Annotated in this window: 47 protein-coding genes and 1 pseudogene; 18 read left to right on the top strand and 30 right to left on the bottom strand. The window is 72.1% G+C overall.

The annotated features are described in order from the left end of the window. Positions 1-126: pseudogene (locus D0D15_RS19555) on the top strand (IS481 family transposase); the annotation flags it as partial. Here the strand turns inward: D0D15_RS19555 and D0D15_RS19550 are convergent. From D0D15_RS19550 to D0D15_RS19515, 8 genes are all read right to left on the bottom strand, one after another. Beyond that, entirely contained in the window at positions 123-1,907 is a 1,785-nt protein-coding gene (locus D0D15_RS19550; protein WP_115944638.1) for a glycosyl transferase, read from the bottom strand. The pseudogene D0D15_RS19555 and the gene D0D15_RS19550 sit on opposite strands and share 4 nt — an antisense overlap. A gap of 10 nt (positions 1,908-1,917) precedes the next feature. Then, positions 1,918-3,030: a serpin family protein gene (locus tag D0D15_RS19545; protein WP_094008887.1), complete on the bottom strand. Its 1,113-nt coding sequence runs from the start codon at positions 3,028-3,030 to the stop codon at positions 1,918-1,920. Between the two features lie 465 nt (positions 3,031-3,495). Continuing rightward, positions 3,496-4,746 carry a deoxyguanosinetriphosphate triphosphohydrolase gene (locus D0D15_RS19540; RefSeq protein ID WP_115944637.1) on the bottom strand — a complete coding sequence of 417 codons (1,251 nt, stop codon included), beginning with the start codon at positions 4,744-4,746 and terminating at the stop codon, positions 3,496-3,498. Between the two features lie 725 nt (positions 4,747-5,471). Then, positions 5,472-6,104, bottom strand: a complete 633-nt coding sequence (locus D0D15_RS19535) for a YdcF family protein (RefSeq protein WP_115944636.1) — start codon at positions 6,102-6,104, stop codon at positions 5,472-5,474. 25 nt (positions 6,105-6,129) lie between these two features. Then, positions 6,130-6,735 carry a response regulator transcription factor gene (locus D0D15_RS19530; RefSeq protein WP_094008884.1) on the bottom strand — a complete coding sequence of 202 codons (606 nt, stop codon included), beginning with the start codon at positions 6,733-6,735 and terminating at the stop codon, positions 6,130-6,132. Continuing rightward, a complete protein-coding gene (locus D0D15_RS19525) occupies positions 6,732-7,847 on the bottom strand; it encodes a sensor histidine kinase (RefSeq protein ID WP_094008883.1) in 1,116 nt (371 codons plus the stop codon). Before D0D15_RS19525 ends, D0D15_RS19530 begins: the two co-directional genes overlap by 4 nt. 14 nt (positions 7,848-7,861) lie before the next feature. Continuing rightward, on the bottom strand, positions 7,862-8,590 hold the full coding sequence (locus D0D15_RS19520; protein ID WP_094008882.1) for an ABC transporter permease: 729 nt from the start codon (positions 8,588-8,590) through the stop codon (positions 7,862-7,864). Continuing rightward, entirely contained in the window at positions 8,587-9,507 is a 921-nt protein-coding gene (locus tag D0D15_RS19515) for an ABC transporter ATP-binding protein (protein ID WP_115944635.1), read from the bottom strand. Before D0D15_RS19515 ends, D0D15_RS19520 begins: the two co-directional genes overlap by 4 nt. 116 nt (positions 9,508-9,623) lie before the next feature. On the opposite strand from D0D15_RS19515, the gene D0D15_RS19510 reads away from it, so the two are divergent. Both D0D15_RS19510 and D0D15_RS19505 read left to right on the top strand, forming a co-directional pair. Continuing rightward, positions 9,624-10,172 (top strand): helix-turn-helix domain-containing protein, encoded by a 549-nt coding sequence (locus D0D15_RS19510; protein WP_094008880.1) that lies wholly within the window; start codon positions 9,624-9,626, stop codon positions 10,170-10,172. Next, positions 10,169-10,678, top strand: coding sequence for a GNAT family N-acetyltransferase (locus D0D15_RS19505; protein WP_094008879.1), 510 nt, complete (start codon positions 10,169-10,171; stop codon positions 10,676-10,678). The genes D0D15_RS19510 and D0D15_RS19505 overlap by 4 nt, the downstream gene beginning before the upstream one ends. 569 nt (positions 10,679-11,247) lie before the next feature. Here the strand turns inward: D0D15_RS19505 and D0D15_RS19500 are convergent. Then, a complete protein-coding gene (locus D0D15_RS19500; protein WP_094008878.1) occupies positions 11,248-12,633 on the bottom strand; it encodes a glycine--tRNA ligase in 1,386 nt (461 codons plus the stop codon). A 172-nt stretch (positions 12,634-12,805) separates the two neighbouring features. Here D0D15_RS19500 and D0D15_RS19495 point away from each other — a divergent pair, with 172 nt between their 5' ends. Beyond that, complete coding sequence (locus tag D0D15_RS19495) at positions 12,806-13,189, top strand: ArsR/SmtB family transcription factor (RefSeq protein WP_094008877.1); 384 nt, start codon at positions 12,806-12,808, stop codon at positions 13,187-13,189. Further along, on the top strand, positions 13,186-13,614 hold the full coding sequence (locus D0D15_RS19490) for a Fur family transcriptional regulator (protein ID WP_094008876.1): 429 nt from the start codon (positions 13,186-13,188) through the stop codon (positions 13,612-13,614). The genes D0D15_RS19495 and D0D15_RS19490 overlap by 4 nt, the downstream gene beginning before the upstream one ends. 181 nt (positions 13,615-13,795) lie before the next feature. On the opposite strand, the gene D0D15_RS19485 is transcribed toward D0D15_RS19490, so the two are convergent. The 19 genes from D0D15_RS19485 to D0D15_RS19395 form a co-directional block, all read right to left on the bottom strand. Beyond that, positions 13,796-14,578, bottom strand: a complete 783-nt coding sequence (locus tag D0D15_RS19485) for a TIGR03943 family putative permease subunit (protein WP_094008875.1) — start codon at positions 14,576-14,578, stop codon at positions 13,796-13,798. A gap of 12 nt (positions 14,579-14,590) precedes the next feature. Next, a complete protein-coding gene (locus tag D0D15_RS19480; RefSeq protein ID WP_094008874.1) occupies positions 14,591-14,950 on the bottom strand; it encodes a hypothetical protein in 360 nt (119 codons plus the stop codon). After that, positions 14,947-15,957, bottom strand: a complete 1,011-nt coding sequence (locus tag D0D15_RS19475; RefSeq protein ID WP_115944634.1) for a permease — start codon at positions 15,955-15,957, stop codon at positions 14,947-14,949. The genes D0D15_RS19480 and D0D15_RS19475 overlap by 4 nt, the downstream gene beginning before the upstream one ends. Before the next feature lie 655 nt (positions 15,958-16,612). Next, a complete protein-coding gene (locus tag D0D15_RS19470; RefSeq protein WP_094008872.1) occupies positions 16,613-17,017 on the bottom strand; it encodes a hypothetical protein in 405 nt (134 codons plus the stop codon). Further along, on the bottom strand, positions 17,014-17,832 hold the full coding sequence (locus D0D15_RS19465) for an isoprenyl transferase (RefSeq protein ID WP_094008871.1): 819 nt from the start codon (positions 17,830-17,832) through the stop codon (positions 17,014-17,016). Before D0D15_RS19465 ends, D0D15_RS19470 begins: the two co-directional genes overlap by 4 nt. Before the next feature lie 37 nt (positions 17,833-17,869). After that, positions 17,870-18,625 carry a DNA repair protein RecO gene (recO, locus tag D0D15_RS19460; RefSeq protein WP_094008870.1) on the bottom strand — a complete coding sequence of 252 codons (756 nt, stop codon included), beginning with the start codon at positions 18,623-18,625 and terminating at the stop codon, positions 17,870-17,872. Between the two features lie 12 nt (positions 18,626-18,637). After that, positions 18,638-19,312, bottom strand: coding sequence for an RDD family protein (locus D0D15_RS19455; protein ID WP_198958396.1), 675 nt, complete (start codon positions 19,310-19,312; stop codon positions 18,638-18,640). A gap of 91 nt (positions 19,313-19,403) precedes the next feature. After that, positions 19,404-19,814 carry a DUF2752 domain-containing protein gene (locus tag D0D15_RS19450; protein WP_094008868.1) on the bottom strand — a complete coding sequence of 137 codons (411 nt, stop codon included), beginning with the start codon at positions 19,812-19,814 and terminating at the stop codon, positions 19,404-19,406. 6 nt (positions 19,815-19,820) lie between these two features. Beyond that, positions 19,821-20,714 carry a GTPase Era gene (gene era, locus D0D15_RS19445; protein ID WP_094008867.1) on the bottom strand — a complete coding sequence of 298 codons (894 nt, stop codon included), beginning with the start codon at positions 20,712-20,714 and terminating at the stop codon, positions 19,821-19,823. Further along, the gene (locus tag D0D15_RS19440; RefSeq protein ID WP_094008866.1) at positions 20,711-21,043 is read right to left on the bottom strand and encodes a cytidine deaminase; all 333 of its coding nucleotides are present in this window, start codon (positions 21,041-21,043) and stop codon (positions 20,711-20,713) included. Before D0D15_RS19440 ends, era begins: the two co-directional genes overlap by 4 nt. Beyond that, positions 21,036-22,373: a hemolysin family protein gene (locus tag D0D15_RS19435; protein WP_115944633.1), complete on the bottom strand. Its 1,338-nt coding sequence runs from the start codon at positions 22,371-22,373 to the stop codon at positions 21,036-21,038. The genes D0D15_RS19440 and D0D15_RS19435 overlap by 8 nt, the downstream gene beginning before the upstream one ends. Before the next feature lie 11 nt (positions 22,374-22,384). After that, complete coding sequence (ybeY, locus tag D0D15_RS19430) at positions 22,385-22,933, bottom strand: rRNA maturation RNase YbeY (protein ID WP_115944632.1); 549 nt, start codon at positions 22,931-22,933, stop codon at positions 22,385-22,387. A 2-nt stretch (positions 22,934-22,935) separates the two neighbouring features. Further along, a complete protein-coding gene (locus D0D15_RS19425; RefSeq protein ID WP_094008863.1) occupies positions 22,936-24,030 on the bottom strand; it encodes a PhoH family protein in 1,095 nt (364 codons plus the stop codon). Between the two features lie 90 nt (positions 24,031-24,120). Further along, a complete protein-coding gene (locus D0D15_RS19420; protein WP_094008862.1) occupies positions 24,121-24,480 on the bottom strand; it encodes a histidine triad nucleotide-binding protein in 360 nt (119 codons plus the stop codon). 504 nt (positions 24,481-24,984) lie between these two features. Continuing rightward, positions 24,985-25,737, bottom strand: coding sequence for a 16S rRNA (uracil(1498)-N(3))-methyltransferase (locus D0D15_RS19415; protein WP_115944631.1), 753 nt, complete (start codon positions 25,735-25,737; stop codon positions 24,985-24,987). Then, positions 25,737-26,897, bottom strand: a complete 1,161-nt coding sequence (gene dnaJ, locus D0D15_RS19410) for a molecular chaperone DnaJ (RefSeq protein ID WP_094008860.1) — start codon at positions 26,895-26,897, stop codon at positions 25,737-25,739. The genes D0D15_RS19415 and dnaJ overlap by 1 nt, the downstream gene beginning before the upstream one ends. Positions 26,898-26,933: 36 nt before the next feature. Next, positions 26,934-27,959, bottom strand: a complete 1,026-nt coding sequence (gene hrcA, locus D0D15_RS19405; protein WP_094008859.1) for a heat-inducible transcriptional repressor HrcA — start codon at positions 27,957-27,959, stop codon at positions 26,934-26,936. Positions 27,960-28,045: 86 nt separating this feature from the next. Next, positions 28,046-29,536: a CoA-acylating methylmalonate-semialdehyde dehydrogenase gene (locus tag D0D15_RS19400; protein WP_094008858.1), complete on the bottom strand. Its 1,491-nt coding sequence runs from the start codon at positions 29,534-29,536 to the stop codon at positions 28,046-28,048. Then, positions 29,533-30,831 carry an aspartate aminotransferase family protein gene (locus D0D15_RS19395; RefSeq protein WP_094008857.1) on the bottom strand — a complete coding sequence of 433 codons (1,299 nt, stop codon included), beginning with the start codon at positions 30,829-30,831 and terminating at the stop codon, positions 29,533-29,535. Before D0D15_RS19395 ends, D0D15_RS19400 begins: the two co-directional genes overlap by 4 nt. A gap of 101 nt (positions 30,832-30,932) precedes the next feature. Here D0D15_RS19395 and D0D15_RS19390 point away from each other — a divergent pair, with 101 nt between their 5' ends. The 8 genes from D0D15_RS19390 (at position 30,933) to D0D15_RS19355 (ending at position 39,880) form a co-directional block, all read left to right on the top strand. Further along, entirely contained in the window at positions 30,933-32,549 is a 1,617-nt protein-coding gene (locus D0D15_RS19390) for a PucR family transcriptional regulator (RefSeq protein ID WP_115944630.1), read from the top strand. Positions 32,550-32,584: 35 nt separating this feature from the next. Next, entirely contained in the window at positions 32,585-32,953 is a 369-nt protein-coding gene (locus tag D0D15_RS19385; RefSeq protein WP_094008855.1) for an SSI family serine proteinase inhibitor, read from the top strand. A 162-nt stretch (positions 32,954-33,115) separates the two neighbouring features. After that, the gene (locus D0D15_RS19380) at positions 33,116-34,681 is read left to right on the top strand and encodes an NCS1 family nucleobase:cation symporter-1 (protein WP_094008854.1); all 1,566 of its coding nucleotides are present in this window, start codon (positions 33,116-33,118) and stop codon (positions 34,679-34,681) included. Continuing rightward, the gene (locus D0D15_RS19375; protein WP_094008853.1) at positions 34,632-35,474 is read left to right on the top strand and encodes a nitrilase-related carbon-nitrogen hydrolase; all 843 of its coding nucleotides are present in this window, start codon (positions 34,632-34,634) and stop codon (positions 35,472-35,474) included. Before D0D15_RS19380 ends, D0D15_RS19375 begins: the two co-directional genes overlap by 50 nt. A gap of 10 nt (positions 35,475-35,484) precedes the next feature. Continuing rightward, positions 35,485-36,870 (top strand): dihydropyrimidinase, encoded by a 1,386-nt coding sequence (gene hydA / locus D0D15_RS19370; RefSeq protein ID WP_094008852.1) that lies wholly within the window; start codon positions 35,485-35,487, stop codon positions 36,868-36,870. A 9-nt stretch (positions 36,871-36,879) separates the two neighbouring features. Next, positions 36,880-37,875: a TIGR03842 family LLM class F420-dependent oxidoreductase gene (locus D0D15_RS19365; RefSeq protein ID WP_094008851.1), complete on the top strand. Its 996-nt coding sequence runs from the start codon at positions 36,880-36,882 to the stop codon at positions 37,873-37,875. 91 nt (positions 37,876-37,966) lie between these two features. After that, positions 37,967-38,935: an alpha/beta hydrolase gene (locus D0D15_RS19360; protein ID WP_094008850.1), complete on the top strand. Its 969-nt coding sequence runs from the start codon at positions 37,967-37,969 to the stop codon at positions 38,933-38,935. 12 nt (positions 38,936-38,947) lie between these two features. Next, positions 38,948-39,880 (top strand): helix-turn-helix domain-containing protein, encoded by a 933-nt coding sequence (locus D0D15_RS19355; protein ID WP_094008849.1) that lies wholly within the window; start codon positions 38,948-38,950, stop codon positions 39,878-39,880. Here D0D15_RS19355 and D0D15_RS19350 read toward each other — a convergent pair. Beyond that, positions 39,865-41,094 (bottom strand): serine hydrolase domain-containing protein, encoded by a 1,230-nt coding sequence (locus D0D15_RS19350; RefSeq protein ID WP_094008848.1) that lies wholly within the window; start codon positions 41,092-41,094, stop codon positions 39,865-39,867. The genes D0D15_RS19355 and D0D15_RS19350 overlap by 16 nt on opposite strands. 60 nt (positions 41,095-41,154) lie before the next feature. Between D0D15_RS19350 and D0D15_RS19345 the strand changes: the two genes are divergently transcribed. The 5 genes from D0D15_RS19345 to D0D15_RS19325 are packed head-to-tail and all read left to right on the top strand — an operon-like array spanning position 41,155 to position 46,731. Then, positions 41,155-42,147, top strand: coding sequence for a LacI family DNA-binding transcriptional regulator (locus D0D15_RS19345; protein ID WP_115944629.1), 993 nt, complete (start codon positions 41,155-41,157; stop codon positions 42,145-42,147). 27 nt (positions 42,148-42,174) lie between these two features. Beyond that, positions 42,175-43,458 carry an ABC transporter substrate-binding protein gene (locus D0D15_RS19340; RefSeq protein ID WP_094008846.1) on the top strand — a complete coding sequence of 428 codons (1,284 nt, stop codon included), beginning with the start codon at positions 42,175-42,177 and terminating at the stop codon, positions 43,456-43,458. A 9-nt stretch (positions 43,459-43,467) separates the two neighbouring features. After that, positions 43,468-44,355, top strand: a complete 888-nt coding sequence (locus D0D15_RS19335) for a carbohydrate ABC transporter permease (protein WP_094008845.1) — start codon at positions 43,468-43,470, stop codon at positions 44,353-44,355. Beyond that, positions 44,348-45,178: a carbohydrate ABC transporter permease gene (locus D0D15_RS19330; RefSeq protein ID WP_094008844.1), complete on the top strand. Its 831-nt coding sequence runs from the start codon at positions 44,348-44,350 to the stop codon at positions 45,176-45,178. The genes D0D15_RS19335 and D0D15_RS19330 overlap by 8 nt, the downstream gene beginning before the upstream one ends. An 11-nt stretch (positions 45,179-45,189) precedes the next feature. Next, the gene (locus D0D15_RS19325; RefSeq protein WP_094008843.1) at positions 45,190-46,731 is read left to right on the top strand and encodes an FAD-dependent oxidoreductase; all 1,542 of its coding nucleotides are present in this window, start codon (positions 45,190-45,192) and stop codon (positions 46,729-46,731) included. Positions 46,732-47,131: 400 nt separating this feature from the next. On the opposite strand, the gene D0D15_RS19320 is transcribed toward D0D15_RS19325, so the two are convergent. Beyond that, on the bottom strand, positions 47,132-48,322 hold the full coding sequence (locus D0D15_RS19320; RefSeq protein ID WP_094008842.1) for a cytochrome P450: 1,191 nt from the start codon (positions 48,320-48,322) through the stop codon (positions 47,132-47,134). Between the last annotated feature and the right edge of the window lie 830 nt (positions 48,323-49,152).

The following is a 49,152-nucleotide window of genomic DNA, read 5'->3' as shown; positions in this document are numbered from 1 at the left end:
ACCGAGGCGTTAGCGATCTGGAACATCCACTACAACTACCATCGACCACACACTGCTGCCGGAGATCAGCCACCCGCGACCCGGCTCCACACCGGCGTCACCAATGTCACGGCCTCATACAGCTAGCCGCGCAGGGCGCGGACGTCCCAGACCCACACGCCGTCCACGTAGACGGCCTGCCCGCCGAGCAGCTGGTCCACCGTCTCGTGCAGGGCGTTGCCGTTGGTCACCGGGGCGAGCACGACGGCGTCGGCCTTCCAGTACTTCAGGTCCTCGACCGCCTGGGCGCGCTGCGCTGGCGTCACGGTCGGCACCTCGCCGCTGTCGCGCACGTCGGCCAGCAGGTCGGCCGTCGGGCGGTTCACCGCGCCGTAGCGGCCGCGCTTGTCGTCCGGGCCGCTCGGCCCGACGAAGTACCCGTCGGCGAGCGGGAAGCCCAGATCGGCCTCCACCTGCCAGTGCAGGGCTCGCGCGTCGCCGCCGTTGGGCAGCGGCACGACGACCACCGAACCGGACCCGACGTACTGCCGCCACGCGCCGTCGGCGAAGAAGGCCGGCGCCTCGGGGCGGACGTAGGTCTTGTAGGGCGTCGGCGCGATCGGCAGCAGCACCCAGGCCAGCGCCCCCAGCCACAGGAACCGGACGGGCAGGTTCCGGTCCCGGAAGCCCGGCGCGGCCTCGAAGACCCGGTCGGTGGCGATCGCGAGCAGTGCCGCGACCGCCGGGATGCACCCGATCGCCAGCCGCGACTCCAGCAGCGAGTCGAACAGCGGCAGCTCGTACAGCAGCTTCCACGGGCCGGGGATCCCGGTTTCCTCGTGGTTCACGACCATCTCGACGCCCAGCGACAGCCACGCCATCAGGAACATCGAGATCGCGATGGCGCGGGCCACGACGTTGCGCCACAGCCAGACGGTCAGCACCACCACCAGGATGATGAGCGGCCAGCCGAAGAACGCGTTCTCCTCGGTGCGGTTCATCGACACGTCCGCGGCCGCCTCGGGCTGGCCGGCGATCGACTCGGTCGCGAACCGGGTGAACGCCGCGGTGTCGTTGCCGACCGGGCCGTGCTCCAGGGTGAGGTAGCTCTGCGGGCCGAAGAACTGCCACCACAGCGGGTAGATCGCGATGGCGATGGCGACGACCGCCGCTACCGTCAGGCCACCGGCCATCGGTTTGACCATCCGCAGCGCCTCGCGCGGCCGCGACACCGCGTAGCCGGCGGCGAACAGCACGAACGCCATCATCATGATCAGCAGTGGTTCCTCGCCCAGGAACACCTGGTAGGCGAGCATCAGGCCGAGGATGATGCCGTCGCGCACCGGGCGATACCCCTGCGCGAGCCGGATCAGCCGCATCACGATGAACGGGATCAGGAACAACACCACGAAGTTGGGGTGCGCGTTGCCGTGCGAGATCATCGCCGGCGCGAAGCCGCAGAACGCGCCGCCGATCGCCGCGGCCGTGCGTGAGGTGACCAGGTGGCGGGAGAACACCCAGTACCAGGCGATCGACGTGCCGGCCAGACCGCCGGTGAGCGCGATCGCCCAGGTCACGGTGGGGCCGAACAGCTCGGTGATCGGCGACAGCGGGATGCTCAGGCCGAACATGGCCGTGTTGGCCATCAGGTTCACACCGACCGGGTAGTTCTGCAGGGTGGTGCCGAGCGGGTTCTCCCAGTGGAAGACCGAGTGGGCGGCGACGGCGAAGAACCACTCCCACATGTTCTGGTCCTGGCCGCTGTTGTACATGTAGCCGCCGCTGCCCAGGTTCACCCACAGCCCGGCGTAGAGGATGAACGCGGCCACGATGTAGATGGCGATGACCAGTGCGTCGGCGCGGCCGAACCGGCGCCGTTCCTCTCCGACCTCGGGCACGGTCTCGGGCGCCTGCAGCAAAGCGGTCACTCTTTCACCCTCAGGGCTCGACTACGCGGGCGAAAAAGTAGACCACACCGGTCCGGGCGTGCCGCACGAGGAGCAGGAAAGGCCGGTCGACGCGCACCTCGACCGGGTCGGCCGGGGTGACCATCGACAGGGTGCGGATCATGACCGCGGTGGCGGCGGCGCCCTCCAGGCCCTGCTCGTCGAGCTCGAGGACGGACTGGTGCTGGACGGCCGAGACGAACGCGCGCGGGTCCGGGGTGAGGCGGCCGAGCGGGGACGCGCCGGGCTCGAACAGGGTGCGCACGCCCAGCTGTTTGAGGGCGCCGGTCAGGTCGGCGGGGCGGTCGAGGTCGATCTTCGGCAGGCGCAGGTCGAGCTGGACGCGCCGGGGCGCGGCGAGCAGGGTGGCCAGTTTCGCGTCGTCGAGGTGCGGTTCCTGGTCGGCGAGGTCGCCGTCGGGCAGCAGGACCGTGGCGGTGACGCCGGCGGCGGGCAGCTCGACGACCTGCCAGCCGTCCTGGTGCGCGTAGCCGAGGTGTTCGGACTGGCGCATCATCTTGACGCGGCGCGGGCCGGCCGGGCTGTGGAACTGCTCGTCGCGGGTGTTGGCGTCGCGGAACGGGTGCTGCCAGGCGGCCTTGAGGTAGAGGGCGTTGACCAGGCTGGCGACGGTGTCCGGGCCGACCGAGTCCGGGGGCAGCAGTTCCGGGATGAGGTCGCGGGTGGTTTCGGCGACGTCGGCGTTGATGGCGCGGCGGGCGCGGTCCGGGTCGGCGACGAACGGGGCGGTCTTGGTGCTCGCGCCCGGCCAGCCCGCGAGGTCGGCGAGGAAGGTGTCGTGGACGGGCAGCTGGTCCCAGGCCCAGAGCGTGTTGGCGACGGCGAGGACCGGGTCCTCCTGCCGGGTGGTGTTGTCGAGCGTCGCGGCGGCGCGGAGGAGGTCGGCCTGCTTGGCGATGTCCGGGTCGCCGCCGGTGAGGAGCCGGAGCAGCTCCTCGGCGGCCGGGCCGTCCGCGGCCTGGCTCGCGAGGCCCAGTGCGCTGGCGATCGAGTACGGCGAGACCACCGAGTCGCCCCCGTCGCCGCCGACGACCCGGTGCACCGCGAGGCTGAAGCGCAGATGCTCACGTTCCGGCGTGGTCACGCCCCCGACGCTACCGGACGGGAGGCCGACGTTCGGTGGGGCGCGGGCATGGGGCGCACGTGGGTGACACCGCTTCGCTTCCGGCGGGAGGCCGGGACCGGGCGAGCCGGCGCGGCGTCGGCCACGGCCAGTGGCGATGAGCGGAGCTGGGTATCGCCAGCGCACGACGGCGACCGGCGACCGCCGGTGGCGGGCAATCCCACCGGCGCCCGGCCAGCCACCGGGAATCGGTCGACGCGCCTTCTCGCCGCAAGCATTCCATGCGGAGAACCCAACCGCCGCCAGCAGCGTCTCACGCCCGGCTGGGAGCAGCCGGCACGTCACGGCCGGGGCCTCAGTGGCGCCCGGTGTGCCAGCGGTGCCAGGCGGGCGCCTGGCCGTCGCAGCGTTCCGTGCGGACAACCCAACGGCCGCCGACAGCGTCTCACGCCCGGCCGGGAACGGCCGGCACGTCACGGCTGGGCCTCAGTGGCGCCCGGTGTGCCAGCGGTGCCAGGCGTGCGCCTGGGCGTCCGTCAGGGAGGCGACCTGGTCGATCACCACGCGGAGCCGCGCGGGGTCGTCCGGGGCGGCGTGCCAGGCGGGGTGGAACGCGCCTTCCAGCGGGTCCGGCGCGCGCTCGGCCAGGATCGTCACCAGTTCGGCCAGCATTTCGCGCTGGCCGGCCTGCATGGCGAGCCTGCGCGGGTCGCTCATGACGTACCGCAGCGCCAGCGCCTTCAACAGCGCGACCTCCGCCGCCACGCGTTCGGGCATCACCAGGCACGCGTCGTAGCGGGTGAGGGGGCCGTCGCCGTACTCCGCGCGCGTTCCGGTGACCGCGGCGGACGCGAACCGGCCGACCAGCTCGCTCGTCATCCGCTTCAGCGCGATCTGCCCCTGCGGCGTCGAGTCGAAACCGGGCCGCGCCAGCTCGGCCACGACGGGCAGGTCGAGCAGGTCACGCGCGGCACCCTCCAGTGCCGACACCGACAGCCGCGAGAAGTGCTTGGCCGCCAGCTCGGCCACCGCCGCCCGCTCCCCCGGGTCGGCCAGCACCGACAACGACAACCGGCCCGCCAGCACGCCGTCCTCGACGTCGTGCACCGAGTACGCCACGTCGTCGGCCCAGTCCATGATCTGCGCCTCCAGGCAGGTGCGGCCCTCCGGCGCACCCTCCCGCATCCAGTCGAACACCTCCCGGTCGTCGTCGTACACCCCGAACTTCGCCGTGCCCGGCCGCCGCGGCCACGGGTACTTCGTCGCCGCGTCGAGGCACGCGCGCGTCAGGTTCAGCCCGGCCGAGCCGACCTTCGGCTCCAGCCGGGTGAGGATGCGCAGCGTCTGCGCGTTCGCCTCGAACCCGCCGCACACCTGCGCCACCTCGTCGAGCGCCCGCTCGCCGTTGTGCCCGAACGGCGGGTGCCCGATGTCGTGCGCCAGCCCCGCCGTGTCCACCAGGTCCGGATCGGCCCCCAGCTCCTCGGCGATGCCGCGCCCGATCTGCGCGACCTCCAGCGAGTGCGTCAACCGCGTGCGCGGCACCCCGCTGACCTCGGCGCCCTCCCCAGGCCCCACCACCTGGGTCTTGCCCGCCAGCCGGCGCAGCGCCGCGGAGTGCAGGACGCGCGCCCGGTCCCGCGCGAACGCACTCCGGCCGTCCGGCCGCGACCCGGTGAGCGCCGCCCGCTTCGGCGCTTCGCCGAGCCACCGCTGTCGATCGTGCTCGCTGTACACCCCGCAACTCTACGGGCACCCACCGACAATTCCGGGGCTCGCGGGCAGGGTTCTGACCAGGACACACGAGATGCCCACTCGTGCGGGCGCGACTGGAAGCCGGGGACGGTGGGTCCGGCGGGCGCGCCGCACCCACGCGCGGCGGGGGGTAGAGGGTGACCGGCCTCGCGGCCCGGACCGGCGCCGAAGACACAGCCGGTGAGGGCGGGCTGCGGCGCGGTGAACCGGGGACGGCCTTTCAACCGCCGCACCGCACCCACGAGCACAGCCGGGGGTAAAGGGGACCCGCCTCGCGGCCCCGAAGACACAGCCAGCGAGGGCAGCCTGCGGCCGGGTGAACCGGGGGACGGCCCTTCCAGCCGCCGCGCCGCACGCACGAGCGCAACCCTGGGTAGAGGGTGACCGGCCTCGCGGCCGGACCAGCGCCGAAGACACAGCCCGTGAGGGCAGGCTGCGGCGGTGAACCGGGGACGGCCGTTCCAGCCGCCGCACCCCACCCACGAGCGCAGCCGAGGTCGAAAGAACAGGGCGACCAGTCCCGCGGCCCCGACCGGCGCCGAAACCGCAGCCAGTGAGGGCTGGGTGCGGTGGGACGAACCGGGGGCGGCCAGTCCCGCGGACCAGCACCGAACAGTCCCGCGGACCGGCGCCGAAGACACAGCCGGTGCCGGCGGAGTCCAGCGGGAGCCGTCCCCGAAGACCGACCCCCGGGGGCTCCCCGGACCTCAGCCCAGCCCGGTGCCGCCGATGTTGTCCGCCGGGGTCTTGGTCAGCCGGTAGAACAGCAGCGCCCCGGTCTCGCGGTAGATGTAGGCGAACTGCGTCTCCCGGGTCTGCACGATGGGCCCGCTGTGCGTCGGCGAGGTCCACGTCTGCAGGCCCGCGTCGTTGGCCATCGTGCGGGCCCGCAGGGAGTGCCACGGGTCGCTGACGAGCACCGCGGTCCGCCAGCCCCGCTCGCCGAACACGCCGGCCACCGCGCGCAGGCTGCCGAGCGTGTCGCTGCCCTCGCCGACCGCCAGCGTCGCCGAGCGTGGCACGCCCTGCTCGATCAGCCAGTTCGCCCCGGCCGTCGCCTCGGTGTAGGCGTCGCCGGCCTTGTTGCCGCCCGCAGTGACGATCTTCTCGGCCACCCCGTCCTCGTACAGCTGCATCGCGTGCTTCAGCCGCGCCTGGAAGATCGGCGACGGCTTCCCGTTGTACTGCGCCGCGCCGAGCACCACGATCGCGTCGGCGTGCGTGCGGTCGTCCTCGCGCGCGCCCTGCCACACCCGGAACGCCGTCCCGCCGACCACCATCACCAGCACCAGCACCGTGCCCAGCACGGCCCGGCGCACCCAGCTCACCCGATCACCCATCCCGGCCATCCTCCCAGACGGGCCCTCACAGCCAGCCGCGCTCCTCCGCCAACCGGACCGCCTCGGCCCGCGTGCGGGCGCCGGTCTTGCCGATCGCGGCGGACAGGTGGTTGCGCACGGTCCCCTCGGACAGGTGCAGGCGCCGGGCCACATCGGACACCGTGCCGCCGTCGCCGGCCGCCCGCAGCACCTCGTGCTCCCGCGGCGTCAGCGGGCTCGCCCCGGTCGCCAGCGACTCGGCGGCCAGCGCCGGGTCGACCACGCGCAGTCCGGTGTGGACCCGGCGGACCGCGTCGACGAGCTGTTCCGGCGGCGAGTCCTTCACCACGAACCCGGCCGCCCCCGCGGCCATCGCCCGCGCGAGGTACCCGGGCCTGCCGAACGTCGTGCACACGATGATCCGGCACGACGGCAGCGCCGCGTGCAGCTCGGCAGCCGCGGTCAGGCCGTCCTTGCCCGGCATCTGAACGTCGAGCAGCGCCACGTCCGGCGCGGTCTCCGTCGCCGCGGCCAGCACCTCGTCGCCCGACCCGACCTGGCCGACCACCTCGATGTCCGGCTCCAGGCCGAGCACGGTCGCCAGCGCGCCCCGCACCATCGCCTGGTCGTCGGCCAGCAGCACCCGGATCACGCAACCTCCACCGGCGTCGCCACGGGCACCTCGGCCCGCAACTGGAACCCCTCCCCGGGCCGCGCCCGGACCTGCAGCGTGCCACCCAGCTCGGCCAGCCGCTCCGCCAGCCCGCGCAACCCGTTGCCCGCCCTGTCCGGCTCGCCGCCGCGGCCGTTGTCGGAGATCTCCATCCAGTTCCGCCCCAGCCGTACCTTGACCCGGGTCGCGGCGGAATGCCGCAGCACGTTGGTCACCGCCTCCCGCAGCACGTACCCGAAGACGCTCTGCAGCTCCGGCCGCACGTTGTCCACCGCGCTCGGCAGCTCCGCCTCGATCTCCGCGGCCCGCAGCGCCGCGCGCGCCCCCACCAGCTCGGCCGACAGCGACACCTCGCGGTACTCCGACACCGTCGCGCGGACGTCCGACAACGCGCTGCGCGCCAGCCCCTCGACCTCGCGGATCTCGCTGACCGCCCGGCCCGGGTCGGCCGCGGTCTCGATCAGCCGCCGCGCCAGGCCGGCCTTGACCGCGATGGTGGTGAGGCTGTGGCCGAGGATGTCGTGCAGGTCCCGCGCCAGCCGTTCCCGTTCCGCGCTCACCGCGAGCACGGCGATCTCCTCGTTGGCCCGCCGGAGCCGCCGCACGGTCTGGGACAGCCGGCCCATGAAGAACGCCGTCGTGGTGAGGCCCACGACGGCGCCGATGTCCGACGGCGTGCCCGGCACGTTGTCGTGGACGAGCAGCAGCACCCCGCACCCGGCGAGCGCGGCGCCGTCGAACACCAGCACCCATCCGGGCGGCATGCTCATCGCGATCGCGAGCGTGGCGTAGAGGAGCATGTAGATGCTGGTGCCCTGGAGCAGCACCGCCCACCCGAGCGCGAGCATCAGCACCGCGAACGGCAACCGGACCCGCAACCGGCGGTTCGACAGCAGGAAGTACGGGAAGCTCACGTAGGTGGCGCCGTAGGCCACCAGCAGCACGATGAGCAGCGGCTCCAGGCGCTGGCCGACCGGCACGGCGCTGGCCAGGTAGAAGATCGTCCCGGCCAGCGGCCAGCGGCGCACGAACTTCGGGCTGGGCCGTCCGGCGGCGTGCTCGTTCCACCACTGCGTCCTGTCGTCGGCCACCGTGCTTCTCCCCATCACACCCGCGCGGAGTCCTTACGGTAGCGCCGGACCACGGCGATCCCGACGGCCACGGTCCACGCCGCCAGCCACAGCACGTCCTGGCCGAGGCTGGTGGTCAGGTCGGTGGTCACCGCGCCGCGGCCGACCTGCGCCATCCAGTAGCTGGGCAGCGCGTGCGAGATCTGCAGCAGCCAGTGCGGCATCGCCTCGATCGGGATGAAGATGCCGCCCAGCAGGGCCATCGGCAGCATGACCAGCTGCGTGATCGGCTGGACCGAGTCGGCCGTGCCGACCTGCCCGATGAGCAGCCCGATCAACGCGAACGGGATCGCGGCGAGCCACACCCCCAGGGTGACCCGCAGCCAGCTGCCCGCGTCCAGGGACACGCCCTGCGTGAGCGCCCCGACCAGCGGCACGAGGACCACCGGCGCGAGCGCGAGCGTCAGGCCCGTCGCGGCCTTCGCGGTGGGGTAGCCGGCGCCGGTGAGCGGGGTCAGCCGCAGCTGCCGCTGCCAGCCGGCCTTGCGCTCGACGGCCACCCGGGTGCCGATGAACAGCGCCGCCGACATGGCGCCGAACGATGTCATGCCGACCATCAGCGGCGCGACGGCGTCCTGGTCGCCGTGGGCGAAGATGCCGACGTAGAGCAGGAACATCAGCACCGGGAACGCCACCGTGAAGACCAGGAACCGCGTCGAGCGCAGCACGCGGCGGATCTCCAGGGTCAGGAACTTCAGGCTCATCGCTGGTCCTCCTCGTCGTCGGCGGTCAGGGTGAGGAAGGCGCCTTCCAGCCCGATCGCGGTGATCTCGATGTCGCGCGCGTCCGGGAAGCGAGCCAGCAGGGCCCGCAGGGTGGCATCGGAGTCCGATGTGGACACCGCGATCCGGCCGCCGCGCACCTCGTGCTCGGTGACGCCGGGCAGGTCCGCGACCGCCGCCGCGGTGCCGCCCGGTACGGCGGCGCGCAGGGTGCGGCCGCTGGCCAGGGCGCGGACCTCCGCGACGGAGCCGTCCGCGACGATCCGCCCGGCGCGCATCAGCACCACGCGGTCGGCGTACTCCTCGGCCTCCTCCAGGTAGTGCGTCGCGAACAGCACGGTGCGGCCGGTGTTGGTGTAGGCGTGCATGGACTTCCAGAACTCGCGCCGGCTCGGGACGTCCATCGCGGCGGTCGGCTCGTCGAGGACGAGCAGGTCCGGGTCGCTGACGAGGGCCACGGCGAACCGCACGCGCTGCTTCTGGCCGCCGGAGAGCTTGGTGCCGCGCCGGTTCGCCAGGTCCTCGATGCCCGCACGGCGCAGGGCCTCGGCAACGGGCATCGGCTTGCGGTGCAGCGACGCGATCATGCCGACCATTTCGCCGACGGTCGCGTCGTCCAGCAGCGCGGCGCCCTGGAGCATGGCGCCGATCGCGCCGCGGGACACGGCCTCGGCCGGGGTCGCGCCGAAGATCGACACCTCACCGGAATCGGGGGCGGTCAGGCCGAGCAGCATGTCGACGGTCGTCGACTTCCCGGCGCCGTTCGGGCCGAGCAGCGCGACCACCTCGCCCGGTGCGATGGTGAGGTCGACACCGTCCACGGCACGCACCTCGCCGTAGTGTTTGCGCAGGCCCGACAGCCGCACCGCGGCCCGGGTCAGGGTCTGTGTTCCGTCCATGTGCTCAGCGTGCCGCCGCGACGGCCGCGGTTCGCAGGCCGAGCGTCACGACCTGACCGTGACAAGTGTCAGGGCTCGTTTCCCAGATATGAGATATTCTCCCTGATGTGAGAACGATGGAGGATCGTCTGGCCGCGCGCCTGGCGGAGCTGCGGGCGCAACGGGGCTGGTCGCTCGACGACCTCGCGGACCACTCGGGGATCAGCCGGTCGACGCTGTCGCGGGTGGAACGCGGCGAGATCAGCCCGACCGCGTCCCTGCTGGGCAAGCTGTGCACCGTGTACGAGCGGCCGATGTCACGCCTGCTGACCGAGGTGGAGGCCGAGGGCGCGCAGGTCGTGCGGGCTTCGGCGCAGAGCGTGTGGACCGACGAGGACAGCGGGTTCGTGCGCCGTTCGGTGTCGCCGCCGCACCCGGCGCTGCGGGCCGAGGTCGTCGAGGGCACGCTGCGACCGGGGGCGGACATCCGGTACGACGCGCCGTCCGTGCCCGGGCTGGAGCAGCACGTGTGGGTGCTCGAGGGGACCCTGGAGCTGACCGTCGAGGGCGAGACGCACGCGCTGGGCCCCGGCGACTGCCTGCGGTTCCGGCTGTGGGGGCCGACGCGGTTCCGGTGTTCGGGTCCCGAGGCGGCCCGTTACCTGCTGGTCCTGGTGATGCCGTGATCACGCGACTGTCCGCGGCGGAGTTCGCCGGCGCCGTGCCCGCGCTGGCGGAGGTGCTCGCCGACTGCACCAACGGCGGCGCGTCCGTCGGGTTCCTGGCACCGCTCGAGGCGGCGGCGGCCGAGGCGTGGTGGAAGGAGCTGGCCGGTGAGGTGGCCGAGGGGCGCGTCCTGGTCTGGGCGGCGTGGGACGGCTCCCGCCTGGTGGGCACGGTGCAGGTCCGGCCGGCCCGGTTGCCGAACGCGCCGCACCGCGCGGAGCTGGCGAAACTGCTGGTCCACCGCGACGCACGGGGCCGCGGGCTGGGCCGGGCACTGCTGACGGAGGCCGAACGCGGCGCTCGTGGGGCCGGGATCACGCTGCTGGTGCTGGACACGGAGACCGGCAGCCCCGCGTCGCGGCTGTATGAGTCGGCGGGCTGGACGGAGGCCGGCACGGTGCCGGACTACGCCGCCGACCCGGCAGGGACGCTGAAGCCGACGACGTTCTACTTCAGGAGGCTCTGAGCCCAGCGACCGCACCTGGGGAGCCCTCGGGTGGCGGCCGGCGACGCCGCCGGGTGGGCACGGTGGCGGGCCGGGCGGTGTGGTGACCGGCCGCAGTGGCGGCTGACGGGCCCTGGCCGCGGTAGCGGCTCGCGCGTCGCGGCCGCGGTAGCGGCTCGCGCGTCGCGGCCGCGGTAGCGGCCTCGCCCGCCCGGCCACGGTGGGCGACTCGCGCACCCCGCGCCGCAGTGGGCGGCTCGCGCACCCCGGCCGCGGTAGCGGCTCGCGCACCCCGGCCGCGTCGCGGCCTCGCCCGCCCGGCCACGGTGGGCGGCTCGCGCACCCCGCGCCGCTGTGGACCAGCTCGCCCGGCGCGGCCCGCGCGCATCGCGGCCACGGGTGGTGGCTCGCCCGGCCCGCCGCGGTAGCGGCTCGCGCACTCCCGGGGCGGTCGCGGCTCGCGCGGCCCGGGTGCGGTCGTGACCAGGGCGCCGGCGGATTCGCGCGACGGCGCGCCGGCGCCGATTCCACCCGCATACCGAAAAGCCCTGGTCACACAGTGCGTGACCAGGGCTTTCGAACGGTCTTCGTCAGCAGCCGGGGAGCCGGGCGGCGAGGTAGGCCTCCACCTTGTCGATCGCCACGCGCTCCTGCTGCATGCTGTCGCGCTCCCGCACCGTCACGGCCTGGTCCTCGAGCGTGTCGAAGTCCACGGTGACGCAGAACGGGGTGCCGACCTCCTCCTGGCGGCGGTAGCGCTTGCCGATCGAGCCGGCGTCGTCGAAGTCGACGTTCCAGTTGCGGCGCAGCTGGGCGGCCAGGTCCTTCGCCTTCGGCGTCAGGTCGGCGTTGCGGGACAGCGGCAGCACCGCGACCTTGAACGGCGCCAGGCGCGGGTCGAGCTTGAGCACGACGCGCTTGTCGACGCCGCCCTTGGCGTTGGGCACCTCGTCCTCGTGGTAGGCGTCCAGCAGGAACGCCATCATCGGGCGGCCCACACCGGCGGCCGGCTCGATGACGAACGGCCGGTAGCGCTCCTTGGTGGCCTGGTCGAAGTAGGCCAGGTCGACGCCGGAGTGGTTGGAGTGCGTGGTGAGGTCGAAGTCGGTGCGGTTCGCGATGCCCTCGAGCTCACCCCACTCCTGGCCGGCGGAGAAACCGAAGCGGTACTCGATGTCGACGGTGCGCTTCGAGTAGTGCGACAGCTTCTCCTTCGGGTGCTCGTAGTGCCGCAGGTTGTCGCGGTTGATGCCGAGGTCGGTGTACCACTCGGTGCGCAGGTCGATCCAGTACTGGTGCCAGCGCTCGTCCTCGCCCGGCTCGACGAAGAACTCCATCTCCATCTGCTCGAACTCGCGGGTGCGGAAGATGAAGTTGCCGGGCGTGATCTCGTTGCGGAACGACTTGCCGATCTGGCCGATGCCGAACGGCGGCTTCTTCCGCGACGTGGTCAGCACGTTGAGGAAGTTCACGAAGATGCCCTGCGCGGTCTCCGGGCGGAGGTAGTGCAGGCCCTCCTCGGACTCGACCGGGCCCAGGTGCGTCTTGAGCATCATGTTGAACTCGCGCGGCGGCGTGTACTGGCCGCGGGTGCCGCAGTTCGGGCAGGGGACGTCGGACAGGTCGTCCTCGGAGGTCTCCTTGCCGGTGCGGGCGCTGTAGTCCTCGGCCAGCTGGTCGGAGCGGAAGCGGCGGTGGCACGCGGTGCACTCGACGAGCGGGTCGTGGAAGGCGTTGACGTGACCGGAGGCCACCCACACCTGGCGGGGCAGGATCACGGAGGAGTCGAGGCCGACGACGTCGTCGCGGCTCTGGACCATCGTGCGCCACCACTGGCGCTTGATGTTCTCCTTGAGCTCGACGCCGAGCGGTCCGTAGTCCCACGCCGACCGGGTTCCGCCGTAGATCTCCCCGCTCGGGAAGACGAAGCCACGACGCTTGCACAGGCTGACGACGGTCTCAATGTTGGCGGGCACTCCACGCTCTCCATCAGATGCGGGGACGGTTATCGGTTCCGTTCAGCGTATCCGGCCCTCGTCGCGGCCCGGCGCGGGGCTTGACATGGCGAGGGGGAGGCGATAACGGCAACCACTACCGGGAGAACACTAGGATGGGGTGATACCGACCGACACGAGGCTGGAGATGGCTATGCCGATGGCTCGTCCGGACGCCGCGTTGCCCGGATTGCCCGACGACGCCGACCAGGTCCACGCCGCCGACGAGCTGAAGCCACGCACGCCGCCCCAGCCCGCCGCGACGCTGTCCGAGGCCGGTGAGCTGCTGCGGGCCCTGTCGGCGCCGGTGCGCATCGCGATCGTGCTCCAGCTGCGGGACGCCGACCGGTGCGTGCACGAGCTGGTCGACGCGCTCGACGTGGCGCAGCCGTTGATCAGCCAGCATCTGCGCGTGCTCAAGGCGGCCGGTGTGGTGCGAGGTGAGCGCCGGGGCCGTGAGGTGGTCTACCGGCTCGTGGACGATCATCTGGCGCACATCGTGATGGACGCGGTGGCCCACGTCCAGGAGGGTTCATGACGAGTAGCGAGGTTCGCCGGGCGCCGGTGCCCGGCCGCCGGTCGACGAAGCAGCGCGCGGCCGTGGTCGACCTGCTGTCGGAGGTCGACGACTTCCGGTCGGCGCAGGAACTGCACGACGAGCTGCGCAAACGTGGCGACGGCATCGGCCTGACCACGGTGTACCGGACGCTGCAGTCCCTGTCCGAGGCCGGCGAGGTGGACGTGCTGCGAACCGAGTCCGGCGAGGCGATCTACCGCCGCTGCTCGACGCACCACCACCATCACCTGGTCTGCCGGCACTGCGGTTTCACGGTGGAGGTGGAGGGTCCGGCGGTGGAGCGCTGGGCGGAGAAGGTCGCGTCCGGCAACGGCTTCTCGGACATCCGGCACACGGTGGAGATCGTCGGCACGTGCGCGGAGTGCACGAAGCGGTTGGGGAGCTAGGTTCGGTCGCCGGCCCGGGTAGCCGGATGCCTGGGTGGTGGCCGGGCGACGCTGTCCGGGTTCGCGGGCGCAGCCCCAGGGGCGCGCGGGGGCTGGAACCGTGGCTGGGCGCGGTTCCTCGTCAGCCGCGGCGGGGCCGGAACCACTCCCCGCGCGGGGCGCGGGCATCCCTCAGCGGGAGCTAGTACTCATAGGCGTCCTGGGGTGCGGGGATCGGCTGGAGTGCGGTGACCGTGACGTCCGGGGTGTAGCCGTTCGCGGCGGTTGCCGTGCCGGGGACGAGTTGGCCTGTCACCTCCAGCCAGCTGTCGTCGGGGAAGCGGGCCGCTTGTGGGCCGGTCAGGCGGACCGTCATCGGGGAGGCGTCGGCCGCGCAGCACCGGATCACCATCCGGGCCAGCAGGACGCCCTCCTTCGCGTGCACGACGAAACCACTCAGCCGGACCGTGCGGCCGTTGAGCGAGCCGCGGGAGTCCCAGCCGGCGCGGGTGACGAACTCGGTGAGGGTCAGGGGCACCACGTCCCCGGCCGGCAGCGGTGGGAAGGCGGCGGCGTCCTGGGCGACCGCTGAGCGGGGCGCGCCCGCCGAGGTGCGGATGACCGAGTCGGAGCCGAGCGCGGGCGGGGCGACGAGGAACACCGCCAGCACCGGGACGACCAGCAGCCACGCCGACCGCGCCGGGTGGTGGTGGTCGTGCCCGGCGGTGTCCGTCCCGGCCTGATGGGTGGCCGACCGCGCCGGGTCGTCGTGGTCCTGTCCCCCGGTGACCGTCCTGGTCTGGCGGGCGGTCAGCACGTCCCGGACGATCGCGACCGCGCCGAGCAGCAGGATCACCGCGCCCCCGGCGACCACCCACGGCTGCTGCGCGGGTTTGACGTAGCGCAGGTAGTCGCCGTTGATGCCGATCTTGAGCAGCGCCCCGCCGAGCAGCACCAGCAGGATGTTCTGCGTTTCGCGACGCACCAGGTCCCTCCCTTACCGTGCCGGCACGATCGTCAGCCAGTCGGCCGCGGAGACCACGAACGCGACGGCACCGGCCATCGCGAGCAGCGCGGCGACCGCCCCGAACGCGATCCCGGCCCGGGCCAGCCCACCCGCGGCGTCGCGGCTGAGGACGCCGAACAGGACGGCCAGCACCGCCATCACCAGGATCAGGACCCACAGCGCGCCGAGCACCAGCGTGAGCACGACGGCCAGCGGTGACGGCAGCGCGTCCCCGGCGCGCGGCCGGACGAACGCCCAGGTCACCCACACCGACATGGCCATCACGACCCCGACGGCGCCGAGCGCGGCCGATGCCACCGCGAGCCCGGCCCGTGGCTGTTGCTGGATCATCTCGCACCTCCCAGGACGAGGACCCCGACGATCACCGCGCAAGCGGTCGCCACGACGAACGTCACCGGGGCGAACCGTACCGCGAACGAGCGCCCGAACGTGCCGGCCTGCAGCGCGAACAGCTTCACGTCGATCGCCGGGCCGACCACCAGGAACACCAGCCGCGGCAGCAGCGGGAGCGCGGTGAGGGAGGCGGCCACGAACGCGTCGGCCTCGCTGCACAGGGCGAGCACGACCGCGAGGACGGCCATCACCAGCACGCCCAGCACGATCTGGTTGCTCAGGACCTCGAACCAGGCGGCGGGCACGAGGACGTTCATGGCGGCGGCGATGAGCGCGGCGAGCACCAGGAACCCGGCCGACTCGACCAGGTCGGCGCGCGCGGTTTCGGCGAAGGTGCGCCACTTCCCGCCGCCCTCGGGCAGCCGTTCCAGGGCGCGCTGGACGATCCAGTCGAGCTTGCCCCACCGCGCCCAGAGCAGGCCCATGACGACGGCGGTCGCGAAGGAGCCGAGGAACCGGGCGAGCACCATCGCCGGCTCTCCGGGGAAGGCGACCGCGGTGGCGACGAGCACCACCGGGTTCACCGCCGGGGCGGCGAGCAGGAAGGTGAGCGCGGCGGCCGGGGCGACCCCCTGGCCGATGAGGCGGCGCGCCACCGGCACCGACGCGCACTCGCAACCGGGCAGGGCGACGCCGGCCAGGCCCGCGACGCCCACCGCGCCCGCCTGGTTCCGCGGGATGACCCGGCGCAGGACACGTGCCGGGACGAACGCCGCGATCGCCCCGCTGATCAGGACGCCGAGCACGAGGAAGGGCAGGGCCTGCACGCACACCGCGACGAACACCGTGGACCCGGTCCGCAGGGCGGGCACGTCGAGCACGTCGCGCAGCCAGCCCTGCCCGAGGACGGCGACGATCAGGAGGGCGCAGAGCACCTCGATGGAGGTGACCCGCCCCCGGCGCCGCTTGCCCTCGGGCTCGGTTCGGTCCAGTACTTCGCTCACGGGGCCGATACTGCCAGGGACGGGCGACAGGAACGGCGGGCCGGGTCGACGAGTGGACCATCTCGTGTAGTGAGGCGCACGAGATGACCATTTCGTGGAGAAGTTTGGTGCACGAGTGGACCGTTCGTGCTGGGGCGGGAGGGTGGCCACTGGACCCGCGGCAGGCCGGGACGAGAGGCGGTTGATGCTGACCGGCGCGCGGCGGGTAGCCGCTTGGCTGGGCGGGGTCGCGTGGGTGGCAGGTGCGGCCCGGCGCGGTCGCGTGAGTGGCAGAGGTAGCTCCGGCTCCGTGGGACCGTGTGACTGGCAGAGGCAGCTCCGGCTCCGTGGGACCGTGTGACTGGCACAGGCAGCTCCGGCCCGGCGCGGTCCGTGACCGGCACAGGCAGCTCCGGCCCGGCGCGGTCGCGTAACCGGCAAAGGCAGCTCCGGCCCGGCGCGGTCCGTGACCGGCACAGGCAGCTCCGGCCCGGCGCGGTCGCGTGACCGGCACAGGCAGCTCGCAGCCACTCCAGCTCGGCGAGGTCGCGTGAGTGAGGGGCCGGTTCGTGGTGGGCCGTTCGGTGAGGCGGTCCTTTCGCGCTGTCTCAGCGTGCAGCGGGTGCGCGGGGCCGCCGAGCGAGAGCGGCTGCCGCTCACACCACCCCGGCCGGGGTCAGGTCAGCTCGGAGCGCAGCTGGGACGCCGTCGAGACCACCAGCATCAGCAGGGTCCCCAGCGCGGAGATCTCCAGCCCCTGCGCGGGGAACGCGTACCGCAGCGTCAGGTCCAGCCCGCGCTCCGCGTGCTGCACCCCCAGCGTTCCGAACAGGCCCTGGCCCGCCCGCTCGGCCGCCTTCGCCGCGAAGGCCGGGTCGTCGGGCAGGTCCCAGCCGACCACGCAGGTCAGGCTGAGCACCGTCAGGCCCTCCGCGAGCTGCGTCGACTGCACCACGCACGGCACGCCGTTGTGGGAGAACGTCAGCGCACCGTCATCATCGACGTGGACCTCCAGGTACGTCTCGAGCGCTTCCCGGGCCCGGCTCAGCAGCTCCGCCGTGTCGGCCGCCTCCGTGTTCACGACGCCCCCTTCGCCGCGTCCACCGCGGCCCCGAACCGGCGGTCCCGGCGCGCGTACTCCTCGCACGCGGCCCACAGCTGGCGGCGGTCGAAGTCCGGGAAGAGCGTGTCCTGGAACACGAACTCCGCGTAGGCCGACTGCCAGAGCATGAAGTTCGACGTGCGCAGCTCACCGGAGGGCCGCAGGAACAGGTCCACGTCGGGCATGTCCGGCTGGTACAGGTACTTGGCGAGCATCCGCTCGTCCACCTTGTCCGGGTTGATCTTGCCCTCGGCGGCCAGCCGCGCCACCTGACGGGCCGCGTCCACGATCTCCGCGCGTCCCCCGTAGTTCACGCACATCGTCATGTTCATGAGCGTGTTGTGCCTGGTCTTCTCCTCGGCGGCCTGCAGCTCCTTGATGACGCTGCGCCACAGCCGCGGCGCGCGCCCGGCCCACCGGATCCGCACGCCGATCGAGCCCAGGTAGTCGACCTGACGGCGGATCGTGTCGCGGTTGAAGCCCATCAGGAACCGCACCTCGTCGGGGCTGCGCTTCCAGTTCTCCGTCGAGAACGCGTACACCGAGAGCCACTTGACGCCCAGCTCGACCGCGCCGCTGGCGACGTCGATCATCACGGCCTCACCGCGCTTGTGCCCCTCGATCCGCGGCAGGCCGCGCTGGTTGGCCCAGCGGCCGTTGCCGTCCATCACGAGGGCGACGTGGTTGGGCACCAGCTCGGCGGGGATCGCCGGCGGCTTCGCGCCGGACGGGTGCGGGTCCGGGGCCCGCAGTTCCACCGCAGCCGAACTCACCGCACGTGCCTTGAGCCGCACCTGATCCTCCCACTGCCTCGGGTTGCGGCTTCCGACCCTACTTGCCCGGCTGGAGCTCCCTGGCACGCCTCTCGACGAGCGGCAACGACTTCAGCTGCCGCTCCAGGTGCCACTGCAGGTGAGCGGCGACGATGCCGCTGGCGTCCCGGCGGGCCGCGGGGACCGACGCCTCCGCGACGTCCCAGTCGCCGTGCAGCAGCGACTCCAGCAGGACCAGCACCTCCGGCGCCGGGTGCACCGAGCCCGCGACCCGGCAGTCGCCGCACAGCGAGCCGCCGGCCTGCACGTTGAACGCGGCGTGCGGGCCGGGCAGGCCGCAGCGGGCGCACTCGGTGATGGCGGGCGCCCACCCGGCGAACGACATCGCGCGCAGCAGGAACGCGTCCAGGACCAGCGAGGCGTCCCGCTGACCGTCGGCCAGCGCCCGCAGCGCCCCGACGACCAGCAGGTACAGCCGCATCGCCGGCTCACCCTCCTCGACGGTGAGCCGGTCGGCGGTCTCGGCGATCGCGCTGGCCGCCGTGTAGCGCTGGTAGTCGCCCACGAGCGGCAGCGCGAACGCGTCGACCGTCTGGACCTGCGTGATCACGTCCAGGGTGCGGCCGGTGTAGAACTGCACGTCGACGTGCCCGAACGGCTCCAGCCGCGCCCCGAACCGCGACGTCGTGCGGCGCACCCCCTTCGCGACGGCCCGGACCTTGCCGTAGCGCCGCGTGAGGAAGGTGATGATGCGGTCCGCCTCACCCAGCTTGTGGACCCGCAGCACCACACCGGTGTCGCGATAAAGACTCACGTCCCCATGGTCTCACCACTGCCGGGGTGGCTGCTGGCCGTATGCCTGCTGCGGAGGCGCGTAACCGGCCGGCGGCACCGGATACCCGGGCTGCTGCTGGACCGCGTACCCGGGCTGTGGCGGCGCGCCCGGCGGAACCCGCAGGACGATCGTACCGATGATCTTGTCGGAGAACGTCTGGCTCTTGTCGTCCCACAGCGGCCACAGGTAACCGAGGCAGAACAGCCAGCCGTCCACCACGTGGCACAGGTCCCGAACGAACGCCATCCCGCCGCCGATCGGCTGACCGGTCCGGTCGCTGATCATCCGGATGTTCATCACGCGCTTGCCCAGGCTCTGGCCGGTGCGACCGGCCTGGACCCAGCGGTTGTAGATGACCCAGCCGATCCCCGCGCAGTACGCGACGCCCACGAGGATGATCCCCACGGTCACGCTGATCGCGAAACCGATGGCAGCCAGGAGGAGGCCGCCCAGGACCGGCAGCGCGTCGATCAGGTACGCGCCGACGCGCTGGCCCCAGCTCGCGTAGTCCGGCCGCGGCCCGTAGCCCGGCATCCCGGGATAGCCGGCCGGCGCGGGCGCACCGTAGGGCTGTTGCGCCGGGAAACCGCCGGACGGAACGCCCCACTGCGGCTGCTGGCCCGGGTAGCCGCCGGGCGGCGGCTGCTGGCCGTACGGATAGGTCACGGGATCCCCCTCTGTTCGGAGCAAGTGCGGCGGCAGACTACTTCGCCGCACCCCGGGCGTGATCAACGGCACGCCCGTTTTCCCCGGACGTTCACACGGACAACCCGGTGAACGGCGCGAACGGAAGGTTCCGGACCACGAACCACACGGCGAGGACCACCGCGACCACGGGCCCGGTCCAGCGCCGGCGCCACCAGGCGCGCACCGGCCGCCCGCGGTAGCGGTCCCAGGCCCAGCTCGCCAGGCCCGCCGCGGCGACCACCACGAACACCACCGCGACCGCGTTGTAGCGCAACGCGCCGGGCAGGTCACCGTGGAGGAGGCTCGCCATCATGCGCAGCCCGCCACAGAGCGGGCAGTCGACGCCGAACAGCAGCTTGGTCGGGCACACCGGGCTCAGGCCACCGGGCGTTCGCGGCTCCGCCCAGACGATCGCGGCGCAGCACCCGGCGAGACCGGCGACGGCCAGCGACGGCGTCCCGAGTGCCCGCCAGCCGGCCATGACGGGTCAGAAACCCAGGCGGCGCAACTGCTTCGGGTCGCGCTGCCAGTCCTTCGCGACCTTCACGTGCAGGTTGAGGTAGACCTTGGTGCCCAGCAGCTTCTGGATCTGCTGCCGCGCCTGCGCGCCCACCGCCTTCATGCGTTCGCCCTGGTGGCCCAGGATGATCCCCTTCTGGCTGGGCCGCTCGACGTACACCGTCGCGTAGATGTCGAGCAGGTCGCGCTTGTCCTCGCGCGGCAGCATCTCCTCCACGGTCACCGCGATGGAGTGCGGCAGCTCGTCGCGCACGCCCTCCAGCGCCGCCTCGCGGATCAGCTCCGCCACGAGCGTCTGCTCGGGCTCGTCGGTCAGGTCGCCGTCCGGGTAGAGCTGCGGGCCCTCCGGCAGCCGCGCGACGAGCAGGTCCTCCAGCTGCTGGACCTGGAAACCGTCCACGGCGGACACCGGGATCAGCTCCTCGAAGTCCAGCACGTCCTGCAGCGCCAGCAGCTGCTCGGCGATCTGCTCCGGCTTGGCCAGGTCGGTCTTGGTGACGATCCCGATCACCGGCGTGCGCTGGGCGACCTTGCGCAGCTCGCTCGCGATGTAGCGGTCACCGGGGCCGACCTTCTCGTCGGCGGGCACGCAGAACCCGACGACGTCCACTTCGGACCACGTCTCGCGCACGACGTCGTTGAGCCGCTGCCCGAGCAGGGTCCGCGGCTTGTGCACGCCCGGCGTGTCCACGATGACCAGCTGGGCGTCGTCGCGGTGGACGATGCCGCGGATGGCGTGCCGGGTGGTCTGCGGCTTGCTCGAGGTGATCGCGACCTTGGTGCCGACCAGTGAGTTGGTCAGGGTGGACTTGCCGGCGTTGGGGCGGCCGACGAAGCAGGCGAAACCGGAGCGGTGGGTCACAGGATTTCCCGCACGGTTCCGGACGGGTCGGCCCGCAGGATCGCCGCCGTCTTCGCCAGGTCGCGCACGGCCTGCACGGACGCCTCGGCCACGAACGGCTCGGCCGTGACGACCGCGGCCGCCTCCAGGCCCTCCGCCCCGCTGGACACCGCCGCCGCGACCGCCGCCTGCAGCGCGGTGATCTTGAACGACGGCAGGTCGACCGTGGTGGCCGCGTAGGTGCGGCCGTCGGTGTCGCGCACCGCGGCGCCCTCGGCGGCGGAGTTCCGCGCCCGCGCGGATCGGGCGAGGATGACGATCTTCTCGTCCTCCGGGTCCAGCTCAGGCATGGTCCACACTCCTGTCGGCCTCGTCGTGGTCACCGTTTCCGGTACGCACCCTACGTCCGGCCAGCTCGTCGCTCTCCGCCTGCACCACCACGGTCGTGATCCGCATCCGTCCGCGGCGGTCCTTGCCGCCCTCGGCGTGCAGCCGCAGCCCGTCCACCTCGGCCTCGGCGCCGGGCAGCGGCACCCGGCCGAGCCGCTGCGCGAGCAGGCCGTCGACGGTCTCCACGTCGTGGTCCTCCAGGTCCAGTCCGAACAGCTCGCCCAGGTCGCCGACGCCCAGCCGCGCCGACACCCGCACCGTGCGGTCGTCGAGGTGCTCGACCGGCGGCCGCTCCTCCTGGTCGGACTCGTCGGTGATCTCGCCGACGATCTCCTCCAGGATGTCCTCGATGGTCAGCAGGCCCGCGGTGCCGCCGTACTCGTCGACCGCGATCGCCAGGTGGTTGTGCGACACCTGCATCTCCCGCAGCAGGTCGTCCAGGCGCTTGGAGTCCGGCACGAAGCTCGCCGGGTACATCAGGTCCGCCACCGGTCTGGCCTCGCCGCCCTCGAGCTGCGCGCGCACCAGGTCCTTGATGTTGACCACGCCGACGATGTCGTCCACCGACTCGTCGATCACCGGCAGCCGCGTGAAGCCGGTGCGCAGCGACAGGGCCAGCGCCTGCCGGACGCTCTTGGTCTGCTCGATCCAGATGATCTCGGTGCGCGGCACCATCACCTCGCGCGCGACCGTGTCGCCCAGCTCGAACACCGAGTGGATCATCTGCCGCTCGCCCGGCTCCACCACCCCGCGCTCCTCGGCCAGGTCGACCAGCTCACGCAGCTCGATTTCCGTGGTGAACGGGCCTTCGCGGAAGCCCTGCCCGGGGGTGATCGCGTTGCCGATGATGATCAGCAGCCGGGACAGCGGTCCGAGGACGGAGCCGAGCACCCGCACCGGCCAGGCCACCAGCGTGCCGACGCGGTAGGGGTGCTGGCGGCCGATCGTGCGCGGACCGACGCCGATGAGGACGTAGCTGACCAGCAGCATCACCAGCGCGGCCACCACCACCGCCAGCGCCTCGGGCTCGATCCACCGCAGGAACACCACGGTGACCAGGACCGTCGCGGTGAGCTCACAACCCAGCCGCAGCAGCACGAGCAGGTTGATGTGCCGTCGCCGCTCGTCGATCACCATGGCCAGCTGGCGGGCGCCGGGGCGGCCCATCCGGATCAGCCCCTCGGCGCGGGCTTTCGACACGCTGCTGACCGCCGCGTCGGCGGCCGCGAGCAGGCCGCCGAGCAGCACCAGCGCCACGGCGATCACCAGCAGAGCGGCTGAACTCGCCATCTCCGGTGGCCTCAGCTCTCGGCGTCGGCCGGGCCGTCCAGGCCCGCGGCTCCCAGCAGCCGGTCGTCGGCCGTGCGCTGCGCGTCGCGCCGCTTGGCCTCGGCGACCGCGGCCTGGAAGTCGGCGAGGATCCGCTTCTGCAGCCCGAACATCTCGCGTTCCTCGGCCGGTTCGGCGTGGTCGTAGCCGAGCAGGTGCAGCACGCCGTGCACGGTGAGCAGGTGCAGCTCGTCGAGCAGGGAGTGACCGGCCGTGCGGGCCTGGTCCCTGGCGAAGGCCGGGCACAGCACGATGTCGCCGAGCAACGCCGGTGACGGGTCACCGGCGTCCGGGCGGCCGGCGGCGTCCAGCTCGTCCATCGGGAAGGCCATGACGTCGGTGGGACCGGGCAGGTCCATCCAGCGTTCGTGCAGGTCGGACATGACGTCCAGGGTCACCAGCACCACCGACAGCTCGGCGAGCGGGCTGACCTCCATGCGGTCCAGCGCGAAGCGCGCGGCGGCGACGATCGAGGTCTCGTCCACCGCGACACCGGACTCGTTCGCGATCTCGATGGTCATGCTCAGTGCCGGCCCCGCCAGCCGTTGCCGGTGCCGGTGCCGCGCTCGGCGTCCTGCTCGGCCTGCCACTTCTCGTAGGCGTCCACGATGTCCCCGACCAGCCGGTGGCGCACCACGTCGGAGCTGGTCAGCGTGGCGAAATGCAAGTCTTCCACGCCTTCCAGGATGTCACGCACCACCCGCAGGCCCGACTTCTGCCCGGTCGGCAGGTCGACCTGCGTGATGTCGCCGGTCACCACGATCTTCGAGCCGAAGCCGAGCCGGGTGAGGAACATCTTCATCTGCTCGGGCGTGGTGTTCTGCGCCTCGTCGAGGATGATGAACGCGTCGTTGAGGGTGCGGCCGCGCATGTAGGCCAGCGGCGCGATCTCGATCGTGCCGGCCTGGATCAGGCGCGGGATCGAGTCCGGGTCGACCATGTCGTGCAGCGCGTCGTAGAGCGGCCGCAGGTACGGGTCGATCTTCTCGGACAGCGTGCCCGGCAGGAAGCCGAGCCGCTCCCCGGCCTCGACCGCGGGGCGGGTGAGGATGATCCGGGTGATCTGCTTGGCCTGCAGTGCCTGCACGGCCTTCGCCATCGCCAGGTACGTCTTGCCGGTGCCGGCTGGGCCGACCCCGAACACGATCGTGTGCTTGTCGATGGCGTCGACGTAGCGCTTCTGGTTCAGCGTCTTGGGGCGGATGGTGCGGCCACGCCGGGACAGGATGTCCATGCTGAGCACTTCGGCGGGCGACTCCGTGCCGCCCGCCGAGAGCATGCCGACGGTGCGGCGGACGGTGTCCGGGCCGACCTGCTGGCCGCGCCCGGCCAGGGCGACCAGCTCGGCGAACACGCGCTCGCCGAACGCGACGTCCGCGGGCTCCCCGGTGAGGGTGACCTCGTTGCCCCGGACGTGCACGTCGGCGGCCAGCAGTTCCTCGGCGACCCGCAGGTTCTCGTCGCGGGATCCGAGCAGCGTCAGCACGGCGCCGTCCGGGATGGGGAACCGGGACTGGGCGCTGCGCGTGCTCCGTGCGGTTCCGGTGGTCTCAGTGACGTCCCCGGCGCTGTCGGGAACGTCCGATCGGGCGGCTCCACCCTGTGCGGTTCCGGCCAAGTTTCCTCGGGCCTGCCTTCTGCGTTTCCGCTGCTCGCTTCCTGCTTACCCCATCGATGCTAGCGGGCCGGGCGGGTCGCGCGCAGTCGGTTACTTCGCGAGTCGCCCGAAGAACCCGAGCTGCTCCCCGCCCAGGACGTGCGCGTGCACGTGGAAGACGGTCTGGCCGGCGTCACCCTCCGTGTTGAAGACCACGCGGTAGCCCGACTCGGCGATGCCCTCCAGCTCGGCGACCTTCGCGGCGGTGGTCAGCACGTCGGACAGCAGTTGCGGATCGGCCGCGGCCAGCTCGGCGACATTCCGGTAACGCTTCTTCGGCACCACGAGCACGTGCACGCGGGCCTGCGGCTGGATATCACGAAACGCGAAAGTTGTTTCGGTTTCGTACACCTTGTCGCTCGGAATCTCGCCCGCGATGATCCGCTCGAACAACGTCTCGGCATCACTCATGCGGCGAACCCTATCGCGTGCCGGGATGCCCGGTGGCACAAGGGAAGTCGCGGATCGCGGGAGACGCCGCGGGGCGGTGGAGCCTGGGGGTCGCTCCACCGCCTCCGCGGCTCCGCCGGACCGAGGGGGGAGGTGTCCGGCGGGGCTTTGGGCACCCGGGGGCCACCCCAGGTGTCGTGTGGGCCAGGGTAATGGGTGCGACGGCTCGTGCGCCACAGTCGACACCCAATTTTTTCCAGGTTCCGAAGACGGCCGGTACGCGAATGGGCGTCCGCGCCGGTGGGGCGCGGGTTCGCGGGCGCCGCCACCGGGCTGATTCGCCCGGAACGGCGACCACGCTGCGTGACGATCGGGGGTGGCCCGGCGCGGCCGGTGAGGGGTTCGAGCGCGGAGGTTGGGCTGGGCGTGGAATGCGCCACGCCGTGGCGGACTTGGGGAGGTCGGCACCGCAGCGGGGGGGTCATTGGGCCCAGGGCGGCCCAGCCGCCACCGGCCCAGCCGGAATCAAGCCCAGCGGGACGTCATCGCGCCCAGGGCGCCCAGCGCCACCGCCGCCGCGGTCGAGGTTCGCAGCACCGTCGGGCCCAGGCGGACCCCGACGGCGCCCGCCGCGGTCAGGGTCTCCAGCTCGCCGTCCGTGATGCCGCCCTCCGGGCCCACCACCAGCACCACGTCACCGGCCTCGGGCAGCGACAACGAAGTCAGCCGCCGCGAAGCGCTGCCTTCGAGCACCACCGCGCAGGCCGCCCGCGCCACCACCTCGGCCAGCTGCGCCGTGGTCACCGGCTCGCGAACCGGCGGCACCCACGCCCGCCGGGCCTGCTTGGCCGCCGCGCGCGCCGTGTTCTGCCAGCGGGCCAGCGCCTTCGCCCCGCGCGGGCCCTCCTCCCAGCGCACCACACTGCGCTCGGCGCGCCACGGCAGGATCTCGTCCGCCCCGGCCTCCGTCGTCAGCTCCACCGCCAGCTCACCGCGGTCGCCCTTGGCCAGCGCCTGCGCCACGACGACCCGCACCGCGGGCCCGGGCTCGGTCCACCGCCGGGACACCGACAGGTCCAGCACCGGCGCGTGCCGGGGCCGGACCCCGGCGATCACGCACTCCGCGGCCGAGCCCCGGCCGTCCGACACGACCAGCCGCTCCCCCGCCCGCATGCGCCGCACGGTCGCCGCGTGCCGGGCTTCCTCGCCGTCGAGCACCAGGTCACCCGAAGCAGGCACCTCCTCGACGAGGAACACCGGCGGCGTGGTGGACGGCATTACTTGTGGCTCTTGGCGCGCAGCTTCGAGAACAGCCCGCCCTGGTGCCGCCCGTTGGACATCCCGGACTCCTCGCCGCGCAGCTGGGCCAGCTGCTGCAGCAGCTCCCGCTGGGCGTCGTCGAGCTTGGTCGGCACCGTGACGTCCACGTGGACGTGCAGGTCACCACGCCCGTCGACCCGCCCGGACGACCGCAGCCGCGGCATGCCCATGCCCGCCAGCACCAGCTCGGTGCCCGACTGGGTGCCCGGGTCGACCGACAGCTCGTACTCGCCGTCGATCAGGGTCTCCAGCGGCACCGTGGCGCCCAGCGCGGCCGCGGTCATCGGGATCCGCAGGTTGCAGTGCAGGTCGTGGCCCTCGCGCACGAACACCTCGTGCGGCTCCTCGTCGACCTCGATGTAGAGGTCGCCGGCCGGGCCGCCACCGGGACCGACCTCGCCCTGCGCCGACAACCGGATCCGCATCCCGTCGCCGACCCCGGCCGGGATCTTCGCCGTCACCGAGCGGCGCGCGCGCACCCGGCCGTCGCCACCACACTGGCGGCACGGGTCGGTGATGACCTCGCCGAAGCCGCGGCACACCGGGCACGGCCGCGACGTGACGACCTGCCCGAGGAACGACCGCTGCACCGACTGGATCTCGCCCTGCCCGCCACACGTGTCGCAGGTCTTGACCGTGCCGCCGGGGGCCGTGCCGTTGCCGTGGCACTGGTCGCACAGCACCGCCGTGTCGACCGTGATCTCCTTGTCGACCCCGGTCGCGCACTCCTCGAGGCTCAGGCTGATCCGGATCAGCGCGTCCGAGCCCGGCTGGACCCGGCTGCGCGGGCCGCGCCCGCGACCACCACCACCGGTGGCCGCGCCGAAGAAGGCGTCCATGATGTCGCCGAGACCACCGAACCCGCCGAACGGGTCACCGCCGCCACCGGCGCGGGCGCCGTTGTCCAGCGGGTCGCCGCCGAGGTCCACGATCTTGCGCTTCTGCGGGTCCGACAGGACCTCGTAGGCCGTGGTGACCTCGCTGAACCTGTGCTGGGCGTCCTCGGACGGGTTGACGTCGGGATGCAGCTCGCGGGCGAGCTTGCGGTAGGCGCGCTTGATCTCCTGATCACTCGCGTTCTTGGGCACCCCGAGGATGCCGTAGTAGTCCCTGGCCACCTTCTGAACCGTCCTCCTAGACGAGCATCACCCTGGCTAGCCGCCGGCCAGGATCTGCCCCACGTAGTTGGCCACCGCGCGCACCGCGGCGATCGTGCCGGGGTAGTCCATCCGGGTCGGACCGACCACACCCATGCCACCGAGCAGCATGTCGTTCTTGCCGTAGCCGATCGACACGACCGAGGTGCTGCGCATCTGCTCGTCCTCATTCTCTTCACCGATGCGCACGGTCACCGCACCGGGGTTGCGCGCCGCGGCGAGCAGCTTGAGCACCACGACCTGTTCCTCGAGCGCCTCCAGCACCTGGCGCAGCGATCCGGGGAAGTCGGCGACGCTGCGGGTGAGGTTGGCCGTACCGCCCAGGACCAGGCGTTCCTCGGGGTGCTCGACCAGGTGCTCGACCAGCAGCGTGCAGATCCGCACCAGCGCGTCGCGCAGTTCGCCGGGCGCCTGGTCGGGCAGCTCGGTGACCCGCGAGGCCGCGTCGGTGAGGCGACGGCCGGCCAGCGCGGCGTTGAGCATCTCGCGGATGCGGGCGACGTTCTCCTCGGTCATCACGTCGCCGAGGTCCACCGTGCGCTGGTCCACCCGTCCGGCGTCGGTGATGATCACCAGCATCAGGCGCGCCGGTGTGAGCGGCACCACTTCGAGGTGGCGCAGGGACGAGTTGGACATCGTCGGGTACTGGATGACCGCGACCTGCCGGGTCAGCTGGGCGAGCAGCCGCACCGAGCGGCGCAGCACGTCGTCCAGGTCGAGCGCCCCGTCGAGGAAGCTGATGATGGCCCGCCGTTCGGCCGAGCTGAGCGGCTTGACCTCGGACAACCGGTCGACGAAGAGCCGGTACCCCTTGTCCGTGGGGATGCGGCCGGCGCTGGTGTGGGGCTGGGTGATGTACCCCTCCTCCTCCAGGACCGCCATGTCGTTGCGCACCGTCGCGCTGGACACGCCGAGGCTGTGCCGGTCCACGAGAGCCTTGGAGCCGACCGGTTCCTGGGTCGACACGTAGTCCGCGACGATGGCGCGCAGGACCTCGAAGCGACGCTCCTCCGAGCTGGGCACGCCTCACCTCCGAACCGTACGGGCGGTATCTCACCACGAGTTTACGGAAGTGGCGGGCGGCGTGTCCCAGCTCGGTGAGCGGGCGCTCAGGAGTTGTGCGGGAAGCCCAGGTTCACCCCGCCCTGGGACGGGTCCGGCCAGCGGGACGTAACGACCTTCGTGCGGGTGAAGAAGTGGAAGCCCTCCGGCCCGTAGGCGTGGCTGTCGCCGAAGAGGGAGTCCTTCCAGCCGCCGAAGGAGTAGTACCCGACGGGCACCGGGATGGGCACGTTGAGCCCGACCATCCCGACTTCGACCTCGTTCTGGAACCGCCGCGCCGCCCGGCCGTCGTTGGTGAAGATCGCCGTCCCGTTGCCGTAGGCGTTGGCGTTCACCAGCGCGAGCGCGTCGTCGTAGCTGCCCGTCCGGACGACCGACAGCACCGGGCCGAAGATCTCGTCGGTGTAGATCGGCATGTCGGTGCGCACGTGGTCGAACAGGGTCGGGCCGAGCCAGAACCCGCCGCCGGACACGGAAACCGACCGGCCGTCCACGACCAGCGACGCCCCCGCCGAGACCCCGGCCTCCACATAGGACCGCACCCGGTCCCGGTGCGCCGCGGTGACCAGCGGGCCCATCTCCGACTCCGCCTCACGCCCGTCACCGACCGTCAGGCCGGCCATCCGGGAGGCGATCTTGGCGACCAGCTCGTCCGCGATCGGGTCCACGGCGACGACCACCGACACCGCCATGCACCGCTCCCCCGCCGACCCGAACCCGGCCGACACCGCGGCGTCGGCGGCCAGGTCGAGGTCGGCGTCGGGCAGCACGACCATGTGGTTCTTCGCCCCGCCCAGCGCCTGCACCCGCTTGCCGTGGCGGGTGCCGGTCTCGTAGACGTGCCGCGCGATCGGCGTCGAGCCGACGAACGAGATCGCCTTCACCACCGGGTGCTCCAGCAGCCCGTCGACCGCGACCTTGTCGCCGTGCAGCACGTTGAGCGCGCCGTCGGGCAGCCCGGCCTCGGCGAACAGCTCGGCGATGAACAGCGACGCCGACGGGTCCTTCTCGCTCGGCTTGAGCACGACCGTGTTTCCGCAGGCCAGCGCGTTGGGCACGAACCACAGCGGCACCATCGCCGGGAAGTTGAACGGCGAGATCACCCCGACCACGCCGAGCGGCTGGGCGATCGAGTACACGTCGACGCCGGTGGAGGCGTTCTCGCTGAACCCGCCCTTGAGCATCTGCGGCGCGCCGCAGGCGTACTCGACGTTCTCGATGGCGCGGGCGATCTCCCCCGCCGCGTCGGAGAGCACCTTGCCGTGCTCGGCGGTGATGATCGCGGCCAGCTCGTCCTTGCGGGCGGTGAGCAGCTCGCGGAACCGGAACAGCACCCGCGACCGGGCCGCGAGCGAGGTGTCCCGCCAGCCGGGGAAGGCACGCGCGGCCGCCGCGACGGCCTCGTCCACCTGCCCGCCACCGGCGAAGTCCACGCGAGCGCGTACTTCACCGGTGGCGGGGTCGAACACCTCCCCGGTCCGGTCCGCTACCCCAGCCCAGGTCTTGCCGTCGATCCAGTGGCTGATCCGCTGCGTCACTTCCGCGCCTCCTGCACGGCGGCGATCGATTCCCGGAGGATTTCGAGCGCCTCACCGGTTTCCTCGTCGGTCAACGTCATCGGGGGAGCCAGCCGGATCACGTTGCCGTGCAGCCCGCCCTTGCCGGCCAGCAGACCGCGGGCGCGGGTCTCCTCCAGCACCAGGCGCGCGGACTCCGGGCTCGGCGACCCGTCCGGCTCGACCAGCTCGACGCCGATCATCAGGCCCTTGCCGCGCACGTCGCCGACGACGTCGTAGCGCTCGGCGAGGTCGCGCAGCCCGGTCATCAGGCGCGCGCCCTGCTTCGCGGCGTTGCCCTGCAGGTCGTGGCTGAGCAGGTAGTCCAGGGTCGCCTTCGCGCCCGCGGTGGACACCGGGTTGCCGCCGAAGGTCGAGATCGAGTTGGCGGTGATCGAGTCCATCACCTCACCGCGGGCCACCACGCCGCCGATCGCCAGCCCGTTGCCCAGGCCCTTGGCGAACGTCATCGCGTCCGGGGTCACGCCGTGCGCCTGGATGCCCCAGAAGTGCTCGCCGGTGCGGCCCCAGCCGGTCTGGACCTCGTCGGAGATCAGCAGGATGCCGTATTCGTCCAGCACCTCCTTGAACGCGGCGAACAACCCGTCCGGCGGCACGTTGAACCCGCCGACGCCCTGGATCGGCTCGGCGATCAACGCGGCCACGTCCCCCGAGGTGGTGGTCTCCAGGACGTCGCGGAGGTCGTCGGTGCAGGCACGCACGTAGCCGGCGTCGGAGAGGTTCCGGAACGCGTCGCGGTAGCGGTAGCCGCCGTGCACGTAGGAGACCTTGACCGGGGACAGCGAGCTGGCCGACCAGCCGCGGTTGCCGGTGATGCCGACCGTGGCGAACGCCCGGCCGTGGTAGCTGTTGCGCATCGCGAGCACCTGGTTGGAGCGGCGGTACTGGGTCGCGAGCATCAGCGCGGTCTCGTTGGCCTCGGTGCCGGAGCTGGTGAAGAACACCTTGGCGTCCGGGATGCCGCTCAGCTGAGCGATCTGCTCGGCCAGCTCGACCTGCTTGCGGATCAGGTACAGCGTCGAGGTGTGCAGGACGCCGGAGTCGACCTGGGCGCGGATGGCGTCGGAGATCTCGGCGATGTCGTAGCCGATGGCGTTGGTGAGGATGCCGGCGAAGAAGTCCAGATAGGTGGTTCCGGAGGAATCGGTGACCCGCCTCCCCTGCGCTCGCACGATCTCCAGGGGCTCGTCGTAGTACAGGGCCAGCCAGTTCGGCAGGACCGCCCGGTGCCGGGCCAGCAGCTCCGATTCGCTCATGCCCGCCAGTCTCGGTGGCCGTCGCGCCCGGCCACCACACACAACATGTACCCAATGGCCGGATCGGCCGTACAGTCTGCTTTCTGGCGAGGAGGTGGCGCTTGTACCCGACGGTCGCGGACGTCCTGGCCCTGCCGGTGCTGCGGCACGGCCGCCCGAAGGTGGTCGCGGGCGGGCAGCGGCTGGACACCCGGGTGCGGTGGGTGCACGTCGCCGAGGTCGCCGACATCGGGCACCTGCTCAAGGGCGGGGAACTGGTCCTGACGACCGGGATCGCGCTGCCGGACGACGCCGCGCAGCTGGCGAAGTACGTGGACGGGCTCGCCGAGGCCGGGGCCGCGGGACTGGTGGTCGAGCTGGTCCGGCACTGGAGCGACGAGCTGCCCCGCGCCCTGGTCGACGCCGCCGCGCGGCACGAGCTGCCGCTGATCACCCTGTCCCGCGAGACGCGCTACGTCGCGGTCACCGAGGCGGTGAACGGGCTGATCGTGGACGCCCAGGTCGCCGAGCTGCGTGCCGCCGAGCACGTGCACCAGGTGTTCACGCAGCTCACCGTCGCCGGCGCGGAACCGGCCGAGGTGCTGCGCGAGGTCGCGCGCATGACCGAGTCGCCGGTCGTGCTGGAAACCCTGGCGCACGAGGTGCTCGCCTACGACTCCGCGGGCAGTGATCCGGCCGAGCTGCTGACCGGCTGGCCGGCCCGCTCCCGCACCGTGCACCTGGGCGAGCGCACCGGCTACCACGCCGACGCGGGCTGGCTGGTCACCGTCGTCGGCGCGCGCGGGCACGACTGGGGACGGCTGGTGATCGTGTGCGACGACCCGCCGCCGGACCGGCACGTCGTGGTCGCCGAGCGGGCGGCATCGGCGCTCGCGGTGCACCGGCTGGTTGCCCGCGAGGCGGACAGCCTGGAGCGGCAGGCGCACCGGGCGGTGCTCGCCGAGCTGATGACCTCGCCCGCCCCGTCCACCGAACTGCTGGCCCGCGCGGCCGCGCTGGGCTCGCCGTTGTCCGGGCGGCTGGTGGGCGTCGCGGTCCGGCCGCGGATGACCGCGTCGCAGCGCCAGGCGGCGTCCGCGCCGACCGTGCTGCGGGACCTCGCCGAGACGGTCTCGCTGGCCACGCGCCGGGCGAAGGTGTCCGCGCTCGTCGCGGTCGTCGACGACGTCAGCGTGCGCACGCTGCTGTCGCTGTCGCCGCAGGCCAACGTCGACGCGGTGCTGAGCCGGCTGTCCGCGGAGCTGCGGGCGCGGCCCACGTCGGTGCCGGTTGTGCTCGCCGTCGGCACCGTGGTCGAGACCGCCGCCCACGCCCGCCGCAGCCTGGTCGAGGCCGCGCACGTCGCCGCGGCGGTGCTGCGCTCGGACACCGACCGCGAGGTGCACTGCCTGCGGGACGTCCGGTTGCGCGGGCTGCTGCACCTGCTCGCCGACGACGAGCGGGTCCGCGCGTTCGCCGAGCGCGAGCTGGGCCCGCTGCTGTCCCGGGACGCGGCGTCGGGCACCCGGCTGGTCCAGGCCCTGCGGCACTACTGCGAACACGGCGGAAACAAGTCGGCGGCGGCCGCGGCGGCGCACACCTCCCGCACCGCCTACTACCAGCAGCTCGCGCGCATCGAGCAGGTCCTGGGCGTGCCGCTGGAGGACCCTGAATCGATGCTGTCGCTCTACCTCGCGCTGCTGGCCCATGATCTGTCCGACGATCACCCGAACCGGTAACACAGTTTCCCCGCGGTCCAGCCGATAGCCCCGATATGCCTCTTTCCGCCCTACTCCCCGCCGCGGCGTCGGTCCTGGCCCTGGCCGCGCCGCCGGCCCAGACGCCCGCGGCCAGCCTCATGCTCTCCCTGCAGGACGGCGCCGGCCGGGTCGTCACCGTGAGCCTGGACTGCCACCCGCCCGGCGGCAGCCACCCCCGCAAGGCCAAGGCCTGCACGACGCTGACCACTGTGGACGGTGACATCGACCGCATCCCCGGTGAGGCGACGGTGTGCCCGATGATCTACAGCCCGGTCGCCGCCACCGCCAAGGGCCACTGGCGCGGCAAGCCGGTGGTCTACACCCACACCTACGGCAACAAGTGCGCCGCGGCCGCGGAGTCCGCCGGGGTCTTCGAATTCTGAATCCGTGTTTCGCTCAGATTGACCGGCTGTCACGAGCGGCTTGCACGTCCGGGTGATGCACCGGCCCGCGCCGGGCGCAATCGACACTATGCGTTCCGACGCGGGCAACGGTGAACACTCTGACAGTGCCTCCCCCGCGCCGGGGACGAGCACGATTCCGCAATGGAACCCACCTCGCAGATCACGCGACCCGACGGCCGGGTGGATCTCAGCGACACCGCGCCGATCCGTGGTAGCCGGTTCTACAACGACGAGCTCGCTCCGGTTCCGGTGGAAAAGCGCACCTGGAGCACCTACAACTATTTCGCCCTGTGGATGGGAATGGCGCACAACATTCCCAGCTACGCGCTCGCCGCCTCGTTGATCGCGCTGGGGATGAACTGGCTCCAGGCACTGATCACGATCACCCTGGGCAACCTGATCGTGCTGATCCCGATGCTGCTCAACAGCCACGCCGGCACCAAGTACGGCATCCCTTTCCCGGTGTTCGCCCGCGCCTTCTACGGGATCCGGGGCGCGAACCTGGCGGCGCTGCCGCGGGCGTTCATCGCGTGCGGCTGGTTCGGCATCCAGACCTGGGTCGGCGGCGAGGCGATCTACATCCTGGTCGGCAAGCTGACCGGGTCCGGGTGGCGCAACGCGGCCGAGGTGGGCGGCCAGCCGTGGACGCTGTGGCTGTCGTTCGGCGTCTTCTGGGTGGTCCAGATGCTGATCATCTGGCGCGGGATGGAGGCGGTGCGGCGGTTCGAGAACTGGACCGCGCCGCTGGTGTCGGTCGGGTTCCTGATCCTGCTCGCGTACGTCCTCATCAAGGCCGGTGGCCTGGGCCCGATCCTGTCCGAGCCGGCGAAGCTGGGCTGGGGCACCGAATTCTGGACGATCTTCGCGCCGTCGCTGATGGCGATGATCGCGTTCTGGTCGACGCTGTCGCTGAACATGCCGGACTTCACCCGCTTCGGCGGCAGCCAGCGCACGCAGGCCCGCGGCCAGGTGCTCGGCCTGCCGACCACGATGACGTTCATCGCGATCGTGGCGATCCTGACCACCTCGGGCGGCCAGGTGCTCTACGGTGAGGCGATCTGGGACCCGGCGCAGCTGGCCGACCGGTTCTCCAGCCCGGCGCTGGTGGTGGTCGCGCTGATCGCGCTGGTGCTCGCCACGATCTCGGCCAACCTCGCGGCGAACGTGGTCAGCCCGTCCTACGACTTCTCCAACGCCTTCCCCAAGCGGATCACCTTCGCCGTCGGCGGGCTGATCACCGGCGTGATCGGCGTGGTGATCATGCCGTGGAAGCTCTACTCCGACCCCGACATCTACATCTTCGCCTGGCTGGGCTTCTACGGCGGTGTGCTCGGCGCGGTCGCCGGGGTGCTGGTGGCCGGCTACTGGGTGGTCAAGCGCACCAACCTGGACCTGGCCGGGCTCTACGCCGAGGGCGGCCGGTACTGGTTCCGCGCCGGCTGGAACTGGCGCGCGCTGGTCGCCACCGCCGTGGGCGGGCTGCTCGCGGTCGGCGGCGCCTACACCGCGCCCGGTTCTCAGGGCCCGTTCCCCGCCGACGGGTTGATCCCGTTCCTCAAACCCCTCTACGACTACAGCTGGGTCGCCGGTCTCGTCGGCGCCTTCGTCGTCTACCTCGCGCTGTCGTGGGCGCACCGTCAACCGAAGGAGGAAACCCGTGAGCAGTCTGGTCCGAGCCGCGTTGGTACAGCAGCGGTGGACGGGTGACAAGGACTCGATGATCGCCGGCGCCGTCGAGGCGATCGGCACGGCCGCCTCACAGGGCGCGCAGGTGGTGTGCCTGCAGGAGCTGTTCTACGGCCCGTACTTCTGCCAGGTGCAGGACGCCGACTACTACTCCTACACCGAGGGCATCCCGGACGGTCCGACGACCAAGCTGCTGCAGGAGGTCGCCGAGCGGCACGGCATCGTCATCGTCGCGCCGATGTACGAGGAGGAGCAGGCCGGCGTCTACTACAACACCGCCGCGGTGATCGACGCCGACGGCAGGTACCTGGGCAAGTACCGGAAGAACCACATCCCGCAGGTCAAGGGGTTCTGGGAGAAGTTCTACTTCCGGCCCGGCAACACCGGCTACCCGGTGTTCGACACCGCGGTCGGCCGGATCGGCGTCTACATCTGCTACGACCGGCACTTCCCGGAGGGCTGGCGCGCGCTCGGCCTGGCGGGGGCGAAGATCGTGTTCAACCCGTCGGCGACCAGCCGCGGCCTGTCGCAGTACCTGTGGCGCCTGGAGCAGCCCGCGGCGGCCGTGGCGAACGAGTACTACGTCGGCGCGATCAACCGGGTCGGCGTGGAACCGCTGGGCGACAACGACTTCTACGGTCAGACCTACTTCGTCGACCCGCGCGGCGAGCTGGTCGGCGACGCCGCCTCCGACACCGAGGACGAGGTCGTGGTGCGGGACCTGGACATGGACAAGCTGTCCGAGGTGCGCAACCTGTGGCAGTTCTACCGCGACCGCCGCCCGGACTCCTACGACCCGCTCGTGGCGCCCTGAGGGAGAACGCATGCGCACGCTGATCAAGGGCGGCACGGTGCTGTCCACCACCGGGGCGAGCCGCGCGGACGTGCTCGTCGAGGGCGAGACGATCGCCGCGGTCGCCGCGCCCGGGCTGTTCGGCACGGCCGACGAGGTGATCGACGCGACCGGGAAGTACGTGATGCCCGGCGGGATCGACGCCCACACGCACATGGAGATGCCGTTCGGCGGCACGTTCTCGCACGACACCTTCGAAACCGGGACGATCGCGGCCGCCTGGGGCGGCACCACCACGATCATCGATTTCGCGGTGCAGCCCAAGGGATCGACGCTCCAGCCGACGCTGGACAAGTGGCACGAGAAGGCCGGCGGCAACTGCGCCGTCGACTACGGCTTCCACATGATCCTGTCCGACGTCAACGACACGACGCTGAAGGAGATGCAGACCTGCATCGACGCCGGAGTGTCCAGCTTCAAGATGTTCATGGCCTACCCGGGCGTGTTCTACTCCACCGACGGCGAGATCCTGCGCGCGATGCAGCAGGCGACCGAGACCGGCGCCACGATCATGATGCACGCGGAGAACGGCATCGCGATCGACCAGCTGGTCGCGCAGGCGCTCGCCGAGGGCAAGGGCGATCCGGTGCAGCACGGGCTGACCCGGCCGCCGGAGCTGGAGGGCGAGGCGACCTCGCGGGCGATCCGGCTCGCACAGGTGACCGGTGCGCCGCTCTACATCGTGCACCTGTCGGCGTCGCAAGCGCTTGCGGCCGTCGCGGAAGCCCGCAACACCGGGCAGAACGTGTTCGCCGAGACCTGCCCCCAGTACCTCTACCTGTCCATCGAGGACCTCGCCAAGCCGGGCTTCGAGGGCGCGAAGTACGTGGCATCCCCGCCACTGCGGGAGAAGTGGCACCAGGGCGACCTGTGGCGCGGGCTGCGCACGAACGACCTGAGCGTGGTGTCGACCGACCACTGCCCGTTCTGCTTCAAGGACCAGAAGGAGCTCGGCCGGGGGGACTTCTCGAAGATCCCCAACGGGATGCCGGGGGTCGAGCACCGGATGGACCTGTTGCACCAGGGTGTGGTGGCCGGCGAGATTTCGCTGGGCCGGTGGGTCGAGGCGTGCTCGACCACCCCGGCGCGCATGTTCGGCCTGTACCCGCGCAAGGGCGTGATCGCGCCCGGCTCGGACGCCGACATCGTGGTCTACGACCCGGCGGCGAAGCAGACGCTGTCCGCCGAGACCCACCACATGAACGTGGACTACTCGGCGTACGAAGGCTTCGAGATCACCGGCAAGGTCGAGACGGTGCTCTCCCGCGGCAGGGTGATCGTGTCGCCGTCCGGGTTCTCCGGCAGCGCCGGGCACGGGAAGTTCCTGTCCCGGGACCTGTGCCAGTACCTGAACTAGGGAGCCGTCATGGACTTCGGTGTGGTGCTGCAGACGGATCCGCCCGCGCGCGAGGTGATCCGGCTGATGAAGGCCGCGGAGGACTGCGGGTTCGGCTACGGCTGGACGTTCGACTCCGTGGTGCTGTGGCAGGAGCCGTTCGTCATCTACTCGCAGATCCTGGCCGCCACCTCGGCGATGACGGTCGGCCCGATGGTGACCAGCCCGGGCACCCGGGACTGGTCGGTGCTCGCGTCGTTGTTCGCCACGCTCAACGACATGTTCGGCAACCGCACGGTGTGCGGGATCGGGCGCGGCGACTCGGCGCACCGGGTGATCGGCAAGCGTCCGTCCACATTGGCCACGGTCCGGGACGCGATGCACGCGGTCAAGGAGCTGGCCGAGGGCCGGGAGGTCGTGCTCGGCGACACCCCGGTGCGCATCCCGTGGGTGCGTGGCGGGCGGCTGGAGATGTGGATGGCCGGCTACGGGCCGAAGGCGCTGCGGCTGGCCGGTGAACAGGCCGACGGGTTCATCCTGCAGTGCGCCGACCCGGCGATCGCGGCGTGGACCATCGGCTCGGTCCGGGAGGCGGCGCGGGCGGCGGGACGGGACCCGGCCGGCATCACGATCTGCGTCGCGGCGCCCGCCTACGTCGGGGACGACCTGCCGCACCAGCGGGACCAGCTGCGGTGGTTCGGCGGGATGGTCGGCAACCACGTCGCCGACCTGGTCGCCCGCTACGGCGAATCCGGGCCGGTGCCGCACGAGCTGACCGACTACATCCGCGAGCGGCAGGGCTACGACTACGCCCACCACGGCAAGGCGGGCAACCCGTCGACCGACTTCGTCCCGGACGAGATCGTCGACCGGTTCTGCCTGACCGGGCCCGCGGGGGCGCACGTGGCGCGGTTGCAGGAACTGGCCGCGCTGGGAGTCGACCAGTTCGCCGTGTACCTGATGCACGACCAGCGCGAACAGACCCTGCACGCCTACGGCGAGGAGATCATCGGCAAGCTGGGATGACCACCCGCCGGGTGGCGGGCAACACCCGCCACCCGGCGCGTCCCGCCCGGGTGACGATGGTGGTCACACCGTCGTGACTCCAGGAGGCCCGATGACCACCAGCACCCCGTACGGCCCGCCGCCCGCGTTCGACCCCGAAGCCGCCGCCATGCTCGCCGTCATCGCCGAGGAGGTCCCGCCCACGGTCACGGCGGACATGATCCCCGCGCTGCGCGCGGCCAGGAGCGCGCGCCTGCCGTCCGACGCGGAGCTGAGCCGGGACGGGCGGCTGGAACTGGTGGACCGGCGGGTGTCGGACGAGGTGTCCGTGCTGGTCGCCCGGCCGGCGGACCTGGGAACGACGGCCCCGGGGATCTACTGGATCCACGGCGGCGGCATGGTCGTGGGCACCAACCGGGTCGGGATCGAGGAGCCGCTGGACTGGGCCCTCGAACTGGGGCTCGTCGTGGTGTCGGTGGAGTACCGGCTCGCGCCCGAGCACCCGCACCCGGTGCCGGTCGAGGACTGCTACGCCGGGCTGCGGTGGACCTCAGAGCACGCCGGGGAACTGGGCATCGACCCGGCGCGGCTGATCGTGGCCGGCGGCAGCGCGGGCGGTGGCCTGGGCGCCGCGGTCGCCTTGATGGCCCGGGACCGCGGCGGACCGCGGCTGGCGGGTCAGCTGCTGATCGCGCCCATGCTCGACGACCGCAACGAGACCCCGTCCACCCACCAGATGAAGGGGCTCGGCGTGTGGGACCGCACGTCGAACGAGACCGGCTGGACGGCCCTGCTGGGTGAGGCGCGGGGCGGCCCGGACGTCTCCCCCTACGCCGCCCCCGCGCGGGCCACGGACCTCTCCGGGCTGCCGCCGGCGTTCATCGACGTCGGCTCGGCCGAGTCGTTCCGCGACGAGGACGTCGACTACGCCCGGCGCATCTGGCTCGCCGGCGGCTCGGCGGAGCTGCACGTGTGGCCGGGCGGCTACCACGGGTTCGACGCGTTCGCGCCGCAGGCCGCACTCTCCCAGGAGGCCCGGGCCACCCGGCTCCGGTGGCTGCGCCGCATGCTCGCGGAGTGACACCATGGTCGCGTGAGAGAGCTGGCAGGGCGGCTGGCCGCACTCGACCCGGAGGCGGGCGCCGCGGTCAAGGTGATCGCCTACTTCGACCGCCTCGTGGACGGGCACGCCGGGCTGGAGGCGCTGGTCCGCGGGGCGGCGACACTCGCGTCCTGCCCCGCCCGCCTGGACGTGCCCGGGCACCGCGTGCGGGTGACCGCGGACGGACGGCGGTCGGCCCCCGGCGGTGAGATCGACCCGGAGTGGCCCGGCGTGGGCGGGGTGTGGCTGGAACGACCGGGCCAGGCCTCCGCGGTGGACGCGATGATCCTGGAACGCGCCGCCGCCGCGGTCCGCCTCGTGCTGGACCGGAACCGCGTGCCCGAGCCGGTCGAGATCGTGCTGGACGAGACGGCCTCGCCGGAGGCGCGGCGGAAGGCGGCGCGGCGGCTGGGCCTGTCGTCGACCGCGCGCGCCGTCGCCTACGCCGACGGGACCACGGGCGTGGTGATCACCGCGCCCGCCGGTGCCCGCGCGGGCATCGGTCCCCTGGTGCCGGTGCTGGACCTGCCCGCGTCGCTGGCCGCGGCCCGGACGGCGTTGCGGTTCACCGCCGAGGGCACCCCGGAGGACCCCGGCCCGCGCGTGGTGCGGTTCGACGAACTGGGCGGGCTGGCGGTGCTCGCCGAGGCCGTCGGACCGGGCAGCGAACCGGTGCCGGACGTGCGCGCGCTGGAACGCGCAGCCGCGTGCGCGCCGTGGATGCTCGCCACGCTCGACGCCGTCGCCACCAGCGCGAGCCTGCGCGCGGCCGCTGCCGCGCTCACCGTGCACCACTCGACGCTGCAGGACCGGCTGGCTCACGCGAAGACCGTGCTGGGCTGGTCGGTGCACGAGCCGTGCGGGCGCCTGCGGTTGCAGCTCGCGCTGGCGCTGCGGCGGCTGCACCGTCAGACGACCGCCTGATACACCAGCTGCCGCAGGTACTGCCGGATCGGGTGGGTGTTCGACGGCAGCAGCTGCGTGAAGAACAGCGCCGTGATCTCCTCGGCCGGATCGACCCAGAACGCCGTGCTCGCCGCGCCGCCCCACGCGTATTCGCCCTTGCTGGACAGGGTTTTCGCCTTCACCGGGTCCGCCAGGACGGAGAACCCGAGCCCGAACCCGAAACCGTCGAACGGCATTTCGGCGAACAGCGGCCGGCCGTAGGCCTCCAGGTCCACGCCGCCGGGCAGGTGGTTGCTCGCCATGAGGCCGACCGTGCGCGGGCCGAGCAGCCGGACGCCGTCGAGTTCGCCGCGGCCCAGCAGGAACTGGGTGAACCGGTGGTAGTCGGCCGCGGTGGACACCAGCCCGCCACCGCCGGACAGGCAGGCGGGTTTCGCCAGGCCGCTCCGGCCGAAGGCGTCGTTGCGGACCGCCTTGCGCGTGCTGGGATCCGGCACGTACAGCGCGGCGAACTTCTCGGTGGAGTCGGTGGCGAAGCCGGTGCTGCCCATGCCCAGCGGCTCGAACACCCGCCGCGCGAAGAACTCGTCGAGCGGTTGCCCGGACACCACTTCGATCAACCGGCCGAGAACGTCGGTGGCCACGGAGTAGTTCCACTCCGCGCCCGGCTGGAAGGCCAGCGGCAGCTCGGCCCACCGCCGCGTGCACTCGGCGAGGTCGGCGCCGGGCGGGGTACCCCACTCGAAGCCGTGCGCGCGGTAGATCGCGTCGACCGGATGCGCGTGGTGGAAGCCGTAGGTGAGCCCGGCGGTGTGGGTGAGCAGGTGCCACACGCGGATCGGCTCGGTGGCCGGTTCGGTGACCGGTTTGAGCGCCGAGCCCTTGACGTACACGCGCGGCTCGGCGAACTCCGGCAGCCACCGCGCGATCGGGTCGGTGAGCTCGAAGGCGCCCTCCTCGTACAGGATCATCGCGGCGACGGAGGTGACCGGCTTGGTCATCGAGAAGATGCGCCAGCGCGTGTCCACCTCCACCGGAAGGCCCGCTTCGACGTCCCGGTGCCCGCGCCGCGCGACGTAGGCGATCTTGCCGCGCCTGCTGACCACGGCGAGCCATCCGGGCAGCAGCCCGTCGTCGACGTACCGGGCGAAGTGCGCCTCGATCCGGTCCAGCCGCCGCGGGTCGAACCCCACCTCGGCGGGGTCGGTGTCCACCTTCAGCTCCATCGCCATGATCTCGTTCTACTCCAGCCGGGCTTGACAGACCAGATCCACGGCTGACATCGTTTAGTTATGCGCATAACTGGCCAGGGCCGGCCACGCCGGGTCTCGCAGGCGGACATCGCGCGCCGCGCCGGGGTCACCCAGGCGGCGGTATCGCTGATCCTGCGCGACAAGGCGACGACGATCCCGGAGGAGACCCGGCGGCGGGTGCTCGACATCGCCCGGGAGATGGGCTACCGCGCCGATCCGCTCGCGCGTCGCCTGGCGAAGGGGCGCAGCCAGCTGCTCGGGATCTTCACCTACGAGCGTGTGTTCGGCACCGCGCAACGCAGCCTCTACCACCCGTTCCTGCTGGGCATCGAGGAAGCCGCCGAGGAGTCCGGGAACGACCTGCTGCTGTTCACCAGCGCCGCGATGTCCGGGCCGGTGCGCAGCATCTACGCCGGCGGTGAGAACAAGCTGCGCCTGGTGGACGGCGCCGTGCTGCTCGGGCGGGACGAGATCCCCGCCGACCTGGAGCAGCTGGTCGCCGAGCAGTACCCGTTCGTCTTCATCGGGCGGCGGTTCCTCGACGACGGGCGCGAGGTGCCCAACGTGTCGCCGGACTACCGGGGCGCGGGGCGCGTGCTGGCCGGCCGGATCGCCGCGCTCGGCCACCGCGAGGTCCGGTACGTGGGCGCCAATTCCGGTCTGCCCGCCACCGCCGACCGGCTCGCCGGGCTGCGCGACAGCGATCTCGTGGTGTCGTCGTCCTTCCCCAAGCTCGACGAGATCTCCCCCGCGTTCGTGCGGGAACTGCGCGAGAGCGGGGTCACCGCCGTCGTCGCCGAGAACACCGGCTACGCCGAGGCGGTGCGCAACGTGGCCCCCGGCCTGCCGATCGCCGTGGCCGGGATCTCCGAGGAGAGCGCGGACGAGCACTGGTCCGGCTACGGCATTCCCGGCCGCCTGGTCGGCCGCCGCGCGCTGGAGCAGCTGCTGGCCGCGGTGGCGGGCGGCGGCGACGCGATCAGCACCGTCGAGTGCCCCCAGCACGAGGGGACCACGCTCACCCGCGCCTGAGACTGACGACCCCAACGGAGAGGTTGCATGAGAAAGCGATGGGGGCGCCTGTTCGCCGTCTCCGCGGTCGCGCTGACCGCGGCCTGCGGGATCGGCGACCGCGCCGGCGCCGACACGGTCACCATGACCGTCTGGACGTCCAACCAGGAACAGCTGGGCCTGCTCAACCGGCTCGCCGGGGAATTCTCGGCCCAGCACGGCGGCACGCCGGTGCGGATCCAGACCGTGCCGCAGGCCGATTACACGACGAAGGTGTCCGTCCGGCTCGCCGGTGGTGACCCACCGGACCTCGGCTGGCTCGGCGCGCCGGACGCGGTCGGCATGGCCGCCACCGAGGTGCTCGCCGACGTCGGGCCCGCCCTGCGCGCGGACCCCGCGTACCGGCTGGGCGACTTCGTGCCGAGCGCCTTCACGAACTGGCAGGACGGGGACGCCGTGTACGGGGTGCCGTTCTCGACCAGTCCGTTCTTCGTCGTCTACAACCGGGACTTCTTCGCCCGGGCCGGTCTGCCGGATCCCGCGGAGCTGGCCGCGCGCGGCGAGTGGACGTGGGACCGGCTGGCCGGTCTCGCGCGCGAGTTGCAGTCGACGTTGCCGAGCGGGAGCTATGTGTTCCAGAGCAACGAAGGCAGCCTGTACGGGCCGCTGCCGGTGTCGTGGCCGACGCTGGACCCGCTGCTGCGGGCCTACGGCGCGCGCTTCGCTTCCGGGGATGAGTGCACAATGGACTCATCGGAAGCCGCGCGGGCAATCGGAACTTTGCACCGCATGGCGTTCGCCGACGGCACCGCGGTGCCGCCCGGTGCGCAGGCGGACTTCTACGCCGGCAACGCGGCGCTGACGATCACCCAGCTCTCCCGGTTGTCGCAGCTGAAGGGCGCGAAGTTCCAGTACGGTTTCGCGCCGCTGCCCGCCGGCCCCGGCGGGCAGCCGCAGGTGACCGGGCAGGCCGGGCTCGTGGTGTTCCAGCAGGCGCCGCACCGCGACCTGGCGATCGAGTTCCTGAAGTTCCTCACCAGCGAACGCTCGATGCGCGAGCTGGCCCGGTTCTTCCCGCCCCCGCGCCAGTCCGTGCTCGCCGACGCCACGCAGGTGTACGCCGGGACCGCGCTGCCGCCGGACGCGGTCGCGAACATCCTGGTGCCGGGCATCACCGAGGGGCAGGCGTTCCAGTACCCGCGCACCTGGCCGGAGATCAAGACCGCGGCGCAGCCGGTGTTCGACGAGCTGTGGTCGCCCGGTGCGAACGTGCCGGAGGCACTGTCCGAACTGTGCGGCGAAGTCGGCCCGTTGCTGCGCGAGAAGAGTTAGGGGGACGTCGTGGTCGCACGGCGCCGCGTCCGCGAGACGCTGACCGGTTACCTGCTCATCACCCCGCAGATGATCGGGTTCATCCTGTTCGTGCTGGTTCCGCTGGTGTCCATCGTGGCCCTGTCGTTCAGCCACACGGACCTGCGTGCCGGCGTGTCGAAGCCCGCGGGGTGGGCGAACTACCGCGAGCTGTTCACCGAGGACGCCACGTTCTGGCATTCGCTGGCGGTCACCGGGGTGTTCGCGCTCGGGCTCGTGGTGATCAACGTCGGGTTGTCGCTCGGGCTCGCGCTCGTGCTCTACCGGCGCCCGCCGGGGGCCGAGGTGTTCCTCACGCTCGCCTTCCTGTCCGTGATCACCTCGCAGGCGGCGTGGGCGCTGGTGTGGCGGTTCCTGTTGCAGGGCAAGGGTGGCGGGGTCAACGAGTTCCTGTCGGTGTTCGGGATCACCGGGCCCAACTGGCTGTTCGAGGCCCAGCCGTCGCTGGCGGCGGTGACCGTGGTGGCGGCGTTGAAGACGGTCGGGCTCAAGGCGGTGATCTTCCTCGCCGCGCTGCGCAACATGCCGTCGGAGACCCTGGAGGCCGCGCGGCTGGACGGCGCCAGCGAGTGGCGGGTGACCCGGCACATCGTGCTGCCGCTGATCGCGCCGACGACGCTGGTGGTCGTGCTGATCACGTTCATCGGGTCGTTCCAGGTGTTCGACTACATCCAGCTGATGACGCACGGCGGGCCGGCGCACGCGACGTCGGTGCTCGCCTACTACCTGTACGAGCAGGCGTTCCAGCTGTTCCGGACCGGGTACGCGAGCGCGATCGCCGTCGTCCTCTTCGGACTGACGCTGCTCCTGGTGGCGGCGCAGTGGTGGGCGCGGAGGAAGTGGGTGCACAGTGAGTAGGACCGTCAGCCGCGTGCTCCGGTACGCGTTTCTCGTGGTGTTGTCGGTGCCGCTGGTGTTCCCGTTCCTGTGGATGATCGCCAGCGCGCTGAAGCTGCCCGGCGACGTGCTCGCGTCCCCGCCGCAGCTCATCCCCCGCGACGTCACGCTGGACAACATCCGGGACGTCTTCGCGTTCCAGCCGTTCACGCGGCAGATCTACAACAGCCTCTACATCGCGGTGCTGGTCGCGCTGTTCACGTGCGCCCTGTCGCTGCTGTCCGGCTACGCGTTCGCGCGGCTGCGCTTCCCCGGGCGCAACGTGATCTTCTTCCTGTTCCTGAGCGCGCTGATGCTGCCGGTCGAGGTCACGCTGATCCCGAACTTCACGCTGATGAAGGACCTCGGGCTGGCCGACACGCACGTGCCGCTGCTGGCGCTGCCGGTGTTCGGCGCGACCGGGGTCACCGGGATCTTCCTGATGCGCCAGTTCATCCAGTCGATCCCGGTCGAGCTGGAGGAGGCGGCGATGATCGACGGCATGGGCCGGGTGCGGATCCTCCTGAGCCTGATCCTGCCGCTGACCCGCCCGATGCTCGGCACGATCGGCATCATCGCGTTCCTGTACAGCTGGAACTCGTTCCTGGAGCCGCTGGTGTTCGTCAACCGCAGCGAGCTGTACACGGTGCCGCTCGCGCTGACCGCGCTCACCGACACCAGCGGCAACCCGTTGTGGGGTCCGCAGATGGCGGCCACGGCGATTTCGACCGTGCCGCTGGTGATCGCCTACCTGGTGGCGCGGCGGCAGATCACCGAGAGCCTCGCCCAGACGGGCGTGAAGTGAGAGGGAGGGCGATGGGTTCCGACTGCGAGGTGCTGGTGGTCGGTGGCGGTTGCGGCGGGGTGGCCGCGGCGCTGTCCGCGGCGATGCTCGGCCGCCGGGTGGTGCTGACCGAGACGACCGGGCGGCTCGGCGGTCAGCTGACCGCGCAGGCCGTGCCGCCGGACGAGAACGCGTGGGTCGAGACGTTCGGCAGCACCCAGTCGTACCGGCTGATGCGGTCCCGGGTGCGTGACCGGTACCGCGCGGACCCCCGGCTGAGCGCGGAGGCGCGGGCGGTGCGCGAGCTGAACCCGGGCGAGGGCTGGGTGAGCGTGTTGTGCGCCGAGCCGGTGGTCGTCGGCGAGGTGCTCGACGAGCTGCTGGCACCGCTGGTGCGGGCGGGCAACCTGGAGATCCGGTACCACCACACGCCGGTCGGCGCGGCGACGACGGGCGACCGGGTGGACGCGGTGGAGTTCGCGTCGCCGGAGGGTGCGGTGTCGGTGAGCGCGTCGTACGTGATCGACGCGACCGAAGAGGGCGATGTCCTGCCGCTGGCGGGGTGCGAGCACGTGCTCGGCTCGGAGAGCGCGGACGAGACGGGTGAGCCGCACGCGCTGGACGGGCCGGCCGATCCGTTGGACCAGCAGGCGCTGACGTGGTGCGCGGCGCTGGAGTGGGACCCGGACGGCTCGCACGTCGTGCCGCGGCCCGCCGACTACGACTTCTGGCGGAGTTACCGGGCGCCGTTCTGGCCGGGACCGCAGCTGGGCTGGACGACGCAGGAACCGGAGACGGGCGAGCCGCTGAGCCGGCCGTTGTTCGGCGAGGGGCAGGACCTGTGGCGGTTCCGGCGGATCCGGAGTGGACGGTTGTGGGACCCGCCGCGGCCCGATGTGACGCTGGTGAACTGGCCGCAGATCGATTACTGGCTGGCGCCGGTGACCGGGGTGGCGCCGGAGGAGCGTGCCACGCGGCTGGCGCAGGCGCGGTCGCTGACGTTGTCCTTCGTGCACTGGTTGCAGACCGAGGCGGGGTATCCGGGCCTGCGGCTGGCCGGGGAGCCGCTGGGCACGCCGGATGGGCTGGCGCTGGCGCCGTACGTGCGGGAGAGCCGCCGGATCCGGGCCGAGTTCACGGTGCTGGAGCAGCACGTCGGGGTGGCGGCGCGCGCGGGGATCGGGCAGGCCGAGCAGTTCGCCGACAGCATCGGGGTGGGCTGCTACCGGATCGACCTGCACCCGAGCACCGGCGGCCGGGGGTACCTGGACATCGCCTGCCACCCGTTCCAGATCCCGCTCGGCGCGCTGTTGCCGGTGCGGCTGGAGAACCTGCTGGCCGGTGGCAAGTGTCTCGGGGTGACCCACGTGACCAACGGCTGCTACCGGCTGCACCCGGTGGAGTGGAACACCGGCGAGGCGGCGGGAGCACTGGCGGCGTTCGCGCTGGAGCGAGGTGTCCCCGCTCGGGCGGTGCGTGCGAAGCCCGGTCTGCTGGCGGATTTCCAGGCGCGGCTGGGGAAGCTCGGCGTGCCCCTGGAGTGGCCGGAAGCGGTGCGCGGCGTGGTGCGGTAGGGGTGCGGTAGGGGTGCGGAAAATCTGTCTTTCGGTAGATGTGCGGCGGGTTTTCGCGCTCCTAGACTGATCAGCAGACCGCAACCACAATGGACAGAAGGCACACCATGGGGAACCTCCGTTGGCTCCAACCGCCCACTCAGTGGACCGGCGACACCACGAAAACCCGCCCGGCACCGCACCGACCACCCGCCAGGGCGAGCGCCCGCCGGCCAGGGAACCCGGCGGGCGATCTCCTCCAGCGGGGCGCCGCCGACGTCGCGACCGACGGCATGCAGAAACCCCTGACGCAGGGCGCATTCGCACGCGACCATCGCCCCCGGCCACCGCCTGCACCGACGACTTCCCCGCCCACGGACAGGTGTCCACCGAGTGCGGCGAACGATCACGGTGCCGCTGCTCAGTCCCAGGTGACCGGGAGCCGGCGCACGCCGTAGATGGTCTCGTCGTGCCGCAACGGCACCTCCTCCGGCGGGACGGCCAGGCGCAGCGTCGGGAAGCGGGTGACCAGCGCCGGGATCGCGACCCGCATCTCGACACGCGCGAGCTGCTGTCCCAGGCACTGGTGGATGCCGTGGCCGAACGCGAGGTGCCCGGCGGCGTGGCGGCGCAGGTCGAGGGTGTCGGGATCGGGGAACCGCTCCGGGTCGCGGTTGGCGGCGTGCGCGGCGATGGTCACGGACTCGCCCGCCTTGATCACCTGACCGTCCAGTTCGACGTCCTCCAGGGCCGCTCGCACTCCCGTGTGGGCGATGGTCAGGTAGCGCAGCAGCTCTTCGACCGCGCTGTCCACGAGGCCCGGATCGTCTCGGAGCGCGGCGAGCTGGGCGGGGTGGCTCAGCAGGGCGAAGGTGCCCAGCGCGATCATGTTGGCGGTGGTGTCCAGACCGGCGCCCAGCAGGAACGCGCCGATGCCGGACAGCTCCTCGTCGGTGAGATCGCTCGTGGTCAGGTCGCCGAGCACGTCGTCGGTGGACTCGGCGCGTTTGGCCCGCACCAGTTCGCGCAGGTAGTCCTGGAGTGCCGCGTGGGCGGCGTACTGCTCCTCGGGCGTGGTTTTCGGGTCCATCTGCCCGGCGACCTGACGCTGGAAGAACTCGCGGTCGGCGTAGGGCACGCCGAGCAGCTCGCAGATCATCACGGCCGGCACGGGATGCGCGTACGCCTGGACCAGGTCCACCGACGGCCCGTGCTGGGCCATGGCGTCGAGGTGCTCCGCGGCGACTTCTTCGACCCGCTCGGTGAGCTGGCGCATCCGGCGGACGGTGAACTTCCCGGCGAGCAGTTTGCGGTAGCGGGTGTGTTCGGGCGCGTCGATGCCGGTGAGGTCGCCGACGGGGGCCGGCGGCACGTCGGCGGGTATGCCCGGGAGCGGGAAGTGCATGAGCTCGTAGCGGGAGGTGAACCGGGAGTCGCCCAGTACGGTGCGGGCCTGGGCGTGCCCGGTGACCAGCCAGCCGCGGTGCCCGTCCGGGTACTCCATGCGCACGAGTGGTTGCCGTGCCCGGATTTCGCCCAGTTCCGCCGGCGGATCGAAGGGGCAGCCCGCCGGACGTGCGGTGGGCATCGAGGTGAGTTCGTCCTGTCGCATGGCCAGAGCCTGCGGGCGAGCGGTTTCACCACGACTTCAAAACGGTTTCGGCGACGCCGCTCACATCCCGTCAGACGGGCGCCCCCACGCCACGGACGAGGCGAGGCCGGGCGGCCTCCGGCGCCGCAACCAGGGCTGCTCGCCGGCCGTCTCGCGCGATGGCCGCCGCAGTAGCGGGTGCACGCCCGGGGGCAACCAGCCAGACGACCCGTCGAACCGCCCGCCGCCCGCCTCGCGCGGTCGGCGCCGGAGTAACGGGTGCACGCCCCAGATGAACCAGTCGGGCAGCCCGAAACCGACACGCCACTCGCCAACCCTCGCGGGGCCGCCGCAGTAGCGGCTGCACGCCCGAGGCAACCAGCCAGATGACCCCAAACCCGCACGCCACTCGCCGGCCGTGCCGCGTGGTGGTCGCCGCGGTAGCGGCTGCACACCCCAGATGAACCAAGGCAGCCGTCAACCCGCGCTTCACTCGCCGCTCCTCTCGCGCGATGGCCGTCGCAGTAGGAAGTGCACGCCCGAGACGGATCAGCCAGGCGACCCTGAACCCGCACGCCAGTCGCCGACCGCCTCCGCCCTCCCGCGATGGCCGCCGCAGTAGCGGGTGCGCGCCCCAGATGACCCCCGCGCCGCCGCCCGGGCCGGCCGCCTGTGAACCAGCGGCGACCGGCCACCCCCGGGCAGGACCGGCACCCCCGAGCAGAGCCAGCCACCCTGGGCAGAGCCAGCCACCCTGGGCAGAGCCAGCCACCCTGGGCAGAACCGGCACCCCCCGAGCAGAACCAGCCACCCCGCGCCAGTCTCTTATCGACATCACCGAGCCCACGAGA

This window comes from Amycolatopsis thermalba (assembly GCF_003385215.1).
Lineage (GTDB): Bacteria > Actinomycetota > Actinomycetes > Mycobacteriales > Pseudonocardiaceae > Amycolatopsis_E > Amycolatopsis_E thermalba.
This window is presented reverse-complemented; position numbering and strand designations above follow the sequence as displayed.

Bases quoted from the DNA above. Each gene is read 5' to 3' on its own strand.
- hydA (WP_094008852.1), top strand. From the start codon at position 35,485: ATGCGCACGCTGATCAAGGGCGGCACGGTGCTGTCCACCACCGGGGCG.
- D0D15_RS19360 (WP_094008850.1), top strand. From the start codon at position 37,967: ATGACCACCAGCACCCCGTACGGCCCGCCGCCCGCGTTCGACCCCGAA.
- D0D15_RS19320 (WP_094008842.1), bottom strand. From the start codon at position 48,322: ATGCGACAGGACGAACTCACCTCGATGCCCACCGCACGTCCGGCGGGC.
- D0D15_RS19510 (WP_094008880.1), top strand. From the start codon at position 9,624: ATGGAGGATCGTCTGGCCGCGCGCCTGGCGGAGCTGCGGGCGCAACGG.
- D0D15_RS19515 (WP_115944635.1), bottom strand. From the start codon at position 9,507: ATGGACGGAACACAGACCCTGACCCGGGCCGCGGTGCGGCTGTCGGGC.
- D0D15_RS19325 (WP_094008843.1), top strand. From the start codon at position 45,190: ATGGGTTCCGACTGCGAGGTGCTGGTGGTCGGTGGCGGTTGCGGCGGG.
- ybeY (WP_115944632.1), bottom strand. From the start codon at position 22,933: ATGACCATCGAGATCGCGAACGAGTCCGGTGTCGCGGTGGACGAGACC.
- D0D15_RS19435 (WP_115944633.1), bottom strand. From the start codon at position 22,373: ATGGCGAGTTCAGCCGCTCTGCTGGTGATCGCCGTGGCGCTGGTGCTG.
- D0D15_RS19385 (WP_094008855.1), top strand. From the start codon at position 32,585: ATGCCTCTTTCCGCCCTACTCCCCGCCGCGGCGTCGGTCCTGGCCCTG.
- D0D15_RS19420 (WP_094008862.1), bottom strand. From the start codon at position 24,480: ATGAGTGATGCCGAGACGTTGTTCGAGCGGATCATCGCGGGCGAGATT.
- D0D15_RS19490 (WP_094008876.1), top strand. From the start codon at position 13,186: ATGACGAGTAGCGAGGTTCGCCGGGCGCCGGTGCCCGGCCGCCGGTCG.
- D0D15_RS19345 (WP_115944629.1), top strand. From the start codon at position 41,155: ATGCGCATAACTGGCCAGGGCCGGCCACGCCGGGTCTCGCAGGCGGAC.
- D0D15_RS19395 (WP_094008857.1), bottom strand. From the start codon at position 30,831: ATGAGCGAATCGGAGCTGCTGGCCCGGCACCGGGCGGTCCTGCCGAAC.
- D0D15_RS19520 (WP_094008882.1), bottom strand. From the start codon at position 8,590: ATGAGCCTGAAGTTCCTGACCCTGGAGATCCGCCGCGTGCTGCGCTCG.
- D0D15_RS19350 (WP_094008848.1), bottom strand. From the start codon at position 41,094: ATGGCGATGGAGCTGAAGGTGGACACCGACCCCGCCGAGGTGGGGTTC.
- D0D15_RS19480 (WP_094008874.1), bottom strand. From the start codon at position 14,950: ATGATCCAGCAACAGCCACGGGCCGGGCTCGCGGTGGCATCGGCCGCG.
- D0D15_RS19440 (WP_094008866.1), bottom strand. From the start codon at position 21,043: ATGCCTGAGCTGGACCCGGAGGACGAGAAGATCGTCATCCTCGCCCGA.
- D0D15_RS19380 (WP_094008854.1), top strand. From the start codon at position 33,116: ATGGAACCCACCTCGCAGATCACGCGACCCGACGGCCGGGTGGATCTC.
- D0D15_RS19450 (WP_094008868.1), bottom strand. From the start codon at position 19,814: ATGGCCGGCTGGCGGGCACTCGGGACGCCGTCGCTGGCCGTCGCCGGT.
- D0D15_RS19365 (WP_094008851.1), top strand. From the start codon at position 36,880: ATGGACTTCGGTGTGGTGCTGCAGACGGATCCGCCCGCGCGCGAGGTG.
- D0D15_RS19340 (WP_094008846.1), top strand. From the start codon at position 42,175: ATGAGAAAGCGATGGGGGCGCCTGTTCGCCGTCTCCGCGGTCGCGCTG.
- D0D15_RS19415 (WP_115944631.1), bottom strand. From the start codon at position 25,737: ATGCCGTCCACCACGCCGCCGGTGTTCCTCGTCGAGGAGGTGCCTGCT.
- D0D15_RS19535 (WP_115944636.1), bottom strand. From the start codon at position 6,104: ATGGGTGATCGGGTGAGCTGGGTGCGCCGGGCCGTGCTGGGCACGGTG.
- D0D15_RS19495 (WP_094008877.1), top strand. From the start codon at position 12,806: ATGCCGATGGCTCGTCCGGACGCCGCGTTGCCCGGATTGCCCGACGAC.